Annotated in this window: 54 protein-coding genes and 1 pseudogene; 31 read left to right on the top strand and 24 right to left on the bottom strand. The window is 69.3% G+C overall.

Translation table 11 applies throughout. The features are described 5' to 3' along the window. Nucleotides 1–7 precede the first annotated feature (7 nt). Together ACF8NF_RS19315 and ACF8NF_RS19310 are read left to right on the top strand one after the other, a co-directional pair. A complete protein-coding gene (locus ACF8NF_RS19315) occupies nt 8–1,405 on the top strand; it encodes a chloride channel protein (protein ID WP_017406579.1) in 1,398 nt (465 codons plus the stop codon). A 114-nt stretch (nt 1,406–1,519) separates the two neighbouring features. Continuing rightward, entirely contained in the window at nt 1,520–2,032 is a 513-nt protein-coding gene (locus tag ACF8NF_RS19310; protein ID WP_016448386.1) for an MgtC/SapB family protein, read from the top strand. A 14-nt stretch (nt 2,033–2,046) separates the two neighbouring features. Here ACF8NF_RS19310 and ACF8NF_RS19305 read toward each other — a convergent pair whose 3' ends face one another. The 5 genes from ACF8NF_RS19305 to ACF8NF_RS19285 all read right to left on the bottom strand — a co-directional run bounded on the left by ACF8NF_RS19305 (nt 2,047) and on the right by ACF8NF_RS19285 (nt 6,421). Then, nucleotides 2,047–2,538, bottom strand: a complete 492-nt coding sequence (locus tag ACF8NF_RS19305; RefSeq protein ID WP_034363310.1) for a type II toxin-antitoxin system YhaV family toxin — start codon at nt 2,536–2,538, stop codon at nt 2,047–2,049. Next, nucleotides 2,535–2,864 carry a type II toxin-antitoxin system PrlF family antitoxin gene (locus ACF8NF_RS19300; protein ID WP_016448384.1) on the bottom strand — a complete coding sequence of 110 codons (330 nt, stop codon included), beginning with the start codon at nt 2,862–2,864 and terminating at the stop codon, nt 2,535–2,537. The genes ACF8NF_RS19305 and ACF8NF_RS19300 overlap by 4 nt, the downstream gene beginning before the upstream one ends. Nucleotides 2,865–2,961: 97 nt before the next feature. Continuing rightward, complete coding sequence (locus tag ACF8NF_RS19295) at nt 2,962–5,202, bottom strand: TonB-dependent receptor (protein ID WP_392451050.1); 2,241 nt, start codon at nt 5,200–5,202, stop codon at nt 2,962–2,964. 123 nt (nt 5,203–5,325) lie between these two features. Next, nucleotides 5,326–5,730, bottom strand: coding sequence for a hypothetical protein (locus tag ACF8NF_RS19290; RefSeq protein ID WP_392451049.1), 405 nt, complete (start codon nt 5,728–5,730; stop codon nt 5,326–5,328). 28 nt (nt 5,731–5,758) lie between these two features. Further along, the gene (locus ACF8NF_RS19285) at nt 5,759–6,421 is read right to left on the bottom strand and encodes an MSMEG_1061 family FMN-dependent PPOX-type flavoprotein (RefSeq protein ID WP_392451048.1); all 663 of its coding nucleotides are present in this window, start codon (nt 6,419–6,421) and stop codon (nt 5,759–5,761) included. A gap of 70 nt (nt 6,422–6,491) precedes the next feature. Between ACF8NF_RS19285 and ACF8NF_RS19280 the strand changes: the two genes are divergently transcribed. Both ACF8NF_RS19280 and ACF8NF_RS19275 read left to right on the top strand, forming a co-directional pair. Beyond that, nucleotides 6,492–7,325: a helix-turn-helix domain-containing protein gene (locus ACF8NF_RS19280; RefSeq protein WP_212644717.1), complete on the top strand. Its 834-nt coding sequence runs from the start codon at nt 6,492–6,494 to the stop codon at nt 7,323–7,325. Between the two features lie 66 nt (nt 7,326–7,391). Beyond that, nucleotides 7,392–7,666, top strand: a pseudogene (locus ACF8NF_RS19275) (type II toxin-antitoxin system ParD family antitoxin). Between the two features lie 31 nt (nt 7,667–7,697). Here the strand turns inward: ACF8NF_RS19275 and ACF8NF_RS19270 are convergent. Continuing rightward, nucleotides 7,698–8,390, bottom strand: coding sequence for a GntR family transcriptional regulator (locus ACF8NF_RS19270; RefSeq protein ID WP_212644718.1), 693 nt, complete (start codon nt 8,388–8,390; stop codon nt 7,698–7,700). 57 nt (nt 8,391–8,447) lie between these two features. After that, nucleotides 8,448–10,226: an IlvD/Edd family dehydratase gene (locus tag ACF8NF_RS19265; protein ID WP_392451047.1), complete on the bottom strand. Its 1,779-nt coding sequence runs from the start codon at nt 10,224–10,226 to the stop codon at nt 8,448–8,450. A gap of 203 nt (nt 10,227–10,429) precedes the next feature. Between ACF8NF_RS19265 and ACF8NF_RS19260 the strand changes: the two genes are divergently transcribed. The 7 genes from ACF8NF_RS19260 (at nt 10,430) to ACF8NF_RS19230 (ending at nt 17,233) form a co-directional block, all read left to right on the top strand. Beyond that, nucleotides 10,430–11,458: a tripartite tricarboxylate transporter substrate binding protein gene (locus tag ACF8NF_RS19260; protein WP_133073256.1), complete on the top strand. Its 1,029-nt coding sequence runs from the start codon at nt 10,430–10,432 to the stop codon at nt 11,456–11,458. A 142-nt stretch (nt 11,459–11,600) separates the two neighbouring features. Continuing rightward, nucleotides 11,601–12,542: an AraC family transcriptional regulator gene (locus ACF8NF_RS19255; RefSeq protein WP_016448374.1), complete on the top strand. Its 942-nt coding sequence runs from the start codon at nt 11,601–11,603 to the stop codon at nt 12,540–12,542. A gap of 130 nt (nt 12,543–12,672) precedes the next feature. Beyond that, nucleotides 12,673–13,257, top strand: a complete 585-nt coding sequence (locus tag ACF8NF_RS19250) for a carboxymuconolactone decarboxylase family protein (protein WP_016448373.1) — start codon at nt 12,673–12,675, stop codon at nt 13,255–13,257. Next, nucleotides 13,247–14,335 (top strand): acyl-CoA dehydrogenase family protein, encoded by a 1,089-nt coding sequence (locus ACF8NF_RS19245; protein ID WP_392451046.1) that lies wholly within the window; start codon nt 13,247–13,249, stop codon nt 14,333–14,335. Before ACF8NF_RS19250 ends, ACF8NF_RS19245 begins: the two co-directional genes overlap by 11 nt. Continuing rightward, on the top strand, nt 14,332–15,147 hold the full coding sequence (locus tag ACF8NF_RS19240; RefSeq protein WP_392451045.1) for an ABC transporter ATP-binding protein: 816 nt from the start codon (nt 14,332–14,334) through the stop codon (nt 15,145–15,147). The genes ACF8NF_RS19245 and ACF8NF_RS19240 overlap by 4 nt, the downstream gene beginning before the upstream one ends. Nucleotides 15,148–15,236: 89 nt before the next feature. Beyond that, nucleotides 15,237–16,478, top strand: coding sequence for an ABC transporter substrate-binding protein (locus ACF8NF_RS19235; protein WP_016448371.1), 1,242 nt, complete (start codon nt 15,237–15,239; stop codon nt 16,476–16,478). Continuing rightward, a complete protein-coding gene (locus ACF8NF_RS19230; protein WP_016452684.1) occupies nt 16,475–17,233 on the top strand; it encodes an ABC transporter permease in 759 nt (252 codons plus the stop codon). The genes ACF8NF_RS19235 and ACF8NF_RS19230 overlap by 4 nt, the downstream gene beginning before the upstream one ends. Before the next feature lie 34 nt (nt 17,234–17,267). On the opposite strand, the gene ACF8NF_RS19225 is transcribed toward ACF8NF_RS19230, so the two are convergent. After that, nucleotides 17,268–18,854 carry an Ig-like domain repeat protein gene (locus ACF8NF_RS19225; protein ID WP_277849004.1) on the bottom strand — a complete coding sequence of 529 codons (1,587 nt, stop codon included), beginning with the start codon at nt 18,852–18,854 and terminating at the stop codon, nt 17,268–17,270. A 229-nt stretch (nt 18,855–19,083) separates the two neighbouring features. Between ACF8NF_RS19225 and ACF8NF_RS19220 the strand changes: the two genes are divergently transcribed. Continuing rightward, nucleotides 19,084–19,836: a response regulator transcription factor gene (locus tag ACF8NF_RS19220; RefSeq protein ID WP_392451044.1), complete on the top strand. Its 753-nt coding sequence runs from the start codon at nt 19,084–19,086 to the stop codon at nt 19,834–19,836. A 77-nt stretch (nt 19,837–19,913) separates the two neighbouring features. Here the strand turns inward: ACF8NF_RS19220 and ACF8NF_RS19215 are convergent, their stop codons facing one another. Further along, nucleotides 19,914–20,294 carry a type II toxin-antitoxin system VapC family toxin gene (locus ACF8NF_RS19215; RefSeq protein WP_016448367.1) on the bottom strand — a complete coding sequence of 127 codons (381 nt, stop codon included), beginning with the start codon at nt 20,292–20,294 and terminating at the stop codon, nt 19,914–19,916. Further along, nucleotides 20,291–20,494 carry a type II toxin-antitoxin system VapB family antitoxin gene (locus tag ACF8NF_RS19210; protein WP_016448366.1) on the bottom strand — a complete coding sequence of 68 codons (204 nt, stop codon included), beginning with the start codon at nt 20,492–20,494 and terminating at the stop codon, nt 20,291–20,293. The genes ACF8NF_RS19215 and ACF8NF_RS19210 overlap by 4 nt, the downstream gene beginning before the upstream one ends. A gap of 150 nt (nt 20,495–20,644) precedes the next feature. Here ACF8NF_RS19210 and ACF8NF_RS19205 point away from each other — a divergent pair, with 150 nt between their 5' ends. The 5 genes from ACF8NF_RS19205 (at nt 20,645) to ACF8NF_RS19185 (ending at nt 26,480) form a co-directional block, all read left to right on the top strand. Beyond that, nucleotides 20,645–21,457, top strand: a complete 813-nt coding sequence (locus ACF8NF_RS19205) for an SDR family NAD(P)-dependent oxidoreductase (protein ID WP_083393616.1) — start codon at nt 20,645–20,647, stop codon at nt 21,455–21,457. Between the two features lie 109 nt (nt 21,458–21,566). Next, the gene (locus ACF8NF_RS19200) at nt 21,567–23,240 is read left to right on the top strand and encodes a VRR-NUC domain-containing protein (protein ID WP_392451043.1); all 1,674 of its coding nucleotides are present in this window, start codon (nt 21,567–21,569) and stop codon (nt 23,238–23,240) included. Further along, the gene (locus ACF8NF_RS19195; RefSeq protein WP_244387791.1) at nt 23,237–25,591 is read left to right on the top strand and encodes a helicase C-terminal domain-containing protein; all 2,355 of its coding nucleotides are present in this window, start codon (nt 23,237–23,239) and stop codon (nt 25,589–25,591) included. The genes ACF8NF_RS19200 and ACF8NF_RS19195 overlap by 4 nt, the downstream gene beginning before the upstream one ends. 79 nt (nt 25,592–25,670) lie before the next feature. Next, complete coding sequence (locus ACF8NF_RS19190) at nt 25,671–26,024, top strand: energy transducer TonB (protein ID WP_034363341.1); 354 nt, start codon at nt 25,671–25,673, stop codon at nt 26,022–26,024. 66 nt (nt 26,025–26,090) lie between these two features. Further along, complete coding sequence (locus ACF8NF_RS19185; RefSeq protein WP_012207608.1) at nt 26,091–26,480, top strand: VOC family protein; 390 nt, start codon at nt 26,091–26,093, stop codon at nt 26,478–26,480. 33 nt (nt 26,481–26,513) lie between these two features. On the opposite strand, the gene ACF8NF_RS19180 is transcribed toward ACF8NF_RS19185, so the two are convergent. Next, on the bottom strand, nt 26,514–28,298 hold the full coding sequence (locus ACF8NF_RS19180) for a monovalent cation:proton antiporter-2 (CPA2) family protein (RefSeq protein WP_244387792.1): 1,785 nt from the start codon (nt 28,296–28,298) through the stop codon (nt 26,514–26,516). A 158-nt stretch (nt 28,299–28,456) separates the two neighbouring features. On the opposite strand from ACF8NF_RS19180, the gene ACF8NF_RS19175 reads away from it, so the two are divergent. From ACF8NF_RS19175 to ACF8NF_RS19160, 4 genes are all read left to right on the top strand, one after another. Next, nucleotides 28,457–29,317, top strand: coding sequence for an ATP-binding cassette domain-containing protein (locus ACF8NF_RS19175; RefSeq protein WP_034363343.1), 861 nt, complete (start codon nt 28,457–28,459; stop codon nt 29,315–29,317). Nucleotides 29,318–29,323: 6 nt separating this feature from the next. After that, nucleotides 29,324–30,163, top strand: coding sequence for an ABC transporter permease (locus ACF8NF_RS19170; RefSeq protein WP_244387793.1), 840 nt, complete (start codon nt 29,324–29,326; stop codon nt 30,161–30,163). Between the two features lie 5 nt (nt 30,164–30,168). After that, the gene (locus ACF8NF_RS19165; RefSeq protein WP_392451042.1) at nt 30,169–30,984 is read left to right on the top strand and encodes an ABC transporter permease; all 816 of its coding nucleotides are present in this window, start codon (nt 30,169–30,171) and stop codon (nt 30,982–30,984) included. A gap of 68 nt (nt 30,985–31,052) precedes the next feature. Next, nucleotides 31,053–31,523, top strand: a complete 471-nt coding sequence (locus ACF8NF_RS19160) for a RidA family protein (protein ID WP_012207603.1) — start codon at nt 31,053–31,055, stop codon at nt 31,521–31,523. A 23-nt stretch (nt 31,524–31,546) separates the two neighbouring features. Here ACF8NF_RS19160 and ACF8NF_RS19155 read toward each other — a convergent pair whose 3' ends face one another. Next, nucleotides 31,547–31,738, bottom strand: a complete 192-nt coding sequence (locus ACF8NF_RS19155; protein ID WP_016452671.1) for an oxidoreductase-like domain-containing protein — start codon at nt 31,736–31,738, stop codon at nt 31,547–31,549. A gap of 61 nt (nt 31,739–31,799) precedes the next feature. On the opposite strand from ACF8NF_RS19155, the gene ACF8NF_RS19150 reads away from it, so the two are divergent. Continuing rightward, the gene (locus tag ACF8NF_RS19150) at nt 31,800–32,963 is read left to right on the top strand and encodes a hypothetical protein (RefSeq protein WP_034363346.1); all 1,164 of its coding nucleotides are present in this window, start codon (nt 31,800–31,802) and stop codon (nt 32,961–32,963) included. A 19-nt stretch (nt 32,964–32,982) separates the two neighbouring features. On the opposite strand, the gene ACF8NF_RS19145 is transcribed toward ACF8NF_RS19150, so the two are convergent. Beyond that, entirely contained in the window at nt 32,983–33,903 is a 921-nt protein-coding gene (locus tag ACF8NF_RS19145) for a LysR family transcriptional regulator (RefSeq protein ID WP_070080863.1), read from the bottom strand. A gap of 83 nt (nt 33,904–33,986) precedes the next feature. Between ACF8NF_RS19145 and ACF8NF_RS19140 the strand changes: the two genes are divergently transcribed. From ACF8NF_RS19140 to ACF8NF_RS19120, 5 genes are all read left to right on the top strand, one after another. Beyond that, nucleotides 33,987–35,228, top strand: a complete 1,242-nt coding sequence (locus tag ACF8NF_RS19140) for an alpha-hydroxy acid oxidase (protein ID WP_244387796.1) — start codon at nt 33,987–33,989, stop codon at nt 35,226–35,228. Nucleotides 35,229–35,287: 59 nt separating this feature from the next. Then, nucleotides 35,288–35,965 carry an RraA family protein gene (locus ACF8NF_RS19135; protein WP_046986565.1) on the top strand — a complete coding sequence of 226 codons (678 nt, stop codon included), beginning with the start codon at nt 35,288–35,290 and terminating at the stop codon, nt 35,963–35,965. Further along, the gene (locus ACF8NF_RS19130) at nt 35,965–37,017 is read left to right on the top strand and encodes a hydroxyacid dehydrogenase (RefSeq protein ID WP_203400373.1); all 1,053 of its coding nucleotides are present in this window, start codon (nt 35,965–35,967) and stop codon (nt 37,015–37,017) included. Before ACF8NF_RS19135 ends, ACF8NF_RS19130 begins: the two co-directional genes overlap by 1 nt. Before the next feature lie 65 nt (nt 37,018–37,082). Further along, the gene (locus tag ACF8NF_RS19125) at nt 37,083–38,084 is read left to right on the top strand and encodes a tripartite tricarboxylate transporter substrate binding protein (RefSeq protein ID WP_016450801.1); all 1,002 of its coding nucleotides are present in this window, start codon (nt 37,083–37,085) and stop codon (nt 38,082–38,084) included. 44 nt (nt 38,085–38,128) lie between these two features. Then, the gene (locus ACF8NF_RS19120; RefSeq protein ID WP_063328434.1) at nt 38,129–39,085 is read left to right on the top strand and encodes a tripartite tricarboxylate transporter substrate binding protein; all 957 of its coding nucleotides are present in this window, start codon (nt 38,129–38,131) and stop codon (nt 39,083–39,085) included. A gap of 92 nt (nt 39,086–39,177) precedes the next feature. Here ACF8NF_RS19120 and ACF8NF_RS19115 read toward each other — a convergent pair whose 3' ends face one another. The 9 genes from ACF8NF_RS19115 to ACF8NF_RS19075 all read right to left on the bottom strand — a co-directional run bounded on the left by ACF8NF_RS19115 (nt 39,178) and on the right by ACF8NF_RS19075 (nt 47,912). Beyond that, nucleotides 39,178–40,182 carry a fimbrial protein gene (locus tag ACF8NF_RS19115; RefSeq protein WP_223275305.1) on the bottom strand — a complete coding sequence of 335 codons (1,005 nt, stop codon included), beginning with the start codon at nt 40,180–40,182 and terminating at the stop codon, nt 39,178–39,180. Nucleotides 40,183–40,454: 272 nt separating this feature from the next. Then, entirely contained in the window at nt 40,455–42,353 is a 1,899-nt protein-coding gene (locus tag ACF8NF_RS19110; RefSeq protein WP_097201311.1) for a family 2A encapsulin nanocompartment cargo protein cysteine desulfurase, read from the bottom strand. A gap of 12 nt (nt 42,354–42,365) precedes the next feature. Continuing rightward, nucleotides 42,366–43,298, bottom strand: a complete 933-nt coding sequence (locus ACF8NF_RS19105; protein ID WP_392451040.1) for a family 2A encapsulin nanocompartment shell protein — start codon at nt 43,296–43,298, stop codon at nt 42,366–42,368. A gap of 82 nt (nt 43,299–43,380) precedes the next feature. Next, the gene (locus tag ACF8NF_RS19100; RefSeq protein ID WP_012207587.1) at nt 43,381–43,653 is read right to left on the bottom strand and encodes a helix-turn-helix transcriptional regulator; all 273 of its coding nucleotides are present in this window, start codon (nt 43,651–43,653) and stop codon (nt 43,381–43,383) included. After that, the gene (epsC, locus tag ACF8NF_RS19095; RefSeq protein ID WP_392451039.1) at nt 43,650–44,564 is read right to left on the bottom strand and encodes a serine O-acetyltransferase EpsC; all 915 of its coding nucleotides are present in this window, start codon (nt 44,562–44,564) and stop codon (nt 43,650–43,652) included. Before epsC ends, ACF8NF_RS19100 begins: the two co-directional genes overlap by 4 nt. A gap of 12 nt (nt 44,565–44,576) precedes the next feature. Continuing rightward, the gene (locus ACF8NF_RS19090; RefSeq protein WP_392414366.1) at nt 44,577–45,056 is read right to left on the bottom strand and encodes a rhodanese-like domain-containing protein; all 480 of its coding nucleotides are present in this window, start codon (nt 45,054–45,056) and stop codon (nt 44,577–44,579) included. A 149-nt stretch (nt 45,057–45,205) separates the two neighbouring features. Next, nucleotides 45,206–46,576, bottom strand: coding sequence for an Nramp family divalent metal transporter (locus tag ACF8NF_RS19085; RefSeq protein WP_392451038.1), 1,371 nt, complete (start codon nt 46,574–46,576; stop codon nt 45,206–45,208). A 45-nt stretch (nt 46,577–46,621) separates the two neighbouring features. Continuing rightward, the gene (locus ACF8NF_RS19080) at nt 46,622–46,849 is read right to left on the bottom strand and encodes a hypothetical protein (protein ID WP_061289982.1); all 228 of its coding nucleotides are present in this window, start codon (nt 46,847–46,849) and stop codon (nt 46,622–46,624) included. A 91-nt stretch (nt 46,850–46,940) separates the two neighbouring features. Further along, nucleotides 46,941–47,912, bottom strand: coding sequence for a ferritin-like domain-containing protein (locus ACF8NF_RS19075; protein ID WP_016450780.1), 972 nt, complete (start codon nt 47,910–47,912; stop codon nt 46,941–46,943). 311 nt (nt 47,913–48,223) lie between these two features. On the opposite strand from ACF8NF_RS19075, the gene ACF8NF_RS19070 reads away from it, so the two are divergent. Further along, nucleotides 48,224–48,787 carry a fasciclin domain-containing protein gene (locus tag ACF8NF_RS19070; protein ID WP_061289985.1) on the top strand — a complete coding sequence of 188 codons (564 nt, stop codon included), beginning with the start codon at nt 48,224–48,226 and terminating at the stop codon, nt 48,785–48,787. 41 nt (nt 48,788–48,828) lie between these two features. Here the strand turns inward: ACF8NF_RS19070 and ACF8NF_RS19065 are convergent, their stop codons facing one another. Continuing rightward, a complete protein-coding gene (locus tag ACF8NF_RS19065; protein WP_016452655.1) occupies nt 48,829–49,395 on the bottom strand; it encodes a helix-turn-helix domain-containing protein in 567 nt (188 codons plus the stop codon). Between the two features lie 162 nt (nt 49,396–49,557). Here ACF8NF_RS19065 and ACF8NF_RS19060 point away from each other — a divergent pair, with 162 nt between their 5' ends. Both ACF8NF_RS19060 and ACF8NF_RS19055 read left to right on the top strand, forming a co-directional pair. Continuing rightward, complete coding sequence (locus ACF8NF_RS19060) at nt 49,558–50,364, top strand: SDR family oxidoreductase (protein ID WP_203400377.1); 807 nt, start codon at nt 49,558–49,560, stop codon at nt 50,362–50,364. Between the two features lie 61 nt (nt 50,365–50,425). Further along, nucleotides 50,426–50,842, top strand: coding sequence for a tautomerase family protein (locus ACF8NF_RS19055; RefSeq protein WP_013800576.1), 417 nt, complete (start codon nt 50,426–50,428; stop codon nt 50,840–50,842). Between the two features lie 15 nt (nt 50,843–50,857). Here the strand turns inward: ACF8NF_RS19055 and ACF8NF_RS19050 are convergent, their stop codons facing one another. Continuing rightward, entirely contained in the window at nt 50,858–51,847 is a 990-nt protein-coding gene (locus ACF8NF_RS19050; protein ID WP_016450776.1) for a tripartite tricarboxylate transporter substrate binding protein, read from the bottom strand. A 234-nt stretch (nt 51,848–52,081) separates the two neighbouring features. On the opposite strand from ACF8NF_RS19050, the gene ACF8NF_RS19045 reads away from it, so the two are divergent. Beyond that, on the top strand, nt 52,082–54,292 hold the full coding sequence (locus tag ACF8NF_RS19045) for a rhodanese-like domain-containing protein (protein ID WP_392451037.1): 2,211 nt from the start codon (nt 52,082–52,084) through the stop codon (nt 54,290–54,292). The last annotated feature ends 119 nt before the right edge of the window (nt 54,293–54,411 follow it).

Here is a 54,411-nt window from a genome sequence, read left to right as displayed (position 1 = left end):
TCACGCGATGCAGCAAGAACCCGACTTCCTCCACAACCTGAACCAGGAATTCCGGGACGGCAGGCGCTGGCTGGACCGCACCATCGTGCTGGCCTATGCCGCCGCCGCCGGGCTGTGCGTGGTGGCCTTCACGCTGATGGCGGACGCGGGCTTCGAATTCTTCGAGAGCATCTACCACTGGCAGGGCGGCTGGGCCGTTCTGCTGTGGATGCCTGCCGTCACGGCGGGCGCCGTGTGGCTCACGCGGCGCTGGGCGCCGGGTGCGGCGGGATCGGGCATTCCGCAGGTGATCGCCACGCTGGACCCGGCGCTGGACTCCACGCAGCGCGGGCGCTTCGTGTCGCTGTGGCTGTCCTTCGCCAAGATGGCGCTGGCCAGCGCAGGCTTTGCGGCGGGGCTGTCCATCGGGCGCGAGGGGCCGTCGGTGCAGGTGGCCGCCGGTGTCATGCACCATGCGCGGCGCTGGTTCGGCCCGCATTCGGGCATCAGCCACCATGCGCTGCTGGTGGCCGGCGGCGCGGCCGGCATTGCGGCGGCCTTCAACGCGCCGCTGGCCGGCGTGGTCTTCGCCATCGAGGAGCTGTCGCGCAAGCTGGAGTCGCGCTCCAGCGGCCTGATCATCGCGGCCATCGTGCTGGCCGGCCTGATGGGCGTGTCGGCCTTCGGCAACCTCAGCTATTTCGGGCGCATCCAGGTGCCCCACCTGACCTGGGACGCGCTGCTGCCGGGCCTGTGCGTGACCCTGGCCTGCGGCGTGCTGGGAGGCCTGTTCGCCAAGCTGCTGGCCGCCTCGCTGACCCGCGCGCCCGAGCGGCTCAACCAGCTGCGCGCGCGCTTTCCCATCCGCTTCGCGGCGGCGGTCGCGCTGGTGATCGCCGTCATCGGCATGGTCACGGGCGGCGCCACCTTCGGCGCGGGCTCGGAAGCCGTCAAGCACATGCTGGCGGGCCAGGCCGACGTGCCTTCGTTCTACGTCACCCTGAAGTTCATCGCCACCTGGCTGTCGGCCTGGGTGGGCGTGCCGGGCGGCATCTTCGCGCCGTCGCTGTCCATTGGCGCGGGCGTGGGCCACAACGTGGCCGGCCTCATGGGCGCAGACATCGCGCCCGCCCTCATCGCCATGGGCATGGCCGCCTTCCTGGCCGCCGTGACGCAGGCGCCGCTGACGGCCTTCATCATCGTCATGGAGATGGTGGACGGCCACTCCATGGTGCTCAGCCTCATGGCGGCGGCCATGCTGGCCAGCCTGGTCTCGCGCATGCTGGCCCGGCCGCTGTACGAGACGCTGGCCCAGCACATGCTGAGCATGGTGGTCGCACCTGCTCCTGCTCCTGCGTCGGCACCCGCACCGGTGCCCGAGCAGGCCTCTCCCCCGAAGGACCAGGACAAGCCCGCAGGCGCCTGAAGCGGGCGCGCTTGGCTGACAGCCAATGGCGAATGGCGATGGCCTGGGTGTGCTGCACGCCACGCCATGCTCCCTTCCTGAGTCCGGACGCAAACCTAAGGAAAGGAACGCGCCATGTGGGAGGAAGTGGCCAACACCCTGGTCGAGGAATTTTCCAGCCTGCCCGATGCGGCCGAGGTCACGCGCGTCATGGTGCGCCTGCTGCTGGCGGCGCTGCTGGGCGGCATCGTCGGCTACGAGCGCGAGCACAAGGGCAAGGCCGCAGGCCTGCGCACCCACATGCTGGTGGCCATGGGCGCGGCGCTGTTCGTGCTGGTGCCCGAGCGCGGCGGCATGGACATTGCCGACATGAGCCGCGTGATCCAGGGCGTGGTGGCCGGCGTAGGCTTCCTGGGCGCGGGCGCCATCATCAAGCGCCACTCCGAGGAACAGGTGCAGGGCCTGACCACGGCAGCCGGCATCTGGATGACGGCCGCCATCGGCGTGGCCTGCGGCCTGGGGCGCGAAGCCATCGCGCTGCTGGCCACGCTGCTGGCCATCGTCATCCTCGTGATGCTGCCGCATGTGGTCAGTGCGCCGCCGCCGCACGATGACGCGGAGCCGGACACCAAGCCGCGCGAGACCTGAGGGCGGGCTGCGGCTCAGGCGTGCGGCTGTGAGTCGGGTGGCGGGGACTTCGCCTGTGCCAGCAAACTGTCCCAATCGCCAGGAGGGTGCCCGTTGGCGAGCATTTTTCGGAACACCCTGTAGGCATCGTCGCTGCCCTCATAGGCTCGCTTGGTGTCCTCATCGTTGACCCAGGCGAACACGATGATTTTGCTGGGGGCGTGAAAGCGAAAGAACAGGCGGTACTGCTGGAAGAACCTGGCCCGAAACCAGTGCTTGTGCTCCTCGCCCAGGGTATGGCCCTGGCGGTAGTCTGGCCGCGTCGGATCCTGCGGGATGACATCGAATGCCAGCTTGCGGATCGCCGCCAATCGCTTGGTCGCGTTCTTGCGTGTGTACCCGCCAGGGTCCTTGGTTTTCAGACCCTCCACTTCCTGGCTCAACGCCTGCAGCTGGGCCAGGAAAAGCGGGTGCATGAATACCGTCCAGCCGTGGATGCGCAAGGGGGCGGGCGGTACGGCGCTCATTCGTCGTCTGCCAGAAGCGGTGCATCCAGATCGACCTCGATGCCTTCGGTCAGCGCCTGGATCTGCTGCGCCAGACGGGCATCCATGGTCTGCAGGCGCTCGGGGTGGGCTGCCATGTCCTGTGCCAGAAAGCCGAGAAACTGGCCCAGCACGGGATCGGCATCCTCGGCGGAGTCGGCGCGACTGAGAACGACCTCACCGCCGGGCAAGATGGTGTAGTGGATCCTGTCGCGCTTGCTCAGGTGCAATGCGCGGCGAACGGCTTCGGGAATGGTGGTCTGGTAGCGGTCAGTGAGCGTGGATTCGGCTTCAAGTGTCGAAAACATGATGGCATCTCCTGATAGGCTGCCATGCATGGTAATGCAGGTGCATTACCATGCCCGGGCGAAAGGTTCCTTCCCCAAAAAGCACGCGCATCCCGCCTCAGAAATCCACACTCGCACTCAGAGAGAACGTGCGCGGACCGCCCACCGTCAGGTAGCCCGAACCCGGGTAGCCGCCCACGGAGGCCCAGTAGTTGCGGTCCGTCGCGTTGTCCACGCGCAGGCGCAGCGTGAGCAGCTTGCCCTGCACTTCGGTCATGTAGCGCACGCCCAGGTCCAGGCGGTTCCATCCGGCCACGCGCAGGGTGTTGACATCGTTGGCGTAGCTGGCGCCGGTGTGCACCAGGCGGCCGTCCAGCGCCAGGCCGTTGATGCCCGGCACATCCCACTCCACGCCCGCCGTGGCCTGGAAGCGCGGCACGCCGATGACGCGCTTGCCGTCGGTGGTGGCGCGGCCCGTGCTTTGCTGCCTGGCGTCCAGCCAGGTGGCGCCGCCCAGCAGGCGCAGGCCGCGCATGGGTTCGCCGAAGACGTTGAATTCCACGCCCTGGTGACGGTCCTTGCCGGCCGAGGTGAACAGGTTGCCGTCGATCAGCGAGCGCGGCTTGTCGGTGGAGAAGAAGGCCAGGCCGCCGCCCAGCTTGCCGCCGTCGTACTTGACGCCCACTTCCTTTTGCTTGGTCACGTAGGGCGACATCTGCTGGCCCGCGTTGGCGATGATGGTGTCGCCCGACTTGGCCGGTGCCGTGTCGCCCTGGGCCAGTCCCTCGATGTAGTTGCCGTACAGCGATACCTGCGGCGTGAGCTTGAACACCGCGCCCAGCACCGGGCTGGTGCGGTTCTGGTCGTAGGCCGTGCGCACGCCGCCCTGGCTGGTGACCGCGCCGTTGCTGACGATGCGGTAGCTCACCGAGTCGGTCTCTATCGTCTGGCGACGCACGCCGGCCGTCACCAGCATGCGGCCGTCCATCAGCGACAGCGTGTCGCCCAAGGCAAAGCTGTTCAGGCGCGTGCCCCGGTTGTAGGCGGGGTTGGACAGGTCGTTGCCCAGGTAGTTGAGCGGCGTGATCGCGTAGTAGCGCGGGTCGTAGAGATTGGTGGCCAGCGTGTTGCTGCCCCCGCCGGTGCTCATGCCGTAGGCGTTGTAGACCTTGAGGTCGAAGGCCGAGTAGCTGGCCACGATCTCATGGCCCACGCTGCCCGTGTTCAGGCGTGCGCGCACGCCCAGCTCGCCTGTGCTCACGCGGTCCTTGCGCGCGTTGTCGAAGCGGCTGGTGGTGGCCGCGCCATTGCCGGCCGCCGCCAGCGTGATGTTGGCCAGCGAGTTGTTCTCTGAACTGCGGCGCAGGCCGTAGGCGGCCCAGGCCGTCACGTTGCTGTTGATGTCCCATTCGCCGCGCAGCGTGCCGAACAGGTCGCGCTCGTCGGAATAGGTCCAGGGCTGGGCCCAGTTGGAGGAAGCATCGGGCGCCGCAGGAATGGCGGCCAGCCCTGCGCCCGGCGTGACATTGGTGCGCGTGCGCTTGAGGCGGTTGTCCTGCCAGCCGATGTCGCCCGACAGGCGCACATTGCGGCTGCGCCAGTCCATGCCCACGGACAACAGATCGAGCTTGGAGCTTTCCTGGTCGATGGCGGTATCGCCGCCCCGGTGCGCGGCATTGAGGCGGATGCCCGTGGCCTGGTCGGGGCCGAAGCGCCGGCTCACGTCGGCCGCCACAAAGGCCTGGCCGCCGCTGGCAATGCCTGCCGTCACGCGCGACAGCGGATCGCTGCCCGCGCGCTTGGGCAGCAGGTTGATGTTGCCGCCCAGCCCGCCGCCATTGGGGCTGGCGCCCATCAGAAAAGCCGATGCGCCGCGCAGCAGCTCCACGCGCTCGAACAGCTCGGTGGCGATGTACTGGCGCGGCAGCAGGGCATACAGGCCGTTGTAGGCGACGTCGTCCGAGCCCAGCACGAAGCCGCGCACGAAGTAGGACTCCTGGAAATTGCCGAAGCCGCGCGCCACGCGCACGGAAGGATCGTTCTGCAGCACATCGCCCACGCTCTTGGCCTGGCGGTCCTGGATCAGCTCGTTGGTGTAGCTGGTGATGGAGAACGGCGTCTCCATGTTGTCGCGCGTGCCCAGAATCCCGGCCCGCCCGCCGCGTGCCACCTGGCCGCCCGCGTAGGGCCTGGACAGGCCTTCAGCCGACGCATCGGCGCTGGCCTCCACGGTGACGGTGCCCAGCTCGGGCGCGGCCGTTGCCGTGGAAGGGGCAGGCTGGGCCCATGCGGCGCCAGCAGACAAAAGAAGGGCCAGGGCCCCGGCGATCGGGGTCAGCGTGTGGAGGGGGGAGTGCATGGAAAAAACGGGATGAGAATGCGGGATGAGAATGATTCCCAATAATTTTATCGATGCGACTCCCCCGTATGGAGCTTGTAGGGAGATGTGTCTGTTTGTGCCCACACTCCGCCTGGCCCGCCTTCACGCCTGTCCAAGCAGCTCCCACGAGCAGACCTGCGCCTCATCCTCCCCCTGCACGAACGCAACCCGCATGCCCAGCGCCTTGCCCATGCCTTGCACGGCCAGGCGCAGGGCGGCGAGCACGGCGCGCTCGCCCGTGATGATGACCATGCCCCGGCACAGCTGGCGCATGCGTTCGCGGTTGCGCTTGAAGAACAGGGCGGGCTGCTTGCGTTCTTCGTGGCTTTCCTCGGGGTGGTCGCCGGGCAGGTGGTCGGTGAGCAGCACGAAGTGCCGGCCCTGGTCGAGCAGGGATTCGATCTGGGCTTCGGCCGATGCGTCATTGCCGCTGCCTGCGTCTGCAGGTGCCTGCGCTTCGGGTTCGCGCAGGTAGACCAGGGGAAAGCGGGAGGTATCGATCAGCATGTCATGGTTCCTGGGAAAAAGCAGGGCATCAGTACAGGTCGTGCCTGACCGCATGGGCGTAGTGGGCGTTGGCCTGTTCCTGTTGGGCGGCATCCATGGCGGGCGCCGTGGCATCGGCCAGCTGCGTGAGGGCGGCCATCATCTGGCCCACGGTGGGCAGGGCGGCGCGGTCCAGCTGGCTTGACGGGTTCCACAGGCTGGAGCGGTGGATGGCCTTGCCGCAGTGCAGCAGCACCTCGTCGACCAGGACCACGGTGGCGGTCTTGGGCGTGCCCCGGCCTTCGCTCAGTTCCTGCAGCAGATGGGGGTCGGTGGAGATGCGTCCGCGCCCGTTGATGCGCAGGAAGATGTCCAGCCCCGGGAACAGGAAGAGCATGGCCAGGCGGTCATCGGCCTGCAGGTTGCGCAGGGATTCGATGCGGTTGTTGCCGGGCCAGTCGGCAAAGGCCACGGTGCGCTCGTCCAGCACCTGCACAAAGCCGGGCGGCCCGCCGCGCGGCGAGGCATCCAGGCCGCGTTCGCCGGCCGTGGCCAGGCAAAAGAAGCTGGCCTGGCGCAGATAGGCCTCGTGGAAGTCGGACAGGCGGTCGCGCACGGCCTTCTGGATTCTTTCTGCCGGGGCGGCGTAGAGCGAGTCCAGGTCGATGGCCGGGCCTGGCGGCTCTGCAAGGGCGGTGTTGTCTGTGTGCATGGCACAAGCGTAAGAACAAAGGCGTTGGCGGCTGTAGACTGGATCAGCCAACAAATAGCTCAAAGACGCCATGCCCGATGCCATTCTTGAACTGGTCAGCCATGTGAACCGTGCCGATGGCCCCGTGCTGATCGCGGCCGTGGGCAACCAGGACGAGGAGCTGGCCTCCGAGCCGCACCGGCACGCGCGCGGCCAGCTGTTCGGCTCGCTGCGCGGGCTGCTGTCGGTGGGCGTGGAAGACGCGGTCTGGGTGGTGCCCGCCATCCATGCCGTGTGGCTGCCGCCGCACCAGCTGCATTCGGGCCGCTCCCATGGTCCCTTCCACGGCTGGAGCGTCTATGTGGCGGAGCCGGCCTGCGCCGACTTGCCGAAGCGGCCCTGCGCCATCCGCACCTCGGGCCTGCTGCGCGAGGCCGTGCTGCGCGCCGCCGGCTGGGGATGGCAGCAAGGCGTGCCCACAACGCAGCCCGTGCAACCAGGCCCTTCGGCGGACCAGGCCCGCGCCCATGTGATGGCGGTGATCCTGGACGAGATCCGCACCCTGCCCGTGGAGCCCCTGGGCCTGCCCCTGCCCGCCGACCCGCGCCTGCAGCGCATCGCCCGCGCACTGATCGCCGACCCGGCCGATGCCCGCGACCTGGAGGCCTGGGCGCGCTGGGCCGCGGTCAGCTCGCGCACGCTGAGCCGGCGCTTTGTGTCGGAGACGGGCTTCAGCTTCACCGCCTGGCGCCAGCGCGCGCGGCTGATGCGCTCGCTGGAGATGCTGGCCGCCGGCGCGCCGGTGACGAACATCGCGCTGGACCTGGGCTACGCCACGGCCAGCGCCTTCATCGGCTTGTTCCGGCGCACGTTCGGGGAGACGCCTGCGGCGTACCGGGGGAGGTTGGGGGCGAGTGCAAGCTGAGGCGGGGTCGGCGACTGGATTGCCACATGAAAGTAGGATCACTCACTTGCCTACAGGGAGCCTCCCATGCAGACCACTCAGCAAATGAGCATCACCTTGCCCAATGACATCGCCGATGCGGTCAGGGCCAAAGTGAGGGCCGGTGAGTACGCCAGCGAAAGCGAGGTGATCTGCGCGGGGTTGAAAGCGCTGATGGACAAGGATCGCGGCCTGATAGCTGGCTGCACCTGGAGGTAGGCCCTGCTTATGACGCCTTGAGGGCTGATCCCTCCAGCGCCGTCACCCTCGGCCAGTTGCGGGAGCGTCTGGCTGCCGAGCGCAGCGGCGGCAACGGCGCGTGACGCTGCCCGCGTCGCTCCTGGGTGACTTCGCCTACAACCGCTGCAACTGCGCATTCAGATACGCATCGCGCGAGGGCAGCAGGTGCTCGGCGCACAGGCGGACCAGGGCGTCGCGGTCCTGGGCGCGCAGGGCTTCGATCATTTGCCAGTGTTCCTGGCGTGCGCGCTCGCGGTAGTCGGCCGAGACCAGGGAGGCGAAGCGGATGGGGTGCGTCTGGCGCGCGTATTCGGTGATGGCCTTGTGCAGCGTGTCGTTGCCCGCCAGCGCAAACAGTTCCTGGTGAAAAGCCAGGTTGATGCGGAACACCAGGCGCGCGTTGCCTTCGGCCACGGCGGCGTCGTGCTGCTGCTGGATGGCGGTCAGGCGGTCCAGGCTTTCGGGGGGAACGGGCAGGGGGATCTTGCGCGCGGCCTCGACTTCCAGCATGCCGCGCAGCTCGTACAGCTCCTGCACTTCCTGGGTGGAGAAGGAGCGCACCAGGGCGCCCACGTTCTTGCGGCGCTCGATGAGGCCCATGCGGTCCAGCGCGGCCAGGGCCTCGCGGGCCACATGGCGCTTGACGTCGAAGCGGGCCATGAGGTCGTCCTCCACCAGGCGCTCGCGCGGGTGCAGCCGGCCGAAGACCACGTCCTCTTCCAGCGCGGCCACCATGGCGCCCAGGGCGTCGGCTGCGGGGGCGGGTTCGGCATCCAGGGAAATCGGCAGTGAGGCGGCAGCGACCATCAAGACAGGCGGTTGGGACAAAGACGCCATTTTGTCCGAATTGACCGCCTGCGCCGACTATTCACGCCGGCCGGGAATGGTGCCGCGCTCGGTGGCGCAGCGCAGGAAGTCGAAGTCCACGCCCTGGTCGGCCTGGTTCACGGTGGTGAGGAAGAGCTTGCGGTAGCCGCGCTCGGCCGTGGGCACGGCCACCGGCTGCTCGCGGGCGCGGCGGGCCAGTTCCTCGTCGCCGACCTGCAGCGTCAGCTCGCGGCGCGCCACCGATAGCGTGATGCGGTCGCCATTCCTCACATGGGCCAGCGGCCCTCCCACGGCCGATTCGGGCGTGACGTGCAGCACGATGGTGCCGAAGGCCGTGCCGCTCATGCGCCCGTCGGAGATGCGCACGATGTCCTTGACGCCGGCCCGCGCCAGCTTGCGCGGGATGGGGATGTAGCCGGCCTCGGGCATGCCGGGCGCGCCCTTGGGGCCGATGTTCTTGAGCACGAGGATGTCGTCGGCCGTCACGTCCAGGTCGTCGCTGTCGATGCGGTGGGCCAGGTCGGCCGCGTTCTCGAAGACCACGGCGCGGCCTTCGTGCTCCATGAGCCGGGGATGGGCGGCCGACTGCTTGATGATGGCGCCGCCCGGCGCGAGGTTGCCGCGCAGCACGGCGATGCCGCCCTGCGGGTAGATGGGGTTGGAGCGCGGGCGCACCACGTCCTGCGCAAAGCCGGGGCCGGCGCGATCGATCTCTTCGCCCAGCGTGCGGCCGGTGACGGTGAGGGCGTCCAGGTTCAGCAGGGGCTTGAGCTCGCGCAGCAGCGTGGCCATGCCGCCTGCGTGGTGGAAGTCCTCCATGTAGTGATCGCCCGAGGGCTTGAGGTCCAGCAGCACGGGCGTGTCGCGGCCCATGCGGTCCAGGGCCTGCAGGTCGATGTCATAGCCAATGCGGCCCGCAATGGCGGCCAGGTGCACGAGCCCGTTGGTGGAGCCGCCGATGGCCAGCAGCACGCGCATGGCGTTCTCGAAGGCGGCGGGCGTGAGGATTTTGTCGATGGTCAGGCCCCCGCGCGCCATGCGCACGGCCTCGGTGCCGGTCTGCTCGGCAATGCGGATGCGGTCGGCCGTGACGGCGGGGGGCGAGGCGCCGCCGGGCACGGTCATGCCCAGCGCCTCGGCAATGCAGGCCATGGTGCTGGCCGTGCCCATGACCGAGCAGGTGCCCACGCTGGCCACCAGCTGGTTGTTCACGTCGGCGATCTCTTCGGCGTCGATCTCTTCGGCGCGGAACTTGCCCCAGTAGCGGCGGCAGTCCGTGCAGGCGCCCACGCGCTCGCTGCGGTGCGAGCCGGTGAGCATCGACCCGGTGATCAGCTGGATGGCCGGGATGCCGGCCGAGGCCGCGCCCATCAACTGGGCCGGCACCGTCTTGTCGCAGCCGCCGATGAGCACGATGGCATCCATGGGCTGGGCGCGGATCATCTCCTCGGTGTCCATGGACATGAGGTTGCGCAGGTACATGCTGGTCGGCGCCGAGAAGCTTTCGTGCACCGAGATGGTGGGGAAGTCCATGGGCAGGCCGCCCGCCATGAGGATGCCGCGCTTGACTGCCTCGATGAGCTGGGGCGCATTGCCGTGGCAGGGGTTGTAGCTGCTGCCCGTGTTGGTGATGCCTATGACGGGCCGCTGCAGCGCCGAGTCCGTGTAGCCCGCGCCCTTGATGAAGGCCTTGCGCAGAAACAGCGAAAAGCCGCGGTCGCCGTAGTTGGTCAGGCCCTTGGAGATGCCCGTGGCCGCATCGGCGGGGGCGATGTCATGGCCTGGAGCGCCATCGGGAGTCTTGGGGTCGGTCATGGGTGGGGTGCTTTGCAGAGGGTCTTGGCGGGGTCGGAAGGCAGGCGCTGCCTTGTCGTGGGGCAGGATAGCGGCGGATGCCGCGGATTATTATCGTCGTTATCACCTATATTATTAATAATCTATCTGGCCAACCATGCAGCCGTGCCCGGAGTGCGTGCCGGGCATGTTTTTCCGACACAAGACAAAAGGAGGAGACACCCATGGTTGTTGCTGCATCCCGCATCCGTCGCATTCATGCGCCCAACCGGCGCGCCGCCCTGGCTGCGGCGCTGCTGGCCGCGCTGGCGCTGGGCCCAGGCCTGGCCACGCCCGCGCTGGCCGACGGCGCCTATCCGGCCCGGCCCATCAAGCTGGTCGTTCCGTACACGCCCGGGGGCGCCACCGACGTGATCGGCCGCGTGGTGGGGCAAAGGCTCTCGCTGGCGCTGGGCCAGCCCGTGGTGGTGGAGAACCGGGCCGGCGCGGCCGGCAACCTGGGCGCCGCGGCCGTGGCCAAGGAACGGCCCGATGGCTATACGCTGCTGCTGGGCGCGCTGACCAGCCATTCCATCAACAGCGTGCTCATGCCTGCCACGGCGGGCTTCACCATGGACAAGAGCTTCGCGCCCATAGCCGTGGTGGGCCGCGTGCCGCTGGTGATCACCGTGGGGCCGTCGGTGACGTCGGCCAATCTGGCGGAGTTCATCGCGCTGGCCAAAGCGAAGCCGGGCGGGCTGAACTACGGCTCCTCGGGCAATGGCTCACCCCAGCATCTGGCGGCCGAGCTGTTCAAGCGGCAGGCCGGCGTGCCGCTGACGCATGTGCCCTACAAGGGCAGCACGCCCGCGCTCAACGATTTGATGGGCGGCCAGGTGGATGTGGTGTTCGACACCCTGCCCGCCACGCAGGGCTTCATCAAGGGCGGGCGGCTGCGCGGCCTGGCCGTGACCACGGCGCAGCGCGTGCCCTCCATTGCCGACATTCCCACCACGGCCGAGGCCGGGCTGTCGGGCTTCGAGGTGACGTCGATGTTCGGCCTGCTGGCGCCTGCGGGCACGCCCGCGCCCATCGTCGCCCGGCTCAGCGGCGCGCTCAAGGAAGTGATGGGGCAGCAGGAAGTGAAGGACGCCCTGGTCGCCCAGGGCGCCATGCCCACCTTCACCACGCCTGCCGAGGCGCGTGCCCAGATCGCCAAGGAGGTGGGCCGCTGGTCGGCCGTGATCAAGGAGTCGGATATCAAGCCGGACTGAGGCCGGGTGCGGGGCGGGGCCGGGTGGGGCCGCGCTGATATCGGGAAGGGCACAAGCATATGCCCAAAGATTCGTTCCCCCGCGCCTGCATCGTGGCGATACTGGCCGGCCGCATTCCCTCCACTGCCTTGCCTGTACCACCGTGCTACCCGACCCAGTCCCCGACAGCGCGGCCGAAGCGCAGGTCGATCGCGTCATCGACGGCCTGCTCAACGGCCTGCAATGGCGCGCCAGCGTTTTCCATGTGGGGCAGTACTGCGGGCGCTGGCGGGCCTCCACGGCGGGGCGCGCGCGGGCCAGCTTTCACCTGATCCTGGACGGGCGCTGCTGGCTGCACCTGCCGGGCCAGCCCTCGGTGGAGCTGCAGCCGCGCGACGGCGTGTTCCTCTCGCGTGACGTGCCGCATTTCATCTCGCCCTATGCCGACCCGGACATGGCCTGCGCCCCGCAGGCCATGCGCCCCGCCACGGGCGATGCCGGCATCGGAGAGACGGCGCTGGCCTGCGGCTTCTTCACCTTCGAGGGCCCCATGCGCGGCCTGCTGGTCGATGCCTTCCCCGACCACCTGGTGCTGCGCGGCGACGACCATGCGATGAGCGGCGCCTCCATGCTGTTCGACCTGATGCGCGCCGAGGCGCTGCGCACGGGCACCGAGCCCTCGGCCGTGATGGACCGGCTGGTGGGCCTGCTGTTCTTCTACGGCCTGCGCCAGCTCGCGCATGGCGATGCGCGGGCGCGCGGCATCTGGAGCCTGCTGCGCCGGCCGGGCTTTGCGCCGCTGGTGGCCGAGCTGCTGCGCGAGCCGGCCCGCAACTGGAGCGTGGCCGACATGGCCGCGCGCGTGTGCCTGTCGCGCGCCACGTTCTTTCGGCAGTTCGCCGAGGCCTGCGGCCAGCCGCCCCAGCAATTCCTGCTGCTGCTGCGCATGCAGCTGGCCGCGCGCCGCCTGGCCCAGGGCGAGGCGATAGGCCAGGTGGCCGAGGCCGTGGGCTACGAGTCCTACGCGGCATTCTCGCGCGCCTTCAAGCGCGTGATGGGCGAGCAGCCCGGCGCCTGGCAGCGCGCGCAGGCACGCTGCTGCTGAGCCGCCATCCGAGCCCGCCGCATCCGCCTGCGGGTTGACACGTTCGGGCATAAATCCGCGACGCGGCGGCATTGATGGCAAGGGGCGCGCGGCCGATCATGAAGGCATTCCTTCATTCCTGCAAAGCACCATGGCACGCCTGACCCTGCACACCCCGCAAACCGCCCCTGAAGCCAGCCGCCCCTTCGTGGAGCGCGCCCTGGCCGGCAACGGATTCCTGCCCAACCTGATCGCCATCCTGGCCAACTCGCCCCAGGCGCTGGAGACCTATGTGACCGTGGGCCAGATCAACGCGCGCGCCCAGCTCACGCTGGCCGAGCGCGAGGTGGTGCAGATCACGGCGGCGCGCATCCATGGCTGCGACTTCTGCGTGGCCGGCCACACCAAGCTGGCCTTCAAGCAGGCCGGCCTGACCCAGGCCGAGGTGGTGGCGCTGCAGGACGGCCGCGACACGGGCCAGCCGCGCCTGGACGCCGTGCGCCGCTTTGCCGAAGCCGTGATCGCCACGCGCGGCGCCGTCGCCGACGAGGCCCTGGCCGCCTTCCATGCAGCAGGCCTGAGCGAGCAGCAGGCGCTGGAGGTGGTGCTGGGCATCAGCCTGGCCACGCTGTGCAACTTTGCCAACAGCCTGGCGCAAAGCCCCGTCAACCCGCAGCTGCAGCCCTATCTGCCCGAACAGTTCCGACAACCGCAGGAGAACGCACATGCTGGCTGATTCGCTGCGGCAGTGGCTGGACGCCCATGCCGACTCCCTGGACGAAGGCCCCGCGCATGCGCACGAAGTGCTGCCCCGGCTGGCGCAGCACGGCCTGTTCGGCCTGGGCGTGCCCGTGGCCGAGGGCGGGCAGGGCGGCAGCCTGGGCGATGCGCTGGAGGCCATTGCCGGTGTGGCCGGGCATTCGCTGACGGCGGGCTTCGTGTTCTGGGCGCAGCGCGCCTTTGTCGAATACCTGCTGCAGTCGCCCAACGCGGCGCTGCGCCAGCGCTGGCTGCCGGGCCTGCTGCAGGGCACGCAGGCGGGCGCCACGGGCCTGTCCAACGCCATGAAGTACCTGGGCGGCATCGAGGCCCTGCAGGTCGAGGCCACGCCCGTCGGCTCCGGCAACGCCGACGGCCTTGCACTGCGCGGGCGCGTGCCCTGGGCCACCAACCTGGTGCCGCCGGGTCGCTTCGTGGTGGCCGTTGCCGTCTCGCGCAGCGACGGTGCAAAGCCCTTCGTGGCCGCGCTGCCCGGCGATGCGGCGGGCCTGCAGCGCAGCGCCGACCTGGACCTGATCGCGCTGCGCGGCAGCCATACGGCGGCGCTGTCCATCGAGGGGCTGCAGATCGGTCCGGCCGATGTGATCCATGCCGACGCCAACCATTTCCTGCCGCGCGTGCGGCCCGCCTTCATGGGCCTGCAGCTGGGGCTGTGCATCGGGCTGGCGCGCGCCTCGCTGGCGGCGGCCTCGGCCCGTGCCGGCGCCGGGCGCGATGTGCTGGGCGGCCCGCTGCAGCAGCAGCGCCACGCGCTGGAGCTGGCCACGGCCACGCTGCATGCGGGCCTGTCCGAGGGGCGTTTTCTTGACCGACCTCAAGCCCTGTTCCGCCTGCGCCTGGAATTGAACGACATCGTGCAGCAGTCCCTGCAGCTGGAGCTGCACGCCAGCGGCGGGCGCGCTTATCATCGCGACCAGCCGCTGGGATTTGCGCGCCGTTGGCGCGAGGCGGCCTTCATCCCCATCGTGACGCCCAGCGTCACGCAGCTACAGGGTGCGCTGGCTGGCGCGGCCCTGGCAACCACCAGTTCATGACCCAGACGGAAGCTTTCTCCCCTGACGCTCCCGCGCCCGTGCTGCAGGCACGCGGCGCGGGCTTTGGCTATGCGCCCGGCAAGGCCGTGTTCGAGGACATCTCCCTGAGCATTGCCCCGCGCGAAATCGTCTGCCTGCTCGGCGGCAGCGGCTGCGGCAAGTCCTCGCTGCTGCGCGTGCTCGGTGGCCTGGAGTCGCCGGACGGCGGCGCCTGGAGCCGGGGCGAGCTCCAGTTCCTCGGCCAGCCGTTGACCGCGCCGCACCCGCGCGCGGGCTTCGTGTTCCAGCAGCCCAGCCTGCTGCCCTGGCTGGACGCGCGGCGCAACGTGGGCTTCGGCCTGGACTTCGAGCGCCAGCCGAAGCTGGAGGCCGAGGCCCGCCGCCAGCGCGTGGAGCAGGCGCTGCAGGCCGTGGGCCTGGGCGGCAGCGGCGCGCTCTACCCCTCGCAGCTGTCGGGCGGCATGGCCCAGCGCGTGGCCCTGGCGCGCGCCCTGGCGCGCGAGCCGCAGCTGCTGCTGGCCGACGAGCCGTTCTCGGCCCTGGACGCCATCACGCGCGCCGAGATGCAGGAGCTGATGGTGGACGTGGTCCACCGCTGGCACACGGCGGCGCTGCTGGTCACGCATGACATCGACGAGGCCATCCTCGTGGGCGACCGCATCCTGCTGATGGGCGAGCGGCCCGGCCACATCGTGCGCGAATGGCGCGTGGACATTGCGCGCCCGCGCGAGGACCAGGCCGCCGCCGTGACCGCGCTGCGGCTGGACATCCTCTCGGCCCTGCACGGCGTGCGCCATGCGGCCCAGGCCTGATCCGGCTCGCCTGCCTGCCCGCCTGCCGATCCGCCTGCAGATCCGCCATTTCTTCGACTTCAACCATGCTCTTCTGAAAGGTCTTTCGCATGAGCTTCCAGGACCACCCTTCCTACACCCACATCTGCGCCTCGTCGGACTGCGGCTGCGGCCTCACGCGGCGCGACATGCTGCGCCTGGGCGCGCTGGCCACGGCCTCCGTGGCCGCGCCGCTGCTGGCCGCAGGCGATGCGCGCGCCCAGGCCTTCAAGGGCGATGACCAGCCCGTGAAGATCGGCTACCTGCCCATCACCGACGCCACGCCGCTGCTGGTGGCCCACGGCAACGGCCTGTTCGAGGCCGAAGGCCTCAAGGCCGAGGCGCCGCGCCTGTTCCGCTCCTGGGCCCAGATCGTCGAGGCCTTCGTCTCGGGCCAGGTCAACGTCATCCACCTGCTCACGCCCTCCACGCTGTGGGTGCGCTACGGCGCCAAGTTCCCCGCCAAGATCGTGGCCTGGAACCACGTCAACGGCTCGGGCCTGACCGTGCTGCCCGAGATCCAGAAGGTGCAGGACCTGGGCGGCAAGACCGTGGCGATCCCGTTCTGGTACTCCATCCACAACATCCTGCTGCAGGACGTGCTGCGCAAGGCCGGCCTCACGGCCGTGACGCGGGCGCGCGGCGGCGCCATCGCGGCCAACGAGGTCAACCTCGTCGTGCTGGCACCGGCCGAAATGGTCTCGGCCCTGGCCGGCAAGTCGATTGCGGGCTTCATCGTGGCCGAGCCCTTCAATGCCGCCGCCGAGATCGCGGGCGTGGGCAAGATGCTGCGCTTCTCGGGCGATGTCTGGAAGGACCACGCCTGCTGCGTCACCTTCCTGGCCGAGCGCGATATCGCTGACAAGCCCGAATGGGCCCAGCGCGTGACCAATGCCGTGGTCAAGGCCCAGCTGTGGACGCGCGACAACCGCCTGGCCGCCGCGCGCCTGCTGTCGAGCACGGGCGAGCGCCGCTACACGCCGCATCCGCAGCAGACGCTGTCCAAGGTGCTGGCCGCCACCGACTACGCCAGCTACGAGGCCAGCGGCGTGGTCGTCAACAAGGGCTGGCACCAGCGGCGCATCGACTTCCAGCCCTATCCCTATCCCTCGTACACCGAGCAGCTGGTGCGCGCTATCAAGGCCACCAAGGTCGAGGGCGACACGCGCTTCCTCGACAAGCTGGAGCCCAGGTTTGCGGCCACTGACCTGGTGGACGACCGCTTCGTGCGCAAGGCCATCCAGGCCGTGGGCGGCCCGCAGGTCTTCGGCATTCCGGCCGATTTCTCGCGCCGCGAAACCATCGTGGTGTGATCCAGGTGTTGCGACGTATTGGATTGCCGCTGCTGGGCGCGGCCCTGGTCCTGGCCCTGTGGTGGGTGGGCGGCGCGCTGCTGGCGCGCAGCACGCCCGTGGCTGCGGCCTTCGCGCCCTGGCCTTCGCTGCAGGCGCTGGGCCAGCTGCTGACGGGCGCCGACATCTGGATGCACACCCTGCTGAGCCTGCAGCGCGTGGCCGTGGGCCTGCTGCTGGCCTTCGTGGTCGGCGTGCCGCTGGGCGTGCTGGTGGGCCTGTCGCGCGGGTTCTCGCAGGCGTTTTCGCCCGTGTTCCAGTTCCTGCGCATGATCTCGCCGCTGTCGTGGATGCCCATTGCCGTGATGGTGCTGGGCGTGGGCGACGCGCCCGTGTACTTCCTGCTGGCCTTCGCCGCCGTCTGGCCCATCTTGCTGAGCACGGCGGCCGGCGTGGCCCAGCTGGACCGCAACTGGCTGCTGCTGGCGCGCAGCCTGTCGGCCACGCGCACCGAGACCGTTCTGCGCGTGGTCCTGCCCGGCATCACGGCCCAGATCCTCACCGGCGTGCGCCTCGCCATCGGCATCATCTGGATCGTGCTGGTGCCCGCGGAAATGCTGGGCGTATCGGCCGGCCTGGGCTACTTCATCCTCGACACGCGCGACCGCCTGGCGTATTCGGAGCTGATGGCTGCCGTGGTGCTGATCGGTGCCCTGGGCTATGCGCTGGACCATGCGGCGCGGTGGCTGCACCAGCGCTGGATGCATTCGGCCTGAGGCCTGCGGGCAGGCGGCGGCATCAGGTGCTGCATCAGGTGCCGTGCACGCGGCGCAGCCGCAGTCCTGCCCATCCCGTCAGCACGGCGCACAGCAGCACTCCCCAGGGGCCCAGCGCGGGCACGGGGGTGGCTGTGGCCGGGGCCGGGGCTGCGGGCTCCACGGTCTGGGTCCATGCGCCGCTGTCCGCGGCGAGATAGTTCGCATCGCCGCCGTACCGGGCCACGATGGCATGCGGGCCGGCCGCCGTCAGTTGGGTGGTGGCGATGATGGCCCTGGCATTGGACAAACCTGCCGTGCCCAGCGACAGGCCGCCAGCCAGGATTTCGACCGTTCCCGTCGGGACGGCGGCGGTGCCCAGGGAGACATCGGGTGCGACCACCACGGAGAAGGACAGCGACTGCCCGGAGCGCGAGGGATTGGCGCTGGAGGTCAGCGTGACACGGGAGGGGCCCTGTCCCACCGCCGCCATCTGCACCGCCTGCGGAGCCGCGTCATGGTCCACATCGCCGAGCTGGCTGGCGTTGATCGTGCATGTCCCTGCGGCCTGGAAGCGGATGGTGCTGCCGGAGGCGCTGCAGATCGCCGCGGTCAATGCATCCACGGCGAACATGACGGGGTTTCCCGAGGCGCCTCCGACGGCGGCCACGTCATAGGTATCCCCCACCCGTGCGCCGGCCGGTGGTGCCGTGGTGAAGGTGATGGCCTGCGGCGCTTTGGCGATGGCACCTGCCGCCGCCGGGCAACTGGTATCGCTGGCCGGCCAGTAGCGATTGCCCGTCCCCGTGAACGTTTCGCCGCCACAGTTGTTGCCGGGCGCGTTGTTCGTGATCTGGTTGCCGTGGAGTGTGCGGGGGCGGGTGAGCGTGAACGAGACGCCGGCACCCGAGCCCGGAGACACCAGCACGTTGCCGGTGACGGTGCTGTCGGTCATGGTGGTCGGCACCCCGCTGCGCAGGCCCCCGCCCAGCGTGCGGGCCGTGTTGCCGGACAGGCGGCTGCGCTCCACCGTCAGCGAGCCGCTGCCCGTGCTGTAGATGGCACCGCCCTGTCCCCCTGCCTGGTTGCCGCTGAACACACTGTCCACGATGGTCACCGTGCTGTCGCGGCTGTACAGTCCCCCGCCGTTGATGCCGGCCGTGCTGTCCTGCACCACGCTGCGCTCCAGGCGCAGGGTGACGCCGTTGTCCAGGTAGATGGCGCCGCCGTCTTCACCGGCGGCGGTCTGCCCGCCGCGCAGTGTCAGGCCGCGCAGCGTGAGCTGGACACCGCTGCCCTGGGCCGACACCAGGCGGGAGGCATTGCCCCCATCGAGCGCCACCCGCTGGTCCCCGTCGATCGTGATGTCCGAGGTGGTGAAGTTGAGGTCGATGGAATGGCCTGCCAATGCAATGGCGGTGAGGCTGCCTGCCGGAAAGACGGCCGGGTCGAACACGATGGTGTCCGCGCCATTGCCCGATATGCATGCGCCGTTGCCCCAACTGCCGTCATCCATCTGGGCACTGGTCAATGCCTCATTCAGGCTGCAGTCCGCTGCACCGGGCGTGTTGTCCGTGGTATTGACCACGATGGTCGCGGCCTGGCCATTGAGTGCCAGGAGGCTGCACAGCGCGCCAGGCACTGCCAGAAGCCGGAGGCGTCGAAGGGGTCTGTGAAGAAAAGCGTGCACGGTTCCTCCCGTTGCGCTGCGTGTCCCGGGCAGACCCGCGCGCTGTTGTTGCGGACCGCGTGACCTTAGCTTTCTGCGAAGATCGTGAAAATGTGCCGACGGCACATCGCAGGCCTGAAAATGCGGCCTCAGCCGGCCCACCTATCGCCAGCACCTCGAGCACGCCATTGGATTTCGCGACATGACCCTGTCAACGCAGCAACTGGGGCAACTCAATCAGGCCATCCTCGCGGTGCACGGCGCGCCCGATCTGCACGCGCTGGCCACGCATTTGCTGCACGCGCTGCGCCTGGTGGTGCCGGGTGACATTCGGGTGGTGGATTTCTCCGGCATTGCGGAAGTCCGTGGCTACACGGCCTACGATCCGGTGCGGGCCATTTCCTCCGAAGTCAACGCTGCGGTGCACCGGCATCTGGCCGACAATCCCTTGTATCGGCAGCGCCAGACGCAGGCCGCCAGCATTTCCGACCTGCTGACTCGCGGGCAATGGCAGAGGACGGCGCTCTATGCCCAGGCCTACTCCCAGGTGGGCCAGCAGGACGGACTCGCGCTGGACGTGGAACTGGGCCACGGCGCGATGCTGACCCTCAATGTCACACGCGCCTCGCGCGGCTACACCGCGGCGGAGCGCATGGCGCTGACCTTGCTGGGGCCGCATGCGCAGGCGCAGTGGCGGCGCCTGAGCCAGCAGCAGCGAATCAGCCAGGCGGCATGGCAGGCGCTCTCACCGGGCTCGCCGGCTGCCGACGTGCTGAGCCCGCGCGAACGTGAAGTGCTGCAATGGGTCGCCAACGGCAACACCAACGCAGAAATCGCCGCCATGCTGGAGTTGCGTGCAGGCACGGTGAAGCGGCACCTGGAAAACATCTACCGCAAGCTGGGAGCCGCCAATCGGCAGGATGCCTTGTCGAGGATGCGCAGGCCGGATTTCTAGCGCGTGTCGCGCGCTTGTGCGAACCCGCGCGGGCGCCGTGCGCGGGGCCAGCTCTTCGAGAAGCAGGGAAACCGGCCCTACGGCAAGACGCTCCGGCAGGCAATGCCAAACCGCTGGGCCAGCGCGTGCAGGCGTTTGTCCAGCGACCACAGGCTGGCGCCTGAAGACATGAGTGCCGAGGCCAGGAGCGTGATGTCCACCAGACCGCAGCCCAGACCAAAGAGTTGCTCGCGCTCTATCAAGGCCAGCACTTCGCGCATGCTGGCCTGTCGGGCAGGCTTGAGCCGCTGAAGGTCCGCGAGCGTGCGTGCGCGTGCCGGTGGCGTGCCGCAAGCCAGTTCACCCAGCACCAGGGGATGCATGAGCGCCATGTCTTGCTGCAGCAACTGCGCCAGGTGAGGATTGCCCTGCCTGAAGTGATCGATCCAGACCGAGGTATCGACCAGAACGGGATTCATGGCTCGATGCCCTGTGGGCGACGGGGAATCTCCCGCATGTCCGGTGCGGAGCCTCCCAGCGCGGCCAGACGCTTGGCCGCCTGCACTCTCACGAAAGTCTTGATGGCTTCGCGAAACAGGTCGGCCTTGTCCATTTCTGGCTCCGCCAGCTCCAGCGCTTCCTCGTACAAGGCGTCGTCGATGGTGACCGTGGTTCTCATGGTGGACCTCATTGCATCAATGTTGAAGCAAGTTTGCATCCAATGGCGCATCCCTGCAAGTGAGCCGCGCGGGATGGCACCGGCTTTGCCTGAATGGTGTTTTTAGTCTATTGGTTGTACCATGCAACCAAATTGCGAAGGAACATCGCCATGGACATGCAGCAGCGTCAGTTGGAACTGGCCGGCCCCCTGCCGGCCCTTGCACCATCGGGGCGGCTCCGGGGGCGTGTCTGCCTGGTGGTGGGTGCCACCAGCGGCATAGGCCGGGCCACCGCCCTGCGCATGGCCGAGGAGGGCGCCGCCGCCGTGGTGGTCACGGGGCGCCGCCGTGAGCTGGGCCTGGAGCTGGAGCAGGAAATCCGGCAACGGGGAGCAGACGGCCTTTTCCTGGCCTGCGATGCAACGCGGCAGGAGGACATGGCGGCGGTGGTGGAGCAGGCCGTGGCGCGCTTCGGGCGGCTGGACGCGGCCTTCAACAATGCGGGCTTCCAGGAGCGGCGCGCCGCGCTGGCCGAGCAGGATGACGCGGTCTTCTCCCAGGTCTTCGATACGAATGTGCGTGCGGTCTTCCACGCCATGCGCCATGAACTGGCGGCCATGCTGACCGCGGGCGGCGGCACCATCGTGAACAACACCAGCGTCAGCGGCATACGCAATCCCAACCCGGGCCTGTCGCTGTACGGCGCCTCCAAGGCTGCGGCCCTGTCGCTGACCCGCGCCGCCGCCATGGAGTACGCGCCGCACGGCATCCGCATCAACGCCGTTGCCCCTGGCCGCGTGGTCACGGACATGATGCTGGGCTCGGGCATTGCCGACATGCATGCCGTGGCGGCGGGCCTGCCGCTGCGGCGCATGGGCCATCCGCAGGAGGTGGCCACGGCCGTGGTCTGGCTGATGTCGGACGAGGCGGCCTTTGTGGTCGGGCACTGCCTGGCGACCGATGGCGGCTTCCTGGCCGGATGAGCCTGCCCGGGGCAAGTCCGTTGCGCGAAGTGAGCACTACCGGGTTTGATATGATGACTGTATAAAGATACAGTTTTCGAGCGGCCTGGCTGCCCGATCTGCCAGGCCCATGCTCCCTCCCCACCGCTTCTACTACCTGCACAACTTCCAGCGCGCGCTGGACTGGATTGGCCAGCGTTACGGCGATCTGCTGGACGCGCCCGAGCAGGCATTCCTCACCCGTTTCACGCAGCTGCCCCAGCCCTCGCAGGCGCTGATGGTGCGTTTGCTGATGCGGCGCGGGCCGTGGTTTCGGGCCGGCAAGCTGGTGTACGAAGAAATTCCCGGCATTGCCGAGGCAGCCGCGCCCCTGCTGGAGCTGGGCTGGCTGGACGCGGACCACCCCATGGCGCTGGAGGAGCTGTTTGCGCTGCACACCAAGCCCGAGCTGCTGCAGCTGTTCGCAGGCGCACCCGTTCACTCAGGCCTGCGCAAGGCCGAGCTTTTGCAGGCCCTGCAGCCTCTGCATGAGGCGCCCAGGCCCTATGCGCAATGGCACCAGGGCGTCGGAGCCGGCGAAGCCGCCTGGCGCGTGATGGTGGGTGCGCTGTGCGAGCGCTTTCGGCTGATGTTCTTCGGCAATCTCTACCAGGACTGGTCGGAATTCGTGCTGGCCGACCTGGGCGTGTTCCGCTACGAGGCCGTGGCCTTCGATGCGGCGTCGCGGGCCTTCCAGTCGCGTGCCGATGTCGATGGCTACCTGGCCCTGCAGGCCTGCCGCGCGGCGCTGGATGAGGGCGTGGAGATCGATGCGCTGCTGCAGCAGGTGGCCGGCTGCGCCAGCGGCAATGCCTGGCTGGAGCAGCGCCGTGCCAAGGTGCTGCTGCGCATAGGCCAGGCCTGCGAGCGCATGCAGGACTGGGAGCGTGCCGAGCAGGCCTATGCGCAAAGCCGCTACCCCGGCGCCCGCCACCGGCGCATGCGTGTGTACGAGCGCATGGAGCGCTTTGCCGATGCCATGGCGCTGGCCCAGGCCGCCCAGGCCCAGCCCGAGAGCGACGAGGAGCTGCAGCGCGTGGCGCGCATGCTGCCGCGCCTGCGCCGCAGCCTGGGGCAGGGCGCGCGCGGGCGTGCGGCGGCGCTGGCGCCCGTGGTGGCGCAGATGCGCATGGACGTGGAGCTGGACCTGCCGGCCCGGCCCGCATCGGTCGAATACGTGCTGCGCGACCACTGGCACAGCGACGCCGCGCCGGTGTTCTATGTGGAGAACGCGCTCATCAACTCGCTGTTCGGCCTGCTGTGCTGGCCGGCCATCTTCGCGCCGCTGCCGGGCGCTTTCTTCCACCCGTTCCAGAGCGGCCCGGCCGACCTGTCCGCGCCCGACTTCGTGCAGCGCCGCGCAGCCTTGTTCGAGGAATGCCTGGCGCATCTGGACGATGGCAGCTGGCGCGAGGTCATCGTGCAGCGCCATGCCGACAAGCAGGGCCTGCAGTCACCCTTCGTGTTCTGGGGCACGCTGAGCGCGCCGCTGCTGGCGCTGGCGCTGGACTGCATTCCAGCCGCCCACCTCAAGCTGTTCTTTGCGCGGCTGCTGCGCGACGTGCAGGCCAACCGCACGGGCTTTCCCGATCTGGTGCGTTTCTGGCCGGCCGAGCGCCGCTACGAACTGGTCGAGGCCAAGGCCCCCGGCGACAAGCTGCAGGACAACCAGATCCGCTGGCTGCAGTACTGTGCCGAGCACGGCATTCCCGTGCGCGTGTGCCATGTGCAGTGGCGCGGCCAGCCGCTGGGAGAGGCCGCGTGAGCTACACCGTGGCCGTGCGCGCGCTGTGCGAGTTCACGGCACGCGCGGGCGACCTGGACCTGCGCTTCACACCCGCGCCCAGCGCGCTGGAGGGCATGGCCGGCCACAGCCTGGTGCAGTCGCGCAGGGGCAAGGACTACGAGACCGAGATCAGTCTGGCCGGTGAATACGGCGACCTGCGCGTGCGCGGCCGCGCCGACGGCTTCGACCTCCAGGCCGGCCAGCTGGAGGAAATCAAGACCTACCGGGGCCAGATCGAGGGCGTGCGCGCCCATCACCGCGCCCTGCACTGGGCCCAGGCGCGCATCTACGCCCATCTGCTGTGCCAGGCGCGCGGCCTGCAGCGGCTGCGCGTGGCCCTGGTGTATTTCAACGTGGGCAACTCGGAGGAAACCGTGCTGGTGCAGGAGGAAGACGCGGCCACGCTGCGCGCCTTCTTCGAGCAGCAATGCGCGCTGTTCCTGGACTGGGCGCGCAGCGAGGCCGCCCACCGCACGGCGCGCGAGGCGGCGCTGGCCGCGCTGCGCTTTCCCATGCAGGACTTTCGCGCGGGCCAGCGCGAGCTGGCCGTGGCCGTCTACCGCGTGGCGCGCGCGCAGCAGGGCGGCCAGTGCCTGATGGCGCAGGCGCCCACGGGCATCGGCAAGACGCTGGGTACCATCTTCCCCATGCTCAAGGCCATGCCGGACCAGGGCCTGGACAGGCTGTTCTTCCTCACGGCCAAGGGCACGGGCCATGGCCTGGCGCTGCAGGCGCTGGCCAGCGTGAACCGGCAGATTGCCGAGCAGCACCAGCCACCGCCGCAGGAACCGGCTGCGCCACAACCTCCGCCCTCGCCACCCTCGCCACCCGCAAGGTTGCGCGTGCTCGCCATCCTGGCGCGCGACAAGGCCTGCGAGCATCCCGACAAGGCCTGCCACGGCGACTCCTGCCCGCTGGCGCGCGGCTTCTTCGACCGCCTGCCCGCCGCGCGCGCCGCCGCGCTGCAGCAGGCGCCCTGGGACCCGCCTGCCGTGCGTGCCGTCGCCCTGGCGCATGACATCTGCCCCTACTACCTGGCCCAGGAACTGGTGCGCTGGAGCGACGTGGTCGTGGCCGACTACCACTACTTCTACGACAGCGCCGCCATGCTGTACGCGCTCACCCAGGCCCAGCAATGGAAGGTGGGCGTGCTGGTGGACGAGGCCCACAACCTGCTCGAACGCGCGCGCCGCATGTACACGGCCGAGCTGTCGCAGTTCGCCCTGGCGGCCGCCCGCAAGTCGGCCACCGGTGCCGTGCGCAAGGCGCTGGACCGGCTCAGCCGCAGCTGGAGCGCGCTGAACAGGGAGCAGACCGCCAGCTACCAGGCCCATGAGGAAGTGCCCGCAGGCCTGCTGGGCGCCGTGCAGCGCGCCGTGGCCGCCATCGCCGACGCCAATGCCGACAGCCCCATGCTGCCCGGCGACCCGGTGCTGGATTTCTACTGGGAGGCGCTGCAGTTCATGGCGCTGGCCGAGCAGTTCGGCGGCCATGCGCTGTTCGATGTCCACCTGCTGCCCGGGCGCTCAGGCCCCCGTCGCACACCGGCCTCCACGCTGTGCATACGCTGCGTGGTGCCCGCGCCCCACCTGGCGGCACGCCATGCGGCGGCCCATGCCTCGGTGCTGTTCTCGGGCACGCTGAGCCCGCCGCACTTCTACCGCGACATCCTGGGCCTGCCCGAAGGCACGCACTGGCTGGAGGCCGACTCGCCCTTCCAGGCCGACCAGCTCGATGTGCAGGTGGCCGGCCACATCTCCACGCGCTACCGCGACCGCGACCGTTCGCTGCGGCCCATCGCCGACCTGGTGGCCGCGCAGTACGCGCGCCGGCCCGGCAACTACCTGTGCTTTTTCAGCAGCTTCGACTACCTACAGCGCGTGGCCGAATGCCTGCAGCGCGCCCATCCCGATCTGCCGGTCTGGCTGCAGACCCCGTCCATGGACGGAGAGGGCCGCGCGGCCTTCCTGGCCCGCTTCACCGAAGCCGGGCAGGGCGTGGGCTTTGCCGTGCTGGGCGGGGCGTTCTCCGAGGGCGTGGACCTGCCCGGCGAGCGGCTCATCGGCGCCTTCGTGGCCACGCTGGGCCTGCCCCAGGTCAATCCCGTGAACGAAGAGATGAAGCGCGCCATGGACCGCCAGTTCGGCGCGGACAAGGGCTATGACTACAGCTATCTCTACCCGGGCCTGCGCAAGGTGGTCCAGGCCGCAGGCCGCGTCATCCGCAGCGAGCGCGACCGCGGCGTGGTCTTTCTCATCGACGACCGCTATCGGCGCGGCGAGGTGCAGGCGCTGCTGCCGCGCTGGTGGCGGGTGGAGGGCATGCGATGATCCGGGGCCGCACCAGTCCGCGACTGCCATCCCATACCCATCCAGTCCCCCATCCCGTCCCCATCCAGGAGCCTTCCGAATGTCCCGCATGCGCTGCGCCATCCTTGCATTGACCCTGGGCCTGCTGGCCGGCGGCCCGGCTTGGGCAGGCGTGATGCAGCCTGTGCCCGACAGGCAGGCCAGCGAGAACAAGGCGCCGGCCTATCCCAAGGAAGCCAGGCGGCTGGAGCAGGAAGGCAAGGTGGTGCTGCGGGTTCTGGTGGGCGCCAGCGGAAAGGCACTGGCCGTGGATGTGGCAGACAGCAGCGGCTATCCTCTGCTCGACCAGGAGGCGCTGGACGCCGTGCGGACGTGGCGCTTTGTCCCCGGCACGCGCGACGGCGTGCCGGACAGCATGTGGACGCGCGTGCCCGTCACCTTCCTGCTGAAATAGCGGCATGCCGGTGGTGGCAGGTGTGTACCCGGTGCGTGCCCTGCGCAGCGACACAAGGAGCATTCCATGAAGATCGTCATCACCAGCGTGCTCGTCGACGACCAGGACAAGGCCCTGGCCTTCTACCGCGACGTGCTCGGCTTCGTTCTCAAGCACGACATTCCCATGGGCGGCGATGCGCGCTGGCTCACCCTGACATCGCCCGGTGATGCCGATGGCGTGGAGCTGCTGCTCGAACCCGACATGCACCCGGCCGCCAGGCCGTTCAAGACCGCCCTGCATGCCGACGGCGTGCCGGCCACCTTCTTCGGCGTGGACGACGTGCAGGCCGAGTACGAGCGCCTGAGCGCGGCCGGCGTGCGCTTCACCAGGCCGCCGACGCATCTGGGGCCGGTCACGATTGCGGTGTTCGACGACACCTGCGGCAATCTCATACAGATCAACCAGCGGCATTGAGCGGGGCCTGCGGCCCCTGCGGCCCTTGCGCGCTCAGTCCCTGGCGGTGGGCTTGTCGTGCCGGGGCGGATCGATGCGCTCGATGTTGCCCAGCAGCAGGGCGCGCCCCGCAAAGGTGCCGCCGGCGGTCTCCAGCGCAAAGCGCTCGGTGTCGCGGCCGCGCACTTCGGACTCCAGCGTCCGGGCCTCGTCCTCGGTGGCGCCCAGGGCCAGCACGGCGTGGCGGCCCATGAGCAGGGCGGACTCGAAGCTCTCGCGCACGACATGGTCGGCGTCCTTCTGGATGAGCTCCAGCGCGTGCTCGCGGTCATAGGCGCGCACGATGAGGCGGGCGTGCGGGCATTCGTGGCGCACGTTCTCCACGATGCGCGTGGCGGCGGCCTTGCTGTCCACGCAGACCAGGATGGCGCTGGCATGGCTGGCGCCGGCCGCATGCAGGATGTCGGCGCGCGCGCCGTCGCCGAAGTAGACCTTGAAGCCGTAGGGCTCGGCGTTGCGGATCACGTCGGGGTCGTTGTCGATGATGGACAGCCTGGCCCCATGCGCCAGCGGCCCCTGGCTGGCGATCTGGCCCACGCGGCCGAAGCCGATGACCAGCACGTTGCCGCGCAGGTCCTGCGGCGCCTCCACGCCGTCCAGCGACACGGCCTGGGCGCCGGCCAGGCGCTTGTGCAGCAGCACCACCAGCGGCGTGATGGCCATGGACATCACGACGATGGCCGTCATGTTGGCATGCACCTCGGGGCTGAGCACCTTGAGCTTGAGCGCCTCGGCAAACAGCACGAAGGCGAACTCCCCGCCCTGGGCCATGAGGATGGCGCGGTCCAGCGCATCGGCATGGCTGCTGCGCGCCACGCGGGCCACGGCGTAGATGCACAGCGCCTTGCCCAGCATCAGCGCCACCACGCCCATGCCCACGATGCGCCAGTTCAGCGCCACCACCTCCAGGTTCAGCGCCATGCCCACGCCCAGGAAGAACAGGCCCAGCAGCAGGCCGCGGAAGGGCTCCACATCGGCCTCCAGCTGGTGGCGGAACGAGGATTCGGACAGCAGCACGCCCGCCACGAAGGCGCCCATGGCCATGGACAGGCCGCCCATCTCCATCAGCAGGGCGGCGCCCAGCACCACCAGCAGCGCGGCGGCCGTCATCACCTCGCGCGCCTTGGCCTTGGCCAGGATGCGGAACAGCGGGTTCAGCAGCCACAGGCCCGCGCCCACCAGCGCGCCCAGCGACAGCAGGGCCACGCCCGCGCGTTGCCACAGGGGCGAGGTGGCCACGGGCGCCGCATCGGCCGGCGCCAGAAAGGCCACGGCGGCCAGCAGCGGCACGATGAGCAGGTCCTCGAACAGCAGGATGGAGACGATGCGCTGGCCGCGCGGCGCCAGGATGTCGCCACGCTCGGCCAGCACCTGCATGACGATGGCCGTGGAGGTCAGCACGAAGCCCGCGCCGCTCACGAAGGCCACCTGCCACGGAAAGCCGAAGGCCATGCCCACGCCCGTGAGCAGCAGCGCGCACACCACCACCTGCAGGCTGCCCAGCCCGAAGATCTGGCCGCGCAGGTCCCACAGGTGCGAAGGCTTCATCTCCAGCCCGATGACGAAGAGAAACATCACCACGCCCAGCTCGGCCACGTGCAGGATGGTCTGCGCGTCCGTCACCAGGCCCAGCCCGTAGGGGCCTATGGCCAGCCCGGCGGCCAGGTAGCCGAGCACGGCGCCCAGGCCCAGCCGCTTGAACAGCGGCACGGCCACCACGGCGGCCCCCAGCAGCGTGACGATTCCTACGAGCTGGCTTGCATTGCCTTCAGCGGCCATGTTGTGTTTCCTTTGTGCGTGCGTGCGTGCGTGCGGCAAGGCGGATTTCCATCCGCGAATTTGCGCGCAGGATAGCAAAGCCCGGGCCTGTGTAGAATCGCGCCCCCTCTGTGCCACCCTCTGTGCCCCTCTCTGCGCTTACCTCACCGCCCAGCGCCATGCCCCAGATCCTCGTCCACGACCTCCGCAAGACCTACCGCATCCATGAGCGCGGCCCCGGCGTGATGGGCGCGCTGCGCGCGCTGGTGCATCCGCGCCATCGCACGGTGCAGGCGCTGGATGGCGTGTCGTTTGCGCTGGAGCGTGGTGAGCTGCTGGGCTTCATCGGCCCCAACGGCGCGGGCAAGTCCACCACCATCAAGATCCTGTCGGGCATCCTGCGGCCCGATGGCGGGCGCGTGGAGGTGGACGGGCGCGACCCCTTCGCCGACCGCCAGCGCCATGTGGGCCGCATCGGCGTGGTCTTCGGGCAGCGCTCGCAGCTGTGGTGGGACCTGCCCGTGGGCGATGGCTTCAACCTGCTGCGCGACCTGTACCGCGTCGATCCCGCACGCTACGGGCGCACGCGCGACGAGCTGGTGGCGCTGCTGAACTTGGAGCGCGTGCTGGACCAGCCCGTGCGCCAGCTGTCCCTGGGCCAGCGCATGCGCGCCGAGATCGCCGCGGCCCTGCTGCACGAGCCCGAGATCCTGTTCCTGGACGAGCCCACCATCGGCCTGGACGCACCCTCCAAGCTGGCCGTGCGCGAGTTCGTGCTGCGCGCCAACCGCGAGCGCGGCACCACGGTGCTGCTGACCACGCATGACATGCACGACATCGAGGCGCTGGCGCGGCGCGTGATCGTCATCGGCCATGGCCGCGTGCTGGCCGACTGCGCGGTCGATGCGCTGCGCGCCCAGGTGGTGGCAGCGCAGGGCGAGGGGCGTGGAGGTGGTGATGGCGAAGGCAATGGAGAAGACATGGCCATCGAGGCCGTGATCGCCCGCTTCTACGCCATGCACGGAGCGGCCGAAGGCTGAGCCGGCATGACGCTGCGTGAACTCCTGCGCCCCTATGTGGCGGCCTTTGCATCGCGGTTCCTGGTGATGCTGCAGTACCGCACGGCCGCCTACGCGGGCTTTGCCACGCAGTGCTGGTGGGGCGCCATCAAGACCATGGTGCTGGCGGCGTTCTACGGCAGTGCCTCGGCATCGGCCGGCGCGCCCATCTCGCTGGAGCACGCCATCACCTACACCTGGCTGGCGCAGGGCCTGTTCGCGCTGCTGCCCTGGAGCGGCGACCCCGACGTGGCATTGGCCGTGCGCACGGGCGCCATCGCCTATGACCGGCTGCGGCCCGTGGATGCCTATGCGCTGTGGTTCGTGCGCTCGGCTGGCTGGATCGCCGCGCGCGTGCTGCCGCGCGTGGCGCTGATGGTGGCGTTTGCAGGGCTGGCCCTGCCGCTGACGGGGCTGGGCGCCTGGGGCTGGCAGCCGCCGGCCGGCTGGGCCGCAGGCCTGGGCTTTGCCGCCTCCATGCTGCTGGCGTTGCTGCTGTCCACGGCACTGGTCATGCTGCTGAACGTTGCCGCTGCCGCCGCGCTCAATGAAAAAGGCATCAACACGCTGGCCGCGCCCGTGGTCATCGTGCTGTCGGGCAACCTGCTGCCGCTGGCGCTGATGCCCGACGCCTGGCAGGCCGCGCTGCTGCTGCAGCCGCTGGCGGGCGTGATGGACATCCCTGCGCGCATCTATTTCGGCCAGATGGCCGGCGCGCAGATGCTGGCCTGCCTGGCGCTGCAGGTGTTGTGGATTGCCGTGATCGTGGCCCTGGGCCGCGCGGCCATGGCGCGCACCATGCGCCGGCTCGAAGTGCAGGGAGGGTGAAGACCATGGCCAAGCACAAAGGATCGCTGTCCATGTTCCTGCGCCTGGCGCTGGCCTCGCTGGGCGGGCAGGCGCGCTACCCGGCCTCGGCGCTGATGCTGACCCTGGGCCAGTTCCTGGTCACGGGCATCGAGGTCATCGCCGTCTGGGCGCTGTTCCACCGGTTTGGCGAGGTGCAGGGCTGGCGCATCGGCGAAGTGGCCGTGTTCTATGGCCTGGTGAACTGCATGTTCGCCCTGGCCGATGCGCTGGGCCGGGGCTTCGACGTGCTGGGCACGCAGTTCCTGCGCACGGGCGCCTTCGACCGCCTGCTGCTGCGCCCGCGCCCCGTGTGGCTGCAGCTCATGGGCCATGACGTGCGCATCAGCCGCCTGGGCCGCCTGCTGCAGGGCCTGCTGGTGCTGGGCTTTGCCACGGCCCAGGGCGCCGTGGCGTGGACGCCCCAGGCCGTCGCCGTGGCGCTGTTCGCCGTGGCGGGCGGCGTGGCGCTGTTCCTGGGCATCCTGGTGCTGCAGGGTGCGCTCTCGTTCTGGACCGTGGAAAGCCTGGAAGCCGCCAATGTGCTGAGCTACGGCAGCGTCGAGGCCGCCCAGTACCCGCTGGCCCTGTACGCGCAGTGGTTTCGCCGCCTGTTGACCTTCGCCGTGCCGCTGGCCTGCGTGGCCTACTACCCGGCGCTGGCTGTGCTGGGCAAGCCCGACCCGCTGGGCGCACCAGCCTGGCTGGGCTGGGTCTCGCCGCTGGCCGGCTTTGCCTTCCTCTGGCTGGCCTCGGGCGCCTGGCGCATGGGGGTGAAGCATTACGCGTCCACGGGCAGTTGAAGCCGCCGCAGGCGCCGGTGCACCACAGGCTCTAGACTGCGCGCTTGCCTTACTCCGGACACCAGACCATGACAGCAGATGAACGCTTCGCCCAGGCCGCCCTTGAGCTCGGCCACCGCTTCGATGGCGAGATCAAGATAGGCGGCAACTACAGCCCCGTCGTGCGCGACGGCCAGCAGCTGTTCGTCAGCGGGCAGATTCCCCGCGTGGGCGATGAAGTGCTCTACGTGGGGACGGTCGGCGCCGGGATCGACCTGGCATCGGCCAGAACGGCCGCCGCCATCTGTGCCATGCGGGCCCTGGCCTTCGTGCAGCGCGCGGCCGGCTCGCTCGATGCCGTGCGCGCCGTTGCACGCATCACCGTCTATGTGCGCTCGGCGCCCGATTTCACCCAGCAAAGCGAGGTGGCCGATGGCGCCTCCGACCTCATCGCCCGGGTGCTGGGCCCCGTGGGTGCCCACACGCGCACTTCGGTGGGCGTGCTGCAGCTGCCCAAGGGTGCGGCCGTGGAGCTGGACCTGATCGCCCGCGTGGACTGATCGCGCTACCCCTATCCCTATTCCTATCCCTGGCCCGCCGGCGTTTCGTTGCGCGCCTTCCAGGCCCGCAGCGCCTGGCGGTACTCGTCCATGGCCAGGTCATAGCTGTCGAAGATGCAGGGGTCGCAGCCATTGCCGCAGCAGGCGTCCAGGTCGGGCTGCTCGGGCGGTTGGGGCATGGGGTCGGCGGAATCTGGAATCGGCGCGGTGGTCATGGGCTCGATTGTCTCGCGCTGCTTGTGGCGTTGTTTTGTACGGTTTTTGAGGAGGCAGGCCATGCAGGCTGGCGATCAGAGCAAACAGGATGAGATTGCGCAATTTCTCGCTGAGGAGGACGCCGCCGAACGCAGAAAGGCCGAGCCGCCGCCCGAGGAAGCCGTGCGGGATCTTGCCCTCTGGCGCTCGCCCCGGGTCGGAGCGCTGAACCCGACGCGGCAGGACAATCCGCTGTGGCACTGGATGGTGCGCACGCGCTGGAGCGCCTATGGCGCGAACGAACTTCTGCGTGGACCGTCGCCCTTTGCGCAAGGGCCCATGTGGTGCTTTGCCCGGTATGGCAAGAGCGAGACGGTGCTGGCCGATGGCCGGGTCGTGCACATCGGCGGCGAGCACGAAGACAGCTGCGATCCCGACTTCTTCATCTACAACGATGTCATCGTCATCGACGCGAATGGCGGCATCGCCATCCACGGCTACCCGGACGATGCCTTCCCTCCCACCGATTTCCACAGCGCCACGCTGGTGGGTGACGCCATCTTCATCATTGGCGGCCTGGGCTACCGGCACCAGCGCATGCCGGGGATGACGCGGGTGTACAAGTTGCTGCTGGACAGCATGCGCATCGAGGCGGTTCCCACGCATGGCGAGGCGCCCGGCTGGATCTATCAGCATGAGGCCTGTCTGGCAGGCGATGGGAGAACCATCGTGGTGAGCGGTGGCGAGCGTTGGTTTGGCGAGCAATGCCTGACGCCCGAGAACATCGACGACTGGTCGCTGGACACAGTGACCGGCGAGTGGCGGCGATTGACCCGCAGGCCCTGGCAGCGTTGGGCCATGCGGCGTGCCGATGGCAAAGGCAACCGGCTCATGAGCATGCGGCTTGCGCATTCACTGCGCAAATACAAGCACCTGAATCTGCCAACGATCGAGGGCCTGGGTGACGCGCCTGACTTCGAGGCGCTGGACCTGCTCTACCGGATCGATGAGACGGTTGCCCCGCCGGTCCAGGAAGCGGTCGGGGAAATGTACGCCGTGGTGATGGACGGAGTGACGCTGCGCTTCAAGGAAGGCAACCTCCATGTGGAGGCCATCGTCGAGGGGGCGCTGGAGCCGGACAGGCTGCATGCGCTGCGACAGGCCACGCTGGCACTGCTGGCGCGCATTGAAGAGGCTCCGTGGGTGATGGAGGATCTGCCGCGGGAGCCGGATACCGTGGGCTGACGGCACGCTTTCCGTCTGATCAACTCAAACAGCGCGGCGCCGGGAAATCGATCACGCTGCGGATGATCTCGCGCATTTCCGTGATCAGCGGCCGTGCATCGTCGCGGCGCCATTGCACGGTGTAGGTCAGCGGGGCCAGCGCGCTGTGCTTTGCGGCCTCGGCGCCGCCGTCCAGCACGCGCAGGCGGCCGCGTTGCTGCAGGGCCAGGGCCCATTGCTCGGGCATGTAGGTGAAGCCCAGGCCGTCCACCACCATGCCCACCACGGCGCCCCAGCTGTTGCAGGAAAGACGCCGCTCCACGGCCAGGCCGTGGCGGCCCAGCCAGTCGTCCAGCGTGCGCGTGGCGCCCGAGCCGGTGGGCAGGGCGATCAGCAGTTGCTCGCGCACCAGGCGCCGGGGCAGGCCGGTGCCGGCGCGGGCGATGAAGTCGTCGCTGGCGGCCCAGACGAAGCGCACCTGGGCGACCTGCTCGAAGGCCAGGCTGCTGCGCGACGATGGCCCGGCGATGACCACGCAGTCCAGCTCGCCATCGACGATGCGCTGCTCCAGCACCTGGCCGATGTCGGTGTGGGGCTCCAGCTGCAGGTCGGGGTGCAGCTCGGCCACCTTCTGCACCAGCCGGGGCAGCCAGGTCAGGCCGCTGAGTTCGCCAAAGCCGATGCGGCAGCGGCCCTGCAGGCCCACGCTGCGGCCCGCCGCCTCGCGCAGCTGGGCGGCGCCGTGCAGCAGCTCGCGGATGCGCGGCAGCAGCTGCTCGCCCTGGGGCGTGAGTTCGGCGGCGCGGCCGCTGCGGTCGAACAGCTGCACGCCCAGCGAAGCCTCCAGCTCCGCAATGCGCTTGGACAGCGATGAGACCGACAGGTGCACGCGGTCGGCCGCCACGCTGAAGTTCAGGCAGGTGGCGGCCCAGTAGAAGGCTTCGAGCTGTTTGAGGGTCATGGCGACATTCTTCCAAAATCGAAATATCGATTCCTATTTATTTCGCTTTTCTTTGCAGGTTGGCCCTTCTACATTGGCCGGCAATGCCTGCCAACAACGTCCCCTCCACCACCGCCACCGCTTCCGCAGCTGCTGCACCAGCCCCTGCCCGGCCGCCGCGCCGCCTGCGCGGCGTGCTGTCGCTTGACGATTTCGAGCGGCTGGCGCGGCGCCATCTGCCGCGCCCCATCCATGCCTACATCAGCGGGGCGGTGGAGGACAACGCCTCGCTGGCGGACAACCGCCGCGTCTTTGCCGAGCTGGCCTTCGTGCCGCGCGCGCTGGTGGGCGTGGCGCAGCGCGACCCCTCCTTCGAGCTGTTCGGGCGCCGCTACGAAGCGCCCTTCGGCGTGGCGCCCATGGGCATTGCCGCGCTGTCGGCCTACCGGGGCGACCTGGTGCTGGCCCAGGCCGCACAGCAGGCGGGCGTGCCGGCCATCATGAGCGGCTCCTCGCTGATCCGGCTGGAGGAGGTGATGGCGGCCGCGCCCCACACTTGGTTCCAGGCCTACCTGCCGGGTGACCAGGGCCAGATCGATGCGCTGCTGGACCGCGTGGCCGCCGCCGGCGTGCAGACCCTGGTGATCACGGTGGACACGCCCGTGGCCGCCAACCGCGAGAACAATGTGCGCGCCGGTTTCTCCACGCCGCTGCGGCCCGGGCCGGGCCTGGCCTGGCAGGGCATCAGCCATCCGCGCTGGCTGTTCGGCAGCTTTCTCAAGACCCTGTGGCGCCACGGCATGCCGCATTTCGAGAACAACTATGCGCACCGGGGCGCGCCCATCCTGTCGGCCAGCGTGATGCGCGACTTCTCGGACCGCTCCCACCTGGCCTGGCCGCATCTGGCCGCCATCCGCCAGCGCTGGCAGGGGCAGCTCGTGGTCAAGGGCATTCTTTCGGCCGCAGACGCCGTGCTGGCGCGCGATCACGGCGCCGACGGCCTCATCGTCTCCAACCACGGCGGGCGCCAGCTCGACGGCGCCGTGGCACCGCTGCGCGTGCTGCCCGGCATCGTGCGCGCCGTGCCCGGCCTGCCGGTGATGCTGGACAGCGGCGTGCGCCGGGGCACCGATGTGCTCAAGGCCCTGGCCCTGGGCGCGCGCTGCGTGTTCGTGGGCCGGCCCTTCAACTACGCGGCCTCGGTGGCCGGGCCGGCGGGCGTGGCCCACGCCATGGCCCTGCTGCGCGAGGAGGTGCTGCGCGACATGGCCATGCTGGGTGCCACGCGCCTGGACCAGATCACGCCGGCCTGCGTGCGCCACGCGCAGGCCTGGGATGCGTTCTGAGCGGCAAGACAACGGTATCGACACAGACAACAGACACAGACACAGACGGAGACACAGCAGTGAGCAAGATTCCCGGATTCCATATCCACGCCCGGCCCGAGGCCGCCCTTGGCGATGCGCTGCTGCAGCGCTACCGCGGCTTTCCGGTCGCCAATGTCAGCGACGCCATGAGCCGCACCACGGGCACCTCGGCGCTGCGGCCCTTCCATCGCCGCCAGGGGCCGCTGGTGGGCCGTGCGCTGACCGTGCGCACGCGGCCCGGCGACAACCTCATGGTGCACCAGGCCATCGACATCTGCGGCCCCGGCGACGTGATCGTGGTGGACGCGGGCGGCGCCGGTCCCAACGCCATCATTGGCGAGATCATGCTGGCGCTGATGATGGCGCGCGGCGCGGCCGGCATCGTCATCGACGGGCTGATCCGCGACAGCGACACCATCGGCCAGCACGGCCTGCCCGTGTATGCGCGCGGCGTCTCGCACCGTGGTCCCTACAAGGACGGCCCCGGCGAGCTGCATGTGCCCGTCAGCATCGACGGCATGGTCGTCCACCCGGGCGACCTGGTGCTGGGCGACGGCGACGGCCTGCTGGCCGTGCCCGCCGCCGAGGCCGCCGCCATTGCCGACCGCGTGGAGGCCATACAGCGCGACGAGGCCGACGTGCTTGCCGCCATTGCCGCAGGCCGCGCCGACCGCTCCTGGGTGGTGCGCACGCTGGCCGCCAAGGGGGTGCTGTGATGGACCGCCGCGTTGTCCGTTTCGACTACTGGCTGGACGCGGCCTTCGACCGCATCGTCTCGGCCGCGCCTGGCGTGCAACTGGTCACCTGCCGGCGCGAGGGCGACGATGCCGCCGCCTGGCAGGCCCTGGCCGGCGCACAGGTCTACCAGATCACGGCCGCCAAGGACGAGCTGCCGCGCCACTGGTTCGCCACGGCGGACCTGCTGGCGCGCTGCCCCGATCTGCTGGCCGTGTCCTCCAGCGGCTCGGGCTGCGACACCATCGATATCGAGGCCTGCACGCGCGCCGGCGTGGCCGTGATGAACCAGTCGGGCGGCAACGCGGATTCGGTGGCTGAGATGGCCATCGGGCTGATGCTGTCCGTGCTGCGCCGCATCAACGAATCCGACCGCCTGCTGCGCGCCCCTGCCCGGGGCTTCAGCCGCGAGGACGTGATGGGCCACGAGCTGCGCGGCCGCACCCTGGGCCTGGTGGGCGTGGGCGAGGCCGGCAGCCGCGTCGCGGCCCTGGGCCGGGCCTTCGGCATGCAGGTGATCGGCTGCGACCCGGCCTACGACGCAGCCGGCCTGGCGGCGCGCGGGGCCGAGGCCGTCGGCTTCGACGAACTGCTGCAGCGCGCTGACATCGTCTCCCTGCACTGCCCGCGCGATGCCTCCACGCTGGGGCTCATGAACGCCGCTGCCTTTGCGGCCATGAAGCCGGGCGCCGTTTTCGTGAGCACGGCGCGCGGCGGTATCCATGACGAGGCCGCCCTGCACGCCGCCCTGGCCAGCGGCCACCTGGCCGGCGCCGGGCTCGATGTCTGGGACCAGGAGCCGCCGCCCGCCTCCCATCCGCTGCTGGCCCTGCCCCAGGTGGTGGCCACCTTCCACACCGCCGGTGTCACGCACGAGGCCCGGCGCAACAACGCCGAGCTGGCCGCCACCCAGATCGTGCAGTTGCTGGCCGACGGCCAGCGGCCCGCGCGCCTGGTCAATCCCGAGGTCTGGCCGCATGCGCGCGAGCGCATCGCCCGGGCCTTGGACCCGTCCCGTTCCCCGTCCCGTTAGCCGCTTCCCTCACCATGACTACAAAGCCTCTCAGACCACTGCAAGAGGCGACCCAGGAGACAAAGATGACACAGCAAGCAAGGCGCGCATTGTGCGCAGGCCTGGCCGCCGCCTGCATGGCGCTGCCGGCCCTGGCCCAGGCTCAGACCCAGACTCAGGGCGAGGCCCCCTATCCCTCGCGCAACATCGAGATGATCGTGGCCTACGGGCCCGGCGGCGGCACCGACCTGGTGGCGCGGCTGCTGGCTCGCCATCTGGAAAAGAAGCTGGGCGGCAGCGTGGTCGTGCTCAACCGCCCCGGCGCGGGCGGCGGCATCGGCTTTGGCGAACTGGCGCGGGCCAAGCCGGACGGCTACACCATCGGCTTCATCAACACGCCCAACGTGCTGACCATCCCCATCGAGCGCAAGAGCAGCTTCCACTGGAGCCAGTACGACCTGCTGGGCAACCTGGTGGACGACCCGGGCGGCTTTGCCATCCACAACAGCAACGCCATCACCACGCTGGCCGGCCTGGCCGCCTACGCCCGGGCCAACCCCGGCGCCGTGACCGTGGGCACCACGGGCACGGGCTCGGACGACCACCTGGCCATGCTGCTGTTCGCCAAGGCCACCGGCACGCAGCTCACCCATGTGCCCTACAAGGGCGCGGGCGAGGTGCGCGCCGCCGCCACGGGCCAGCAGATCACCATCGGCGCCATCAACGTGGGCGAGGTGCTGGCCTACCAGAAGGGCGGAACTCCCATCCGCCTGCTGGGCCAGATGTCGGCCGCGCGCAGCTCGCTGGCGCCGCAGGTGCCTACGTTCAAGGAGCAGGGCATCGATATCGAGCTGGCCTCCCTGCGCGGCCTGGCAGCGCCCAAGGGCTTGCCCGAAGGCGTGCGCAAAAAGCTGGTCGATGCCGTGGCCGCCATCGCGGCCGACCCGCAGTTCAGGCAGCAGGCCGAGGCCATGTACGCGCCGCTGCGCTACCTGGCACCGCCCGCCTACGCGGCCGAGCTGGAGCGCACCGAGGCCGGCTTTCGCAAGCTCTGGACCGAAATGCCCTGGCAGGACGGCAAGCCCTGAAGGCCCTGGCCATGCAAACCTTTGAATGGACAAGGACGACTGCCATGACCCCTCTGTCGCGCCGCAGCCTGGCTGCGCTCACCCTGTGCACACTGGCCCTGCCCGCGCTGGCGCAAGGCCCCATCACCCTCATCGTGGGCTGGCCTGCGGGCGGCCCTTCCGACAACGTGGCGCGGCTGGCGGCCACGCGCATGAGCGAGGCCCTGGGCCAGCCCATCACCATCGACAACCGGGCCGGCGCGGGCGGCAACCTGGGCAGCGACGCGGCAGCCCGCGCAAGGCCCGATGGCAACACCATCATGCTGGCCACCGTGGCCTCGCACGGCCTGAACTCCGCGCTCTACGCCAAGCTCAACCACGACCCGCTCAAGGACTTCGCGCCCATCGGCATGATCACCACCTCGCCCAGCGTGCTGCTGGTGCCCGTGGCCTCGCCGCTGCGCTCGGTCAACGATCTGCTGGAGGCGGCGCGCGCCAGGCCGGGCCAGCTCAACTACGGCTCGGGCGGCGTGGGCTCCAGCCAGCATCTGGCCGGCGCCAGCTTCAAGCAGCTCACGGGCGTGGATGTCACCCACATCCCCTACAAGGGCACGGCCCCGGCCATGACCGACCTGATGGCGGGCCGCGTGGACTTCGTGCTCACCACCGGTGCCATCCCCTTCATCCGTTCAGGCAAGCTGCGCGCCCTGGCCGTGGCCTCACGCCAGCGCCTGCCGGCCCTGCCCGATGTACCCACGTTCGAGGAAGCAGGCGTCAAGGGCTTCTACACCGACTCCTGGTACGGCCTGGTTGCCCCGGCCGGCACGCCGCGCGCGGCGCTGGAGCGCCTGAACGGCGCACTGGCCACGGCGCTGCGCAATCCCGAGGTGCAAAAGCAGTTCATCGACCAAGGCTCGCTGCCCGTCAAGCCCATGGGCGTGGACGCGTTCTGGCGCTTCGTGCGCGAGCAGATGCCCGTGGCGGCCGAGCAGGTGCGGGTGTCGGGGGCCAGAGCCGAGTGAGCGCAGCCGGGTGCGGGCGGCCACGCAGGATCGGCACGGGCGCCTGCGCAGCCGCAATGCAGCCAGCGTGTCACTTGCAGGTCACTGGCAGGTCACTGGTAGTTGAGCGTGAAGGTGGCCCGTCCGTTGGCCAGGCCCGTGGTGACGGAGGGCTGGGTCTGGACATAGCGCGCCGTCAATGGAATCACGTGGTTGCTGGTGTTTGGGGTGATGGTGCCCGCCTGCCACTGGTTGGGATTGCCGAAGTTGGCGGAGTCCTCGCCGTAGCTGATGACCTTGTCGCTGCTGCGGATCTGGATGCCGATGCCGGCAGCCCCTCCGGTCACCGTCAGCACATCGGAGCGGTTGGCGGCATCGTTGGCATCCGTGAGCGTGACGAACGGGCGCAGGGTGGAATTGGCTTCGCCCCCGGTGCATATCAGTTCCAGATCGAATGGCTGGGGCGCGGAGGTAGCGCCTATCCCGTTGAACAGTGACCTGTTGATTCGCTGCAGGTTCACGGCGATGTTGCTCGTCTTCACCCGGCAACTGGCGCCTGTGCGCACCACGGTGCTGCCGGTCGCCTTCACGATCCAGTTATTGCAAAGGCTATTGCAGTCAAACCGGGCGGATGAATAGCTGCTGACGCTGAAAGTGCCCGATTGAACGGCGCCTGTCTTGATGAGTTGCATCCATATGGTTTGCTCATGTACATCATTCCTTAGCCATCCCGTGGCTCCTGCATTGTTGGACGTAGTGGTGATGGACATGGTTTTGCCATTGGGGAAATTCCTGGCTTTCCATATGGCACGCCAACGGATTCCTATTCCGCGCAAAGATGTGGAGTAGATATCGCCGTCCAGCGTAGTGGCGTTCATGATTTGGGGCCATATTTCTGAAGATGGCCCCGAAAGCACACTGTAGGAAATTGTGTCGAGGGTGGATTTGACCATGGGCGATTCCCATAGCACTGATCCATTCATGATATTTCCTGCGGGAACGTTGATGATTTCCGGTAATTGGATGGTGGACGACGCCGGGGTAAATATGCCTCCATAAATGGAGCTTACAGAAAAGCAAAGCGTTGCCGTAATGAGAAAATATCTGATTTTTTTCATATGAATGAAACCGGAAACGATGCAGGAGAGTTTGATGGGCGCGCTCCAAAGTCTATTCCTATGATTGATGGAAATCCATAGGATCATTCTGATATTGGCAATGCTTTTTCATGACTCCAATGCCGTGTTCCGTCCGCTGCTGTTGCGCGGCATGGCCACCGGGTCCGGCCTGCGGCACACCTGGCGCAAGCGGCGCCAACGACGTGGGCGGCCGCCTGGGCACGGCCACCACGGGCGACGCCTTTGCAAGACGCCTGGGCTAAGCCCGGGGCTCAACCCCGCCTGCGCGCCGCCAGCCCCTGCACCACGGCCGCCAGCCGGTCGATTTCCTCGGTGGTGTTGTAGAAGGCCAGCGAGGGCCGCACCGTGGTCTCCACGCCGAAGCGCCTGAGGATGGGCTGGGCGCAGTGGTGGCCGGTGCGCACGGCGATGCCTTCGGCGTTGAGCGCCTCGCCCACCTCGGCCGTGGTCCAGCCCTTGAGCACGAAGGACAGCACGCTGGCCTTGTCGGCTGCCGTGCCGATCAGGCGCAGGCCGGGGATGGGCGCCAGCGCCTGCGTGCCGTACTGCAGCAGATCGTGCTCGTAGCGCGCGATGCGCTCCATGCCCAGGGCCTGCACGTAGTCGATGGCGGCGCCCAGGCCCACGGCGTCGGCAATGTTGCCGGTGCCGGCCTCGAAGGTGTTGGGCAGGGGCTGGTAGACGGTTTTCTCGAAGGTCACGTCGGCGATCATGTTGCCGCCGCCCTGCCAGGGCGGCATGTCCTCCAGCACCTCGCGCCGTCCCCATACCACGCCGATGCCCGTGGGCCCGAAGACCTTGTGGCCCGAGAACACGAAGAAGTCCGCACCGATGGCCTGCACGTCCACGGCCATGTGCGAGACCGACTGCGCGCCATCGACCAGGGCCCGGGCGCCCGCCTGGTGGGCCAGCTCCACGATCTGCTGCACGGGCACGACCGTGCCCAGCGCGTTGGAGACCTGGGTGACGGAGACGATCTTCGTGCGCGGGTTCAGCAGCCTGCGGTATTCATCGATGAGCACCTGGCCCGAGTCGTCCACCGGGATCACGCGGATCTTCGCGCCCTTGGCGGCCGCCAGCTGCTGCCAGGGCACGATGTTGGCGTGGTGCTCCAGGTGGGAGACGATGATCTCGTCGCCCTCGCCCACATGCTGCCAGCCCCAGCTCTTGGCCACCAGGTTGATGGCCTCGGTGGTGCCGCGCACGAAGATGACCTCGTTCACGTCGGGCGCGTTGATGAAGCGGCGCACGCGCTCGCGCGCGCCCTCGTAGGCGTCGGTGGCGCGCGCGGCCAGTTCATGCGCCGCGCGGTGGATGTTGGAGTTCTCGTGCTCGTAGAAATGGCGGATGCGCTCGATCACCGCGCGCGGCTTGTGCGTGGTGGCCGCGTTGTCCAGCCAGGCCAGGGGCCGGCCGTTGACGCGCTCGGACAGGATGGGAAAGTCCCGGCGCACGGCATGCACGTCGAAGGGCGCCTGCACGCCGGCCGCTCCATGCCTTGCCCCGTGCGAAGCCTGCTGGCGCTGCAGCGGATGGGCCGGCGTGGTGTAGCCGGCGGGCAGTACCACGGGATCGACAAAGTAAAAGCGCGGCTCGGCCGAAGGCACGGTGGACGCAATGCCAGGCCCTTCTGTGGGCACGCCGATGCGCGGCACGGCGGGTGCCGCAGGTGCAGCAGGTGCCGTGAACGGGAGCGCGGCCAGCGCATCCAGCGGATCGCCCTGGCGCTGGGGCACGCCCAGCACCTGCGATCCCAGGCGCGGCTCGTAGGCGGGCAGGGCGCTCACGACATGGTCGGGCACGCCGTTGCCGGCCTGGGCATGGGGCAGCAGCGCGGGCGCGCGGTGGGCCAGCGAGGCCAGCGGCGCGGGCGAGGCCGGCAGCAGGTTGCTGCCCGGCGCCAGGCCCTGCGGGATGGGCGTGCCCGGCACGCCGGGGCCCAGGCCTGCGGGGCTGGCCAGCGGCGAGCCGGGCGGCGCCACGTTCACGGGGGCCTGCACGCCAGCAGGCAGGCCGGGAAGACCCGGAAGACCCGGCAGGGCAGGAGCCGATCCCGGTGCGGCGGAGAACAGGGCGTTGGCCATGCGCGCCAGCGCCTCGGGGTCGAAGGGCGCCTGGGGCGCCACGGAGGTGATTGCAGACACGGTCAACGCCCGGCCTCTTTACTTGTAGGTGTCGGGATAGTCGTGGTACTTGCCGATCTCGACATCGTCGAGCACGGCCAGCGCGTCGGGCGTGAGCACGGCCAGCGAGCAGTACAGCGAGATCAGGTAGGACGCGATGGCATGGTTGTTGATGCCCATGAAGCGCACCGACAGGCCCGGGCTTTGCTCGCCCGGCAGGCCGGGCTGGTACAGGCCGACCACGCCCTGGCGCTTGTCGCCCACGCGCAGCAGCAGGATCTTGCTCTTGCCATCGGCCACGGGCACCTTGTCCGAGGGGATCAGCGGAATGCCGCGCCAGGTGATGAACTGCGAGCCGAACAGGCTGACCGTGGGCGGCGGCGTGCCGCGGCGCGTGGCCTCGCGGCCGAAGGCGGCAATCGCCAGCGGGTGGGTCAGGAAGAAGGCGGGCTCCTTCCAGACCTTGGTCAGCAGCTCGTCCAGGTCGTCGGGCGTGGGCGCGCCGGTCAGCGGGAAGATGCGCTGCTCGTCCGTGACCTGGGCCAGCAGGCCGTAGTCGGGGTTGTTGATCAGCTCGCTTTCCTGGTTCTCCTTGATGGTCTCGATGGTCAGGCGCAGCTGTTCCTTGATCTGGTCATGCGGGCTGCTGTAGAGGTCGGAGATGCGCGTGTGCACATCCAGGATGGTGGAGACGGCGTTGAGGAAGTACTCGCGCGGCTGCTCCTCGTAGTCCACATAGGTGCGCGGCAGCTGGTTGTCTTCCTGCTTGGCCGTGCAGGTGACCTTGATGGCCTCCGGGTTCTTGACGCGGTTGAGGCGGTAGATGCCCGCCTCCACCGGCGACCATTGCAGCAGGTGCGTCAGCCAGCGCGGGCTGATGGTCGAAAGCTGGGGAACGGTTTTGGTTGCGTTGGCCAGTTGCCGCGCGGCGTTGTCGCCTAGCGCGGTCGTGCCGCCCACTGTTGCCAACATGTGCAGACTCCGTGATCAGTTCAGGAAAAAGGGAAGGGGAAGGAGGGAAACAGGGCCAGTGTCCCGGCCCGCGCACATGTCTTCAACATGCTATAGCCGCCAAGCGCAGGCCGCGCACCAGCTGGTCGTGGGCCACGGTCTCGCCGCGCATGACCAGGGCCGAGGGCTGCACGCCCAGCGAGACGGCCAGCTTCTCCACGGTCAGCAGCGAGGCGATGACGCGGCCGCGCTCTATCTCTCCCACGTAGGAGCGGTTCAGGTCCGAGTGCTCGGCCAGCCGCTCCTGCGACCAGCCATGGGCCTCGCGCGCCTGGCGCACGGCAATGCCGAAGCTGGTGACAAGACGGGTGCTCATAGGGCCACCTCCCGGGGCTGCTGCGCGTGCTCGCGCGCATGGGCCTGGGTGACGTGGGCGCCGGGCGGCACGTCCTCGGTCACCCAGACATTGCCGCCGATGACGGCGCCGCGCCCCAGCGTGACGCGGCCCAGGATGGTGGCGCCCGCGTAGATGACCACGTCGTCCTCCACCACCGGATGGCGTGCCAGGCCCTTGCGCAGGTGGCCGTGCTCGTCGGTGGGAAAGCGCTTGGCGCCCAGGGTGACGGCCTGGTACAGCCGCACGCGCTCGCCGATCACGGCGGTCTCGCCGATCACCACGCCCGTGCCGTGGTCCATGAAAAAGCCCCGCCCGATCTTCGCGCCCGGGTGGATGTCGATGCCCGTCTGCGCATGCGACAGCTCGGCCACGATGCGCGCCAGCAGCGGCTGCTCCAGCAGGTACAGCTGGTGGGCCAGGCGGTGGTGGATCATGGCCAGCACGCCCGGATAGCACAGCAGCACCTCGTCCACGCTGCGCGCGGCGGGATCGCCCTGGAAGGCGGCCAGCACGTCGCTGTCGAGCAGGCGGCGGATCTGGGGCAGGGACTCGGCAAAGGCGCGGGCGATGTCCAGCGCCATGGCATCGGCGCCCGCTGCCGTGTGGGGCGCGGACAGCCGCAGCTCCAGCCGTATCTGGCCCAGCAGCGAATGCAGGGCCGAGTCCAGCTGGTGCGCCACGAAGATGTCCTCGCTTTCCTGGCGCAGGTCGTGCGGGCCCAGGCGCATGGGAAACAGGGCTGCCTTGAGCTGGTCGATGAGGGTGGAAAGCGCGTCGCGCGAGGGAAACTCGCGCGCCCCGGGCTCCTGGGTGCGGCCGTGGGCCTCGCGCCATTCGCGGCGCGCCGCATGCAGGTTCTGGGTGAGTCCGGCAATGTCGAAACTGGCCATCTGCGTGCTCCTTCAGTCTTGAATCCAGGGCAGGCCGTGGAAGCGCCAGCCGTCGCTTTTGCCGCGCTGCTGGCGCGCGTCGATCTCGCCCTCGAAGCCTTCGAGCACGTTGAACACATGGGCGAACCCGGCCTGGGCCGCCACCTGGGCCGCCAGCACCGAGCGCTTGCCGCTGCGGCACAGCAGCAGGGCCACGGCCTCCTTGCCGCCGTGCGGGGCCAGGCGCGCTTCCAGCTCGCGGGCAAAGCGCGGGTTGCGCGTCAGCGCCGTGCCCGTGGCCCAGGGCACGTGCAGGGTGCCGGGCACCTGGCCGACGAACTTGCGTTCCTCGGCCGTGCGCACATCGACCAGCACGGCCTGGCCGGCCTGCACCAGCGCCCAGGCCACGGGCGGGCGCACGCCGCCTGCGTGGCCCAGCCCCTGTGCGCGGGCGTGGTCCTGTGCCTCCTGCAGCGCCCGGGGCAAGGCGGTTTCCAAAGTGAGGGCTGTCATGTCGTCGTCCTTGCGGAGAGTTCGCGGGTTGGTGGCTATGGGCACCAATCTAAGAACTTCGCGGCAAGCCACCAACGAACAAGAGCGGCGTTTGATAGAAGCAAAACGTCTATGAAGGCGCCGCGCGGCGCCATGCCCGGTTCGGGCGATCAGGCCGTCAGCACCCGCTGCAGCATCCACAGGTTCAGCGACACCACCAGGGCCGCGCAGCACCACAGCACTGCCGACATCCTTGGGCCAAAGGCCAGCTCCCCCAGCGTCTTGCGCCGCGTGGTGAACAGCAGCAGCGGCACGATGGCAAACGGCAATTGCAGGCTCAGCACCACCTGGCTGAACACCAGCAGGGCGCTGGCGCCGGTGCTGCCGAACCAGGCGGTGGCCACCACGGCGGGCACGATGGCGATGCAGCGCGTCAGCAGGGCGCGCAGCGCGGGCGACAGGCGGATCTGCAAGAAGCCTTCCATCACGATCTGCCCGGCCAGCGTGCCCGTGACCGAAGAACTCAGCCCCGAGGCCAGCAGCGCCACGCCGAACACCGCGCTGGCGATGCCCACGCCCAGCAGCGGCGACAGCAGGTGGTAGGCGTCCGACAGCTCGGTCACCGGCGCCTGGCCGGGCCGGTTGAACGCGCCGGCCGCCACCACCAGGATGGCGGCGTTCACGAACAGCGCCAGCCCCAGCGCCACCGTGGAGTCCAGCGTGGCCAGGCGGATGGCCTGGCGCGTGCCCTGGGGCGTGGTGTCATGCCGGCGTGTCTGCACGATGGACGAATGCAGGTACAGGTTGTGCGGCATCACCGTGGCCCCCACGATGCCCACGGCCAGGTACAGCATCTGCGGATTGGCCACGATCTCCATGCCCGGCAGCAGGCCGCGCAGCACGGCCGCCACGGGCGGCTGCAGCCACACCAGCTGGGCGGCAAAGCACAGGCCGATCAATGCCACCAGGGCGATCACCACCGATTCCAGGCAGCGAAAGCCCCGGCTTTGCAGCGCCAGGATCAGCATCACATCCACCACCGTGATGCACACGCCGGCCAGCAGCGGCAGGCCGAACAGCAGGTTCAGGCCGATGGCCATGCCCAGCACCTCGGCCAGGTTGCAGGCCACGATGGCGATCTCGCAGAAGAACCACAGCACCAGGTTGATGCGCGGTGAAAACTGCGCGCGGCAGGCCTGGGCCAAGTCCCGCCCGCTGGCCAGGCCCAGGCGCACGGCCGCCGCCTGGAACAGCATGGCCATCAGGTTGGAGGCAAAGATCACCGCCAGCAGCGAGTAGCCGAACTGCGAGCCGCCCGCGATGGAGGTGGCCCAGTTGCCCGGGTCCATGTAGCCCACGGCCACCATGTAGCCGGGCCCGGCAAACGCCAGCACGCGGCGCGCGTTGTCCGAGCGGCTGTCGCCGCGCGGCACGGCGATGCTGCGATGCACCTGCGGCAGGCTGGGCGTGCCCGCGTGGCCGTGGTCCGGTTCGATGGCGCCGAAGCGGCCCTGTTCAGCCGCAAGCACGGTGTCGTTCATGGGGGCCTTTCCGCCGGCGGGGGCACGCGGTTGCAGGGGGGATGCCTATCGGGCCGTCGGCACCAGGCTGCTGGCGGGTGCCATGGCTGCGGCGGCGGGTGCGGCATCAGTGCCTGCGCCGCGCCACAGCGCCACGAGATCTGCGGTCACGATGACCGCGCCGGCCAGCAGAATCAGGCTGCCCACGCAGCGGCGCGCCACGGTGGCAGGTTTCAGGCGCCGTGGCGTGCTGGCCGGCGTGCGGGGGGCGGATGAAGGCAGAAGGGACATCATGGCAACTCCTTGGCAGGGGAACGCTTGTCTCGGGCCAGCCCCGGGGAAGCCCGCCTGCCCCGGCCGGTGCGGGGCAGGCGGGCGGTCCGCGTCAGGCGTAGGCGCTGCTCATCACCAGCGAGCCGTTCACGCCGGACGGGAAGAACCCGCCCTTGGTCGCCGTGTCCTTGGTCAGGTACACGATGTTCAGCACGTCGCCCGGCGAGCGGCTGTAGGCGATGCCGTTGGCATCCAGCGGCACGATGTTGGACGTGGTGGCATCCCCCGTGATGCCCTGGTCCACGTCGGTGGAGCCGTCCAGGCTGTCGCGCGCATCCGAGATGGCGCCGGCCGCCGTGCGCAGCGCGGGCGTGGCCAGTCCCTTGGCGTACAGCACCGTGCGCACCAGGCCTGCGTGGTAGGCCTCGGCGGCCAGGATGCCGGCGGCTGCCTCCAGATAGGTCTTGTTGGTGATCAGCGGCGATGCGCCCTTGTAGGCGGTGACGCCCACGTCCTCGAAGATGAAGGCCCCCAGCAGGAAGTTCTCGTCACTCGCATAGGGATCGAAGGCCGTGCCCGCGCCCACCAGCCCGGCCGCTCGCGCCGCCACCGAGAAGGCGCCGTTCGGGTCGGTTCCGCCAATGTCGATCTGCGGCTGCGCCACCGCGGCCGAGCCCAGCGCCGCGCGCAGGAAGGCCACGTGGGCGATCTCGTCCTGGGCGATCTCCTTGGCGTACTGCGCCACCACGGGGTCCTTGAAGGCCACGGCACGGCCGCCCGTGATGGCGCCCTGCGTGCCCACGCCCGACTGCAGGTTGGCGGGCAGGCCGGTGCCGAACACCGCGTAGTGATAGAACTGCGACTCCAGATACTCCAGGTTGAGGGCGAAGTTCAGGATCTCCGCATCCGTGGGCCCGTTGGCCTGCGCATTCGCATCGCCCCCGCCACCGCCGCAGGCGGACAGGATCACCCCGCCCGCCATGCCCACGGCCACGCCGCTGGTCTTGCGGAAGAACTGGCGCCTGTCCTCCAGCTTCTTGGCACGTTTTTGCAAAACCCCGATCAACACTGATTCGTCAGACATGATGGTTCCTCTCGGTTCGCGGCAGGCGCGAACGGTCAACGTGAAGAATGCGCCTCCGGCCGAAAGCACACGGGTGTGGCGAAAGCGCGTTCCACTGAAGAGGTGGCCACCTGCTCCAGGGGAATGGGATGCGTCCCCGCTATCCGGCAGTACGCAGGCCGCGCAGGTCTGGATGTGCCGCAATTGAAAGTGGTTGTAACTTTTTGTGTTTGACGTCGATCGCCGTTTTTTTTGAATCCAGACCCCGCTGCGCTGCGTATCCAGATCAGCCGGAATCGTTCGGCTTGTCATCAACCCGCTAGGAGCATTCCATGATCTCGATTCAAAACACCCGCAAGCTGGCCTCGTTCGGCCTGGCCATCGTGATGTCGGCTGCCTCCGTGGCTGCCATGGCCGATGTGATGGTGGGCGGCGCACCCATGCTGCCGTCCAAGGACATCATCGACAACGCCGTCAACTCCAAGGACCACACCACCCTGGTCGCAGCCGTCAAGGCGGCGGGCCTGGTCGATACGCTCAAGGGCCCGGGTCCGTTCACCGTTTTCGCGCCCACCAATGCCGCCTTCGAGGCCCTGCCCGCAGGCACGGTGGACACCCTGCTCAAGCCCGAGAACAAGGGCACGCTGACCACGGTGCTGACCTACCACGTGGTGTCCGGCAAGTGGGATGCAGCGGCGCTGTCCAAGATGATCAAGGACGGCAAGGGCATGGCCAGCATCAAGACCGTCAGCGGCGGCACGCTGGTGGCCAAGTCCAGCGGCTCCAAGATCATGCTGACCGATGAAAAGGGCGGCATGGCCACGGTGACGATTCCCGACGTCTACCAGTCCAACGGCGTGATCCACGTGATCGACAAGGTGCTGCTGCCCAAGTGAGCGGCACGGGCAGCGAGCGGGCCGGCCACTGACCGCCGTGGTCAGTGGCCGGAGCCTTGCGCCTTCGCCATGCGCCTTGCGGGCGCAACGCCGCAAGCCGCTGCCGGCGTCCCGGCCTGCGCGGCCAGCTTGGACAGCCGCCAGCGCGTCAGGTCGTCCGCGCCGGGGCCGGCCTCCACGCGCAGCTCGGAAAAAGGCACGCTGCGGCCCGATTCCTCCTCCACCAGCGCCAGCCGCAGGGGCGTGCCCGACTGCGCACGCACAAAGCGCATGGGCGGCTGCGCTTCTTGCTGCAGGCGCCACCGGTCGCCGACCTGGGCCAGCGCCTGGATCACCAGGGACAGGTCGCGGCCCTTGGGTGTGAGCAGGTACTCGTAGCGGTCCGGGCCGCTTTGGTAGAGGCGGCGCTCTACCAGGCCGGACTGCTCCAGCTGGCGCAGGCGGTCGGTCAGCGTGGCGTTGGTGATGTCCGTGGACTTTCTCAGGTCGTCATAGCGGCTCAGGCCCAGCATCAGGTCGCGCAGCACCAGCATGGCCCAGCGGTCGCCTACGGCCTCCAGCGTGGTGGCGATCGAGCAGGCCATGCCCTCGAAGCTCTTGGATCGCATGGAATTCCTCGTTGTCTGTTCGCGTTGTCGCAGGCCTGGAGTGTCTCAGCAAAACGCAAGCCCGGCCCGCAAAGGTGGATTGCGTGCTTGTAGCTCTAATGATTGAAGTTTATAGTTGAAGCCACTTTCAACCACCGCTTGACCCAAGCAAGGACTTCTCCCATGAGCACGCATCAAGGCACCGCCGTCGTCACTGGCGCCTCCTCCGGCATCGGCGCCGTCTATGCCGATCGCCTGGCCGCACGCGGACATGACCTGATCCTGGTCGCGCGCCGCCTGGACCGGCTGCAGGCGCTGGCACAGCGCCTGCGCGACGACCATGGCCGCCAGGTCGAGGTGGTGGCGGCCGACCTGGCCGACGCCGCCGGCCTGCAGCGCGTGGAGGCCCTGTTCGATGGGCAGCGCGACATAGCCATGCTGGTCAACTGCGCCGGCCTGGGCGCCCTGGGTCCGGCGGCCCAGGTGGATGCGCGCGAAGTTGACCGCCTGGTCATGGTCAACATCCATGCGCTGACGCGGCTGTCGCTGGCGGCAGCGCGGCTGTTCGCCACGCGCGGCCGGGGCACGCTGATCAACATCGGCTCCATCCTGGCCCTGATGCCCTTGCCGGGCGCCTCCAGCTACAGCGCCTCCAAGGCCTATGTGCTGAGCTTCACGCGCTCGCTGCAGGCCGAGCTGGCACCCAGCGGCGTCACCGTGCAGGCCGTGATGCCCAGCCTGGTGCGCTCGGAGTTCTTCGGGGGCAAGCCTTCTCCTTTTCCCGAGCACCTGTTCATGTCGCCCGAGACCCTGGTGGACACGGCCCTGGCGGCGCTGGACCAGGGCGAGGCCATCTGCTTTCCCACGCTGGGCAGCACGACCGCCTGGCTGGACTTTGACCAATCGCGCGCCGATCTCGTCAAGGTGCTGACGCTCAGCGGCGTGCCGGCGGCGCGCTACCAGGCTGCGGATGCAGGCCAGCCGGCCTGACGGCCGCGCTGCGTCGCCACCCCGGATTCCCGTACTCCTCTTTTTGCCCCCGGAGAAAACCATGCCCCTGTGGAAGATCTACCACCCCGAAAACGCCTTCAGCGATGAAGACAAACAGGCCATCGCCCAGCGCATCACGGCCGTCTACGGCGACCTGCCGCGCTTTTACGTGGGCGTGGTGTTCGAGGCCGTGGCGCGCACTTCGTTCTTCATCGGCGGAGAGCCTGCCGACGATTTCGTGCGCATCTCCGTGGACCACATCGCGCGGCAGATCCGCGACGAGGAGACCAAGACACGGTTCCTCGAAGGCGTGCGGCGGCAGCTGTCCCCCTTCATCGCCGACCGTGGCCTGCGCTGGGAGATGCATGTGGACGAGACGCCCTTCAGCCTGTGGAGCATCCAGGGCCTGCGCCCGCCCGTGCCGGGCACGCCCGAGGGGGAGAAGTGGCGCCTGGACAATCGGCCCTCTCCCCTCTGAGGACCTGCCTGCATCTCAGCGCAGCGACAGCCCCGCCGACTGGATCGCGCGGGCGTAGCGCGGGCGCTCGCTTTGCAGGCTCTGGCCCAGGTCGGCAGGGGAGCCGCCCGCCACCTTGAAGCCCATGTGCTCCAGCTGGGCGCGCACATCGGGGGCCTGCAGCACGGTCTGCAGGTCGCGGTTGATCTTGGCGACGATGGGCGCGGGCGTGCCCGCCGGCGCGAAGTAGCCCTGCCAGCTCTCCACCGAGAAGCCGGGCACGCCGGCCTCGGCCATGGTGGGTACCTGGGGCAGGGCGTCGGAGCGGTAGGGCGTGGTCACGGCCAGGGCACGCAGCTTGCCGGCGCGCACGTACTCGGTCACGGCGGCCAGCGTGATCAGCGTGGCGTCGGTGTGGCCGCCCAGCACGTCCAGCGCGGCGGGGCCACCGCCCGGGTAGGGGATGTAGTTGACCTTGGCGCCCGTCTCCTGCGTGAGGATTTCATGCGCCACATGGGCAATGCCGCCATTGCCGGGCAGGCCCAGGCTGATGCTTTGCGGCTTGGCCTTGGCGCGGGCCAGGTAGTCGCCCAGCGTGTTCAGGCCCGTGCCGGGGTTGACCACCAGCACCTGCGGATTGACCACGGCCTTGATGATGGGCGTGAAGGCCTTTTGCGTGTCGTAGGGCAACTGGGCGAACAGCAGGCCGTTGAGCGTGAGGCCCTCGCCCTGCTGCAGCAGGGTGTAGCCGTCGGGCGCGGCCTTGGCCACCTTGGCCGCGCCGATGGTGCCGCTGGCCCCGGCCACGTTCTCCACCACCACCGACTGGCCCCACAGCGCGGCCAGCTTGTCGGCCAGCGTGCGCGTGAGCTTGTCGGCGCTGCCCCCGGGCGCCACGGGCACGATGATGCGCACCGGCTTGTTCGGAAAGCTGTCGGCCGAGGCCAGGGCCGCAGGCGCGTGCAGGGCCAGGGCGGAGAACAGGGGAAGCAGCAGTGCGCGCAGCGCAGACGGGGTGCGGATCATGGGAGTGCCGGAGTGCAGAGAGTCGATGCCCGCAGTCTGGGAGGCTCCTGGCGCGGCGTGAACTAAGCATTGCGGCTATGCATATGCGGCTGCCGCACAACGTGCGTCACGCTTGCGCCACGCATGCGCGCGCAGTGCCCAAAGCTCATATCCATATCTGCAATGCGTCGTTGGCGCCGGGGCGGGAGAGGCCTAACTTCGTGTCCTCCCGCGAACGTCCCCCCAGGCACTCCCATGACACAGACCCATCTCTCCATCGACTTCAGCGGCAGCGACGTGGCCAGCCGCCGCGCGGCCGCCATCACCGGCTTCATCGCCACGGCCCGGCGCCTGCTCCCCGATCCCGAACGGGCCACGCCCGAGCAACTGCAGGCCGTGGCCCGCGAGCTGGAGGCGCTGGGCCTGCAGCGCGAACTGTTCCCGCACGCGCACTTCCCCGTCTCGGCCAGCAACCCGGCCCAGGTCTACCGGCTCAGCGAAGACCTGGGCGGGCGCTATGCCCTGTACCTGTCCACCGGCCTGCCGGGCAAGTCCCAGCCGCCGCATGACCACACTACCTGGGCCATCATCGCGGGCGTCGAAGGCGTGGAGCGCAACGTGTTCTTCACACGCGGCAAGACCGACGACCCGCTGCGCGACACCCTGGCGGTGGGCCGCAGCGTCGATGTCGGCAGCGGAACCTCGGTAGTGCTCACGCCCACCGACGTGCACACCATCGAGCTGATCGGCGAGGAGCCCGGCCTGCACCTGCACTTCTACGGGCGCGGCCTGGAGCGCATGCCCGAGCGCGTGGTCTTCGAGAGCCTGGAGGGCGGCAGCTTCCGCACCTTCGGCCCGCCCAAGTCCATTCGCCATGCGCTGGTCACGCCCGCCGCGCTCCGGCAGGCCCTGGCCGACGGCGAGGAAATCGCCGTGCTCGACGTGCGCGAGGCCGGTGTCTTCGCGCACCGCCACATCCTGTTCGCGGCGCCGGCCCCGGCCTGGCGGCTGGAGCAGCTCATCGACCGCCTGGTGCCGCGCCGCGGCACGCGCATCGTGCTGGTGGATGGCGACGGCACGCTGGCCCATGAAGCCGCCGCCAAGCTCGTGCGCCTGGGCTGGCCCAATGTCTCCGTGCTGGAAGGCGGCACCGAGGGCTGGGCGGCCGAGGGGCTGGAAATCTTCAGCGGCACCAACGTGCCCAGCAAGGCCTTCGGCGAAGTCATCGAGCATGAAAAGCACACGCCCTGGATCACCTCGGACGAGCTGGGCGCGCGCGTGCAGCGCGGCGACAACATCGTCGTCGTCGACAGCCGCACCCCCGAGGAATTCGCGGCCTTCAGCCTGCCCTTTGCGCTCAGCGTGCCGGCGGCCGAACTGGTCTACCGCATCGGCGAAATCGCCCCGGACCCGCAAACCCTGGTCGTCGTCAACTGCGCGGGCCGCACGCGCTCCATCGTGGGCGCGCAGACCCTGATCGATGCCGGCATCCCCAACCCTGTCGTCTCGCTGCGCAACGGCACCATGGACTGGCTGCTCACCGGCCGCAGGCTGGCCCATGGCCGCCGCACCCCGCTGCCCGAGCCCGGCGCCGTCGCCCTGGCCACCGCCCGCGAGCGCGCAGCCAGCGTGGCGCAGCGCGCGGGCGTGCAATCCATTGATGCGGCCGAACTGGCCCGCTTCGAGTCCGAAGCCACCGAACGCACGCTCTACCGCTTCGACGTGCGCACCCGCGAGGAATACCAGGCCGGTCACCTGCCCGGCTGGCGCTGGGCGCCGGGCGGCCAGCTCGTGCAGGCCACCGACGAATACGCGGCCACGCGCGGCGCACGCATCGTGCTGGCCGACTGGGACGGCGTGCGCGCCCTCACCACCGGCGCCTGGCTGGCCCAGCTGGGCTGGGAAGTCTTCACCTACGTTCCGTCCGCGCTGGCCACCCTGGAAACCGGCGCCGAACCCGTGCGCGTGCTCGCCTCCCACGCGCCTGCGCCGCAGCTGTCCGTGCAGCAGGCGCAGGAACTGCTGGGCGAAGGCCGGGCCATCGTCTTCGACGTGGACAGCCGGCCCGCCTTCGAGAAGCAGCACATCGCCGGTGCGCGCTTTGCCGTGCCTGATCGTCTGCCCTCCTTCGTGCAGGCCCTGCCGCCAGCGCAGGTCGTGGTGCTGACCTCGCCGGACGGCGTGCTGGCGCGCAGCGTGGCGGCCGAACTGGCGGCGCGCACCGGGCGCGATGTGCGCTCCGTCGTTGGCGGCACTTCTGCCTGGGCTGCTGCCGGACTGCCGCTGGGGCAGGGGGATGCGGATGTGCTGACGGGGGATGATGACCAGTGGTACAGCCCTTATGCGCATCGGGATCTGGGGTTGAGGGATGCGGGGTTTCGGGCTTATCTGGATTGGGAGTTGGGGCTGGTTGAGCAGTTGGAGCGGGATGGTTCTGCTGGGATTCGGCTGCTGGCTGCTGTTTGAGTCTGGCTCGGGGTCTGCTTTTTGTCCCTGCCGGGTGGTTGTTTTTCGAGGCCGGGTTTCGGCCCGGCGGCCGACTCCCTTTCTTATCGCGCGATAAGAAAGGAAGCAAAGAAGCGCGC

Origin of the sequence: Delftia sp. WSY_22, assembly GCF_043104185.1 — a bacterium.
Classification (GTDB): domain Bacteria; phylum Pseudomonadota; class Gammaproteobacteria; order Burkholderiales; family Burkholderiaceae_C; genus Comamonas; species Comamonas tsuruhatensis.
Note: the sequence above shows the minus strand (reverse complement) of the source record. Positions and strands in the feature narration are given on the sequence as shown.

Bases quoted from the DNA above. Each gene is read 5' to 3' on its own strand.
- ACF8NF_RS19315 (WP_017406579.1), top strand. From the start codon at position 8: ATGCAGCAAGAACCCGACTTCCTCCACAACCTGAACCAGGAATTCCGG.
- ACF8NF_RS19310 (WP_016448386.1), top strand. From the start codon at position 1,520: ATGTGGGAGGAAGTGGCCAACACCCTGGTCGAGGAATTTTCCAGCCTG.
- ACF8NF_RS19305 (WP_034363310.1), bottom strand. From the start codon at position 2,538: ATGAGCGCCGTACCGCCCGCCCCCTTGCGCATCCACGGCTGGACGGTA.
- ACF8NF_RS19300 (WP_016448384.1), bottom strand. From the start codon at position 2,864: ATGTTTTCGACACTTGAAGCCGAATCCACGCTCACTGACCGCTACCAG.
- ACF8NF_RS19295 (WP_392451050.1), bottom strand. From the start codon at position 5,202: ATGCACTCCCCCCTCCACACGCTGACCCCGATCGCCGGGGCCCTGGCC.
- ACF8NF_RS19290 (WP_392451049.1), bottom strand. From the start codon at position 5,730: ATGCTGATCGATACCTCCCGCTTTCCCCTGGTCTACCTGCGCGAACCC.
- ACF8NF_RS19285 (WP_392451048.1), bottom strand. From the start codon at position 6,421: ATGCACACAGACAACACCGCCCTTGCAGAGCCGCCAGGCCCGGCCATC.
- ACF8NF_RS19280 (WP_212644717.1), top strand. From the start codon at position 6,492: ATGCCCGATGCCATTCTTGAACTGGTCAGCCATGTGAACCGTGCCGAT.
- ACF8NF_RS19270 (WP_212644718.1), bottom strand. From the start codon at position 8,390: ATGGTCGCTGCCGCCTCACTGCCGATTTCCCTGGATGCCGAACCCGCC.
- ACF8NF_RS19265 (WP_392451047.1), bottom strand. From the start codon at position 10,226: ATGACCGACCCCAAGACTCCCGATGGCGCTCCAGGCCATGACATCGCC.
- ACF8NF_RS19260 (WP_133073256.1), top strand. From the start codon at position 10,430: ATGGTTGTTGCTGCATCCCGCATCCGTCGCATTCATGCGCCCAACCGG.
- ACF8NF_RS19250 (WP_016448373.1), top strand. From the start codon at position 12,673: ATGGCACGCCTGACCCTGCACACCCCGCAAACCGCCCCTGAAGCCAGC.
- ACF8NF_RS19245 (WP_392451046.1), top strand. From the start codon at position 13,247: ATGCTGGCTGATTCGCTGCGGCAGTGGCTGGACGCCCATGCCGACTCC.
- ACF8NF_RS19240 (WP_392451045.1), top strand. From the start codon at position 14,332: ATGACCCAGACGGAAGCTTTCTCCCCTGACGCTCCCGCGCCCGTGCTG.
- ACF8NF_RS19235 (WP_016448371.1), top strand. From the start codon at position 15,237: ATGAGCTTCCAGGACCACCCTTCCTACACCCACATCTGCGCCTCGTCG.
- ACF8NF_RS19220 (WP_392451044.1), top strand. From the start codon at position 19,084: ATGACCCTGTCAACGCAGCAACTGGGGCAACTCAATCAGGCCATCCTC.
- ACF8NF_RS19215 (WP_016448367.1), bottom strand. From the start codon at position 20,294: ATGAATCCCGTTCTGGTCGATACCTCGGTCTGGATCGATCACTTCAGG.
- ACF8NF_RS19210 (WP_016448366.1), bottom strand. From the start codon at position 20,494: ATGAGAACCACGGTCACCATCGACGACGCCTTGTACGAGGAAGCGCTG.
- ACF8NF_RS19205 (WP_083393616.1), top strand. From the start codon at position 20,645: ATGGACATGCAGCAGCGTCAGTTGGAACTGGCCGGCCCCCTGCCGGCC.
- ACF8NF_RS19200 (WP_392451043.1), top strand. From the start codon at position 21,567: ATGCTCCCTCCCCACCGCTTCTACTACCTGCACAACTTCCAGCGCGCG.
- ACF8NF_RS19190 (WP_034363341.1), top strand. From the start codon at position 25,671: ATGTCCCGCATGCGCTGCGCCATCCTTGCATTGACCCTGGGCCTGCTG.
- ACF8NF_RS19185 (WP_012207608.1), top strand. From the start codon at position 26,091: ATGAAGATCGTCATCACCAGCGTGCTCGTCGACGACCAGGACAAGGCC.
- ACF8NF_RS19180 (WP_244387792.1), bottom strand. From the start codon at position 28,298: ATGGCCGCTGAAGGCAATGCAAGCCAGCTCGTAGGAATCGTCACGCTG.
- ACF8NF_RS19175 (WP_034363343.1), top strand. From the start codon at position 28,457: ATGCCCCAGATCCTCGTCCACGACCTCCGCAAGACCTACCGCATCCAT.
- ACF8NF_RS19170 (WP_244387793.1), top strand. From the start codon at position 29,324: ATGACGCTGCGTGAACTCCTGCGCCCCTATGTGGCGGCCTTTGCATCG.
- ACF8NF_RS19165 (WP_392451042.1), top strand. From the start codon at position 30,169: ATGGCCAAGCACAAAGGATCGCTGTCCATGTTCCTGCGCCTGGCGCTG.
- ACF8NF_RS19160 (WP_012207603.1), top strand. From the start codon at position 31,053: ATGACAGCAGATGAACGCTTCGCCCAGGCCGCCCTTGAGCTCGGCCAC.
- ACF8NF_RS19155 (WP_016452671.1), bottom strand. From the start codon at position 31,738: ATGACCACCGCGCCGATTCCAGATTCCGCCGACCCCATGCCCCAACCG.
- ACF8NF_RS19150 (WP_034363346.1), top strand. From the start codon at position 31,800: ATGCAGGCTGGCGATCAGAGCAAACAGGATGAGATTGCGCAATTTCTC.
- ACF8NF_RS19145 (WP_070080863.1), bottom strand. From the start codon at position 33,903: ATGACCCTCAAACAGCTCGAAGCCTTCTACTGGGCCGCCACCTGCCTG.
- ACF8NF_RS19140 (WP_244387796.1), top strand. From the start codon at position 33,987: ATGCCTGCCAACAACGTCCCCTCCACCACCGCCACCGCTTCCGCAGCT.
- ACF8NF_RS19130 (WP_203400373.1), top strand. From the start codon at position 35,965: ATGGACCGCCGCGTTGTCCGTTTCGACTACTGGCTGGACGCGGCCTTC.
- ACF8NF_RS19125 (WP_016450801.1), top strand. From the start codon at position 37,083: ATGACACAGCAAGCAAGGCGCGCATTGTGCGCAGGCCTGGCCGCCGCC.
- ACF8NF_RS19120 (WP_063328434.1), top strand. From the start codon at position 38,129: ATGACCCCTCTGTCGCGCCGCAGCCTGGCTGCGCTCACCCTGTGCACA.
- ACF8NF_RS19115 (WP_223275305.1), bottom strand. From the start codon at position 40,182: ATGAAAAAAATCAGATATTTTCTCATTACGGCAACGCTTTGCTTTTCT.
- ACF8NF_RS19105 (WP_392451040.1), bottom strand. From the start codon at position 43,298: ATGTTGGCAACAGTGGGCGGCACGACCGCGCTAGGCGACAACGCCGCG.
- ACF8NF_RS19100 (WP_012207587.1), bottom strand. From the start codon at position 43,653: ATGAGCACCCGTCTTGTCACCAGCTTCGGCATTGCCGTGCGCCAGGCG.
- epsC (WP_392451039.1), bottom strand. From the start codon at position 44,564: ATGGCCAGTTTCGACATTGCCGGACTCACCCAGAACCTGCATGCGGCG.
- ACF8NF_RS19090 (WP_392414366.1), bottom strand. From the start codon at position 45,056: ATGACAGCCCTCACTTTGGAAACCGCCTTGCCCCGGGCGCTGCAGGAG.
- ACF8NF_RS19085 (WP_392451038.1), bottom strand. From the start codon at position 46,576: ATGAACGACACCGTGCTTGCGGCTGAACAGGGCCGCTTCGGCGCCATC.
- ACF8NF_RS19080 (WP_061289982.1), bottom strand. From the start codon at position 46,849: ATGATGTCCCTTCTGCCTTCATCCGCCCCCCGCACGCCGGCCAGCACG.
- ACF8NF_RS19075 (WP_016450780.1), bottom strand. From the start codon at position 47,912: ATGTCTGACGAATCAGTGTTGATCGGGGTTTTGCAAAAACGTGCCAAG.
- ACF8NF_RS19070 (WP_061289985.1), top strand. From the start codon at position 48,224: ATGATCTCGATTCAAAACACCCGCAAGCTGGCCTCGTTCGGCCTGGCC.
- ACF8NF_RS19065 (WP_016452655.1), bottom strand. From the start codon at position 49,395: ATGCGATCCAAGAGCTTCGAGGGCATGGCCTGCTCGATCGCCACCACG.
- ACF8NF_RS19060 (WP_203400377.1), top strand. From the start codon at position 49,558: ATGAGCACGCATCAAGGCACCGCCGTCGTCACTGGCGCCTCCTCCGGC.
- ACF8NF_RS19055 (WP_013800576.1), top strand. From the start codon at position 50,426: ATGCCCCTGTGGAAGATCTACCACCCCGAAAACGCCTTCAGCGATGAA.
- ACF8NF_RS19050 (WP_016450776.1), bottom strand. From the start codon at position 51,847: ATGATCCGCACCCCGTCTGCGCTGCGCGCACTGCTGCTTCCCCTGTTC.
- ACF8NF_RS19045 (WP_392451037.1), top strand. From the start codon at position 52,082: ATGACACAGACCCATCTCTCCATCGACTTCAGCGGCAGCGACGTGGCC.